The 56,743-nt window shown below is 65.8% G+C and carries 48 protein-coding genes (1 of these 48 running past the window's edge); 24 read left to right on the top strand and 24 right to left on the bottom strand.

Annotated elements, in window-relative coordinates; all coding sequences use genetic code 11:
- From nadB to AZ34_RS15745, 8 genes are all read right to left on the bottom strand, one after another.
- A protein-coding gene (gene nadB / locus AZ34_RS15780) for an L-aspartate oxidase (protein WP_035609809.1) crosses the window boundary here: on the bottom strand, window positions 1-686 show its beginning. It extends 925 nt beyond the left edge of the window; the window shows 686 of its 1,611 coding nt (coding positions 1-686); its start codon is at window positions 684-686; its stop codon lies off the left edge, out of view.
- A 98-nt stretch (window positions 687-784) separates the two neighbouring features.
- Complete coding sequence (locus tag AZ34_RS15775; RefSeq protein WP_051510208.1) at window positions 785-1,603, bottom strand: segregation and condensation protein A; 819 nt, start codon at window positions 1,601-1,603, stop codon at window positions 785-787.
- A gap of 78 nt (window positions 1,604-1,681) precedes the next feature.
- Window positions 1,682-1,900 carry a DUF3460 family protein gene (locus tag AZ34_RS15770; protein ID WP_035609804.1) on the bottom strand — a complete coding sequence of 73 codons (219 nt, stop codon included), beginning with the start codon at window positions 1,898-1,900 and terminating at the stop codon, window positions 1,682-1,684.
- A 51-nt stretch (window positions 1,901-1,951) separates the two neighbouring features.
- Window positions 1,952-3,742 carry a SulP family inorganic anion transporter gene (locus AZ34_RS15765; protein WP_035611964.1) on the bottom strand — a complete coding sequence of 597 codons (1,791 nt, stop codon included), beginning with the start codon at window positions 3,740-3,742 and terminating at the stop codon, window positions 1,952-1,954.
- Window positions 3,743-3,804: 62 nt separating this feature from the next.
- A complete protein-coding gene (locus AZ34_RS15760; protein ID WP_051509944.1) occupies window positions 3,805-4,665 on the bottom strand; it encodes a YoaK family protein in 861 nt (286 codons plus the stop codon).
- A 276-nt stretch (window positions 4,666-4,941) separates the two neighbouring features.
- The gene (metG, locus tag AZ34_RS15755) at window positions 4,942-7,041 is read right to left on the bottom strand and encodes a methionine--tRNA ligase (protein WP_035609801.1); all 2,100 of its coding nucleotides are present in this window, start codon (window positions 7,039-7,041) and stop codon (window positions 4,942-4,944) included.
- A 138-nt stretch (window positions 7,042-7,179) separates the two neighbouring features.
- A complete protein-coding gene (locus AZ34_RS17755; protein ID WP_051509943.1) occupies window positions 7,180-8,754 on the bottom strand; it encodes a methyl-accepting chemotaxis protein in 1,575 nt (524 codons plus the stop codon).
- A gap of 118 nt (window positions 8,755-8,872) precedes the next feature.
- A complete protein-coding gene (locus AZ34_RS15745) occupies window positions 8,873-10,144 on the bottom strand; it encodes a patatin-like phospholipase family protein (RefSeq protein ID WP_081767257.1) in 1,272 nt (423 codons plus the stop codon).
- 130 nt (window positions 10,145-10,274) lie between these two features.
- Between AZ34_RS15745 and apbC the strand changes: the two genes are divergently transcribed.
- The 4 genes from apbC (at window position 10,275) to AZ34_RS15725 (ending at window position 15,665) form a co-directional block, all read left to right on the top strand.
- Window positions 10,275-11,378 (top strand): iron-sulfur cluster carrier protein ApbC, encoded by a 1,104-nt coding sequence (apbC, locus tag AZ34_RS15740; RefSeq protein ID WP_035609798.1) that lies wholly within the window; start codon window positions 10,275-10,277, stop codon window positions 11,376-11,378.
- Between the two features lie 108 nt (window positions 11,379-11,486).
- Window positions 11,487-12,455: a LysR family transcriptional regulator gene (locus tag AZ34_RS15735; RefSeq protein ID WP_035609795.1), complete on the top strand. Its 969-nt coding sequence runs from the start codon at window positions 11,487-11,489 to the stop codon at window positions 12,453-12,455.
- Between the two features lie 164 nt (window positions 12,456-12,619).
- Entirely contained in the window at window positions 12,620-15,160 is a 2,541-nt protein-coding gene (locus AZ34_RS15730) for an ABC transporter permease (protein ID WP_035609793.1), read from the top strand.
- Between the two features lie 61 nt (window positions 15,161-15,221).
- Entirely contained in the window at window positions 15,222-15,665 is a 444-nt protein-coding gene (locus AZ34_RS15725) for a group II truncated hemoglobin (RefSeq protein WP_035609790.1), read from the top strand.
- Window positions 15,666-15,805: 140 nt separating this feature from the next.
- On the opposite strand, the gene AZ34_RS15720 is transcribed toward AZ34_RS15725, so the two are convergent.
- Window positions 15,806-16,444 carry a YqiA/YcfP family alpha/beta fold hydrolase gene (locus tag AZ34_RS15720; protein ID WP_035609788.1) on the bottom strand — a complete coding sequence of 213 codons (639 nt, stop codon included), beginning with the start codon at window positions 16,442-16,444 and terminating at the stop codon, window positions 15,806-15,808.
- Between the two features lie 93 nt (window positions 16,445-16,537).
- Between AZ34_RS15720 and rodA the strand changes: the two genes are divergently transcribed.
- The 3 genes from rodA to AZ34_RS15705 all read left to right on the top strand — a co-directional run bounded on the left by rodA (window position 16,538) and on the right by AZ34_RS15705 (window position 20,557).
- A complete protein-coding gene (gene rodA / locus AZ34_RS15715; RefSeq protein ID WP_035609785.1) occupies window positions 16,538-17,695 on the top strand; it encodes a rod shape-determining protein RodA in 1,158 nt (385 codons plus the stop codon).
- A 58-nt stretch (window positions 17,696-17,753) separates the two neighbouring features.
- Window positions 17,754-19,226 carry a metalloprotease TldD gene (tldD, locus tag AZ34_RS15710; RefSeq protein ID WP_035609782.1) on the top strand — a complete coding sequence of 491 codons (1,473 nt, stop codon included), beginning with the start codon at window positions 17,754-17,756 and terminating at the stop codon, window positions 19,224-19,226.
- 218 nt (window positions 19,227-19,444) lie between these two features.
- Window positions 19,445-20,557: a 3-deoxy-7-phosphoheptulonate synthase gene (locus AZ34_RS15705; RefSeq protein WP_035609779.1), complete on the top strand. Its 1,113-nt coding sequence runs from the start codon at window positions 19,445-19,447 to the stop codon at window positions 20,555-20,557.
- Between the two features lie 103 nt (window positions 20,558-20,660).
- Here AZ34_RS15705 and mpl read toward each other — a convergent pair whose 3' ends face one another.
- Window positions 20,661-22,100 (bottom strand): UDP-N-acetylmuramate:L-alanyl-gamma-D-glutamyl-meso-diaminopimelate ligase, encoded by a 1,440-nt coding sequence (gene mpl, locus AZ34_RS15700; protein ID WP_035609776.1) that lies wholly within the window; start codon window positions 22,098-22,100, stop codon window positions 20,661-20,663.
- A 103-nt stretch (window positions 22,101-22,203) separates the two neighbouring features.
- Here mpl and AZ34_RS15695 point away from each other — a divergent pair, with 103 nt between their 5' ends.
- The 10 genes from AZ34_RS15695 (at window position 22,204) to AZ34_RS15650 (ending at window position 30,950) form a co-directional block, all read left to right on the top strand.
- A complete protein-coding gene (locus tag AZ34_RS15695) occupies window positions 22,204-22,506 on the top strand; it encodes a flagellar basal body protein (RefSeq protein WP_035609773.1) in 303 nt (100 codons plus the stop codon).
- Between the two features lie 165 nt (window positions 22,507-22,671).
- The gene (gene trhA, locus AZ34_RS15690) at window positions 22,672-23,367 is read left to right on the top strand and encodes a PAQR family membrane homeostasis protein TrhA (protein WP_081767256.1); all 696 of its coding nucleotides are present in this window, start codon (window positions 22,672-22,674) and stop codon (window positions 23,365-23,367) included.
- A 46-nt stretch (window positions 23,368-23,413) separates the two neighbouring features.
- A complete protein-coding gene (locus AZ34_RS15685) occupies window positions 23,414-24,547 on the top strand; it encodes an SMP-30/gluconolactonase/LRE family protein (protein WP_035609770.1) in 1,134 nt (377 codons plus the stop codon).
- A gap of 90 nt (window positions 24,548-24,637) precedes the next feature.
- Window positions 24,638-25,261 carry a hypothetical protein gene (locus AZ34_RS15680; protein ID WP_035609766.1) on the top strand — a complete coding sequence of 208 codons (624 nt, stop codon included), beginning with the start codon at window positions 24,638-24,640 and terminating at the stop codon, window positions 25,259-25,261.
- Window positions 25,262-25,393: 132 nt separating this feature from the next.
- Window positions 25,394-25,807, top strand: coding sequence for a TlpA disulfide reductase family protein (locus tag AZ34_RS15675; protein ID WP_231495552.1), 414 nt, complete (start codon window positions 25,394-25,396; stop codon window positions 25,805-25,807).
- A gap of 118 nt (window positions 25,808-25,925) precedes the next feature.
- Complete coding sequence (accB, locus tag AZ34_RS15670; protein ID WP_035609763.1) at window positions 25,926-26,381, top strand: acetyl-CoA carboxylase biotin carboxyl carrier protein; 456 nt, start codon at window positions 25,926-25,928, stop codon at window positions 26,379-26,381.
- Between the two features lie 12 nt (window positions 26,382-26,393).
- Window positions 26,394-27,743: an acetyl-CoA carboxylase biotin carboxylase subunit gene (gene accC, locus AZ34_RS15665; RefSeq protein ID WP_035609761.1), complete on the top strand. Its 1,350-nt coding sequence runs from the start codon at window positions 26,394-26,396 to the stop codon at window positions 27,741-27,743.
- A gap of 153 nt (window positions 27,744-27,896) precedes the next feature.
- Complete coding sequence (gene prmA / locus AZ34_RS15660) at window positions 27,897-28,790, top strand: 50S ribosomal protein L11 methyltransferase (protein ID WP_035609759.1); 894 nt, start codon at window positions 27,897-27,899, stop codon at window positions 28,788-28,790.
- Window positions 28,791-28,856: 66 nt separating this feature from the next.
- Complete coding sequence (locus AZ34_RS17750) at window positions 28,857-29,972, top strand: DUF3426 domain-containing protein (RefSeq protein ID WP_081767255.1); 1,116 nt, start codon at window positions 28,857-28,859, stop codon at window positions 29,970-29,972.
- Window positions 29,973-30,035: 63 nt separating this feature from the next.
- The gene (locus tag AZ34_RS15650; protein WP_035609757.1) at window positions 30,036-30,950 is read left to right on the top strand and encodes a carbohydrate kinase family protein; all 915 of its coding nucleotides are present in this window, start codon (window positions 30,036-30,038) and stop codon (window positions 30,948-30,950) included.
- An 88-nt stretch (window positions 30,951-31,038) separates the two neighbouring features.
- Here the strand turns inward: AZ34_RS15650 and AZ34_RS15645 are convergent, their stop codons facing one another.
- The 7 genes from AZ34_RS15645 to AZ34_RS15615 form a co-directional block, all read right to left on the bottom strand.
- Entirely contained in the window at window positions 31,039-31,386 is a 348-nt protein-coding gene (locus AZ34_RS15645) for a DUF167 domain-containing protein (RefSeq protein WP_051509939.1), read from the bottom strand.
- Between the two features lie 72 nt (window positions 31,387-31,458).
- The gene (locus AZ34_RS15640) at window positions 31,459-31,911 is read right to left on the bottom strand and encodes a histone H1-like DNA-binding protein (protein WP_035609753.1); all 453 of its coding nucleotides are present in this window, start codon (window positions 31,909-31,911) and stop codon (window positions 31,459-31,461) included.
- Window positions 31,912-32,113: 202 nt separating this feature from the next.
- Window positions 32,114-33,319: a ribonucleotide-diphosphate reductase subunit beta gene (locus tag AZ34_RS15635; protein WP_035609750.1), complete on the bottom strand. Its 1,206-nt coding sequence runs from the start codon at window positions 33,317-33,319 to the stop codon at window positions 32,114-32,116.
- A 193-nt stretch (window positions 33,320-33,512) separates the two neighbouring features.
- On the bottom strand, window positions 33,513-36,467 hold the full coding sequence (locus AZ34_RS15630; protein ID WP_035609747.1) for a ribonucleoside-diphosphate reductase subunit alpha: 2,955 nt from the start codon (window positions 36,465-36,467) through the stop codon (window positions 33,513-33,515).
- Window positions 36,468-36,891: 424 nt separating this feature from the next.
- A complete protein-coding gene (ampD, locus tag AZ34_RS15625; protein WP_035609744.1) occupies window positions 36,892-37,512 on the bottom strand; it encodes a 1,6-anhydro-N-acetylmuramyl-L-alanine amidase AmpD in 621 nt (206 codons plus the stop codon).
- 2 nt (window positions 37,513-37,514) lie between these two features.
- Window positions 37,515-37,766 (bottom strand): PP0621 family protein, encoded by a 252-nt coding sequence (locus tag AZ34_RS15620; RefSeq protein WP_035609741.1) that lies wholly within the window; start codon window positions 37,764-37,766, stop codon window positions 37,515-37,517.
- The gene (locus AZ34_RS15615; protein WP_035609738.1) at window positions 37,763-38,572 is read right to left on the bottom strand and encodes a cytochrome C assembly family protein; all 810 of its coding nucleotides are present in this window, start codon (window positions 38,570-38,572) and stop codon (window positions 37,763-37,765) included. Before AZ34_RS15615 ends, AZ34_RS15620 begins: the two co-directional genes overlap by 4 nt.
- A 70-nt stretch (window positions 38,573-38,642) precedes the next feature.
- On the opposite strand from AZ34_RS15615, the gene ffh reads away from it, so the two are divergent.
- Window positions 38,643-40,046 carry a signal recognition particle protein gene (gene ffh, locus AZ34_RS15610; RefSeq protein WP_035609735.1) on the top strand — a complete coding sequence of 468 codons (1,404 nt, stop codon included), beginning with the start codon at window positions 38,643-38,645 and terminating at the stop codon, window positions 40,044-40,046.
- Between the two features lie 53 nt (window positions 40,047-40,099).
- Here the strand turns inward: ffh and mdoH are convergent, their stop codons facing one another.
- The 3 genes from mdoH to AZ34_RS17745 form a co-directional block, all read right to left on the bottom strand.
- Window positions 40,100-42,196 carry a glucans biosynthesis glucosyltransferase MdoH gene (gene mdoH, locus AZ34_RS15605; RefSeq protein ID WP_081767254.1) on the bottom strand — a complete coding sequence of 699 codons (2,097 nt, stop codon included), beginning with the start codon at window positions 42,194-42,196 and terminating at the stop codon, window positions 40,100-40,102.
- Between the two features lie 175 nt (window positions 42,197-42,371).
- Window positions 42,372-43,841 carry a sigma 54-interacting transcriptional regulator gene (locus AZ34_RS15600; protein WP_035609732.1) on the bottom strand — a complete coding sequence of 490 codons (1,470 nt, stop codon included), beginning with the start codon at window positions 43,839-43,841 and terminating at the stop codon, window positions 42,372-42,374.
- Window positions 43,838-44,476 (bottom strand): hypothetical protein, encoded by a 639-nt coding sequence (locus tag AZ34_RS17745; RefSeq protein WP_051509937.1) that lies wholly within the window; start codon window positions 44,474-44,476, stop codon window positions 43,838-43,840. Before AZ34_RS17745 ends, AZ34_RS15600 begins: the two co-directional genes overlap by 4 nt.
- Window positions 44,477-44,821: 345 nt before the next feature.
- Between AZ34_RS17745 and AZ34_RS15590 the strand changes: the two genes are divergently transcribed.
- The 6 genes from AZ34_RS15590 to AZ34_RS15565 are packed head-to-tail and all read left to right on the top strand — an operon-like array spanning window position 44,822 to window position 52,614.
- On the top strand, window positions 44,822-46,420 hold the full coding sequence (locus AZ34_RS15590) for an SUMF1/EgtB/PvdO family nonheme iron enzyme (protein WP_035609726.1): 1,599 nt from the start codon (window positions 44,822-44,824) through the stop codon (window positions 46,418-46,420).
- Window positions 46,417-47,886, top strand: coding sequence for a hypothetical protein (locus AZ34_RS15585; protein WP_155831843.1), 1,470 nt, complete (start codon window positions 46,417-46,419; stop codon window positions 47,884-47,886). Before AZ34_RS15590 ends, AZ34_RS15585 begins: the two co-directional genes overlap by 4 nt.
- A gap of 1 nt (window position 47,887) precedes the next feature.
- Window positions 47,888-49,483, top strand: a complete 1,596-nt coding sequence (locus AZ34_RS15580) for an ABC transporter substrate-binding protein (protein ID WP_035609720.1) — start codon at window positions 47,888-47,890, stop codon at window positions 49,481-49,483.
- On the top strand, window positions 49,480-50,364 hold the full coding sequence (locus AZ34_RS15575; RefSeq protein WP_035609718.1) for an ABC transporter permease subunit: 885 nt from the start codon (window positions 49,480-49,482) through the stop codon (window positions 50,362-50,364). The genes AZ34_RS15580 and AZ34_RS15575 overlap by 4 nt, the downstream gene beginning before the upstream one ends.
- Window positions 50,348-51,154, top strand: a complete 807-nt coding sequence (locus AZ34_RS15570; RefSeq protein ID WP_035609715.1) for a hypothetical protein — start codon at window positions 50,348-50,350, stop codon at window positions 51,152-51,154. The genes AZ34_RS15575 and AZ34_RS15570 overlap by 17 nt, the downstream gene beginning before the upstream one ends.
- Complete coding sequence (locus tag AZ34_RS15565; protein WP_035609712.1) at window positions 51,151-52,614, top strand: ATP-binding cassette domain-containing protein; 1,464 nt, start codon at window positions 51,151-51,153, stop codon at window positions 52,612-52,614. Before AZ34_RS15570 ends, AZ34_RS15565 begins: the two co-directional genes overlap by 4 nt.
- Before the next feature lie 29 nt (window positions 52,615-52,643).
- Here AZ34_RS15565 and AZ34_RS15560 read toward each other — a convergent pair whose 3' ends face one another.
- The 4 genes from AZ34_RS15560 to AZ34_RS15545 form a co-directional block, all read right to left on the bottom strand.
- A complete protein-coding gene (locus AZ34_RS15560) occupies window positions 52,644-53,456 on the bottom strand; it encodes a hypothetical protein (RefSeq protein ID WP_035609710.1) in 813 nt (270 codons plus the stop codon).
- Window positions 53,457-53,505: 49 nt separating this feature from the next.
- Window positions 53,506-55,110, bottom strand: coding sequence for a sensor histidine kinase (locus tag AZ34_RS15555; RefSeq protein WP_035609706.1), 1,605 nt, complete (start codon window positions 55,108-55,110; stop codon window positions 53,506-53,508).
- Window positions 55,111-55,138: 28 nt separating this feature from the next.
- Window positions 55,139-55,774: a bifunctional 4-hydroxy-2-oxoglutarate aldolase/2-dehydro-3-deoxy-phosphogluconate aldolase gene (locus AZ34_RS15550; RefSeq protein WP_035609703.1), complete on the bottom strand. Its 636-nt coding sequence runs from the start codon at window positions 55,772-55,774 to the stop codon at window positions 55,139-55,141.
- A gap of 82 nt (window positions 55,775-55,856) precedes the next feature.
- Window positions 55,857-56,743: dihydroxy-acid dehydratase (locus AZ34_RS15545; protein WP_035609700.1), on the bottom strand; the 887-nt coding region annotated here is incomplete at its 5' end.

The following is a 56,743-nucleotide window of genomic DNA, read 5'->3' as shown; positions in this document are numbered from 1 at the left end:
CACCCCGCGCGCCAGGCGGCCGCGATGCCGTCGCCGGTGGAGGTGTCCGGGTTGGTGGTGTAGAGGTAGACCTTGCCCGCGCCGCCGGTGGCCAGGATGGTGTGCGGCGCGGCGAAGCTCTCGACGGTGTCCGTCGCCTCGTTCAGCGCGTACAGGCCCAGGCAGCGATTCGTATCCTTGTCGCCACCGAGTTTCGCGCTGGTGATCAGGTCGACCAGCACATGGTGTTCGAACAGCGTGATGTTGGGCTGCATGCGCACCTTGGTGCGCAGCGTGGCCTGCACGGCCGCGCCGGTGGCGTCGGTGACGTGGACGATGCGCCGCTCGCTGTGGCCGCCTTCGCGGGTGAGGTGCAGGTGGCCGTCCTCGCGGGAGAAGGGCACGCCCAGTTCCTGCAGCCAATGGATGTTTTCCGCTGCATGCTCGACCACGAAGCGCGTGGCCTCAGGGTCGCACAGGCCCGCGCCGGCGACCAGGGTGTCGTCCACATGCTGCTCCAGCGTGTCGCCTTCACCCAGCACGGCGGCGATGCCGCCTTGCGCCCAGCCGCTGGAACCGTCGCTGAGGTCGCGTTTGGTGATGACGGCCACGCGGTGCGTGGGCGCCAGATGCAGGGCGGCGGACAGGCCCGCCAGGCCGCTGCCCACGATGAGGACGTCGAAGGAATGGTGCGCGGGAGGGGTCACGGGCGGCTCGCGAGGAGGGATCGAGAGAAGTTCTGGCGCGGCGCAGGCCGGGCTGCGAGGGAATGAGGGCCGACTATAGACGAGGCCGACGCAGGCCCTCAGGTGGGCGTGTAGCTCAGGCGCACGTAGATGGGGGCGTAGGCTTCGGCCTGGGTGATCTCGATCAGGCTTTCCTTGGCCAGTTCCAGCAAGGCGATGAAAGTCACCACCAGCACGGGCACGCCTTGCGTGGGGTTGAAGAGCTTTTCAAACTCGACGAACTTGCGGCCCTGCAGGGCCTTGAGCACGATGCTCATGTGCTCGCGCACCGACAGTTCCTCGCGCGTGATCTTGTGGTGCTGGACCAGCTTGGCACGTTTGAGGATGTCCGCCCAGGCGCCTTGCAGATCCACGATGTGCACGTCGGGGAAACGCGGCTGCATCGACTGCTCGATGTAGACCTGCGCCTTGAGGAAGTCGCGGCCGTAATGCGGCAGTTCTCCCAGGCGCGCGGCGGCCAGCTTGATCTGCTCGTACTCGAGCAGGCGGCGCACCAGCTCGGCACGCGGGTCCTCGGCCTCCTCGCCTTCGGCCGCCTTCTTGGGCGGCAGCAGCATGCGCGACTTGATCTCGATCAGCATGGCCGCCATCAGCAGGTACTCGGCCGCCAGTTCCAGATTGCGGTCACGGACCTGGTCCACATAGGTCAGGTACTGGCGCGTGACCGCCGCCATCGGGATGTCGAGGATGTTGAAGTTCTGCTTGCGGATCAGGTAGAGCAGCAGGTCCAGCGGGCCTTCGAAGGCTTCGAGGAAAACCTCCAGCGCGTCTGGCGGGATGTAGAGATCCTGCGGGAGCTGGAACAGCGGTTCGCCGTAGAGACGGGCCACCGCGACATGGTCCACCACCTCCGGCATGCCCGATTCGTTCGCCAGCATGTCGCCGCCGTCCTCCAGGGCGTCGGAGGCGCGGGTGTGCGCTTCGCTCATGCGGGGTGGAGTCCGGTCACAGGCCGCTCAACGCGATTGCGGGCTGTCGCTGGTCTGGTAGACGTAGGGTTTTTGCGCCACGCGCGCGGCCTGGAAGTTTTCCCAGGCTTGGCGGTCGACCGCCTTGTCCCACAGCAGGGCGCGGCCCTGGCGCTGCTCTTCTTCCAGGCTGGGCTTCTCGGCCTTGAGCTTCTGGATGAACTGGGTGGCTTCGGACTTGTAGTCGGGGTAGCGGAACAGATGCATGGCGGGCACACCGGAAGGAGGAAAAGCGGGGATCGGGCATTTTACCGGGCCTCAGCCTGCACCCGCGAGAACCTGCGCCCGCCCCAGTCCGGTTGCCAGGTCGGGGCAGATGTTTGCCTCGGGGAGTTTGCCCAGCAGCCCGACGCGGCGGGCCATGTCCAGCGGTTGGTGGCTCAGGCCGCAGAGCACCAAGTGCACGCCGCGCTGGCCGCAGCCGCGCTGCAGGTCCAGCAAGGTGTCGGCACCGGAGCTGTCGATGTAGAGCAGGTTCTTCAGGTCCAGCACCAGCACCCGCGCTGGCTGGGCAGCCGCGTCTAACTCCCCGAGCTGACGTTCGATGTCCTCGATCAGCTTGACTGCGCCGAAGAACAGCGCGCCATAGAGTCGCCAGGCGCGCACGCCCGGCGTGGGCGTGGGCGCAGCCTCGGAACGCGTGAGGCTGGAAATCCGGTAGATGAAGGTCAGGCAGGCCGCGACCAGGCCCACTTCCACGGCCACCGTCAGGTCGACCACCACGGTGAGGGTGAAGACCGCCAGCAGCGTGACGCGGTAGGGCAGGCGGTATTGGCGCAGCTGGGTGAATTCGCGCCACTCACCCATGTTCCAGGCCACGTACATCAGGATGCCCGACAGCGCCGCCAGTGGGACGTGGTTGGCCAGGGGCGCGGCCACCAGGACCACGGCCAGCAGCGTCAGCGCGTGCACCATGCCCGCGATGGGGCTGACAGCGCCGCTCTTGACGTTGGTGACGGTGCGGGCGATGGTGCCGGTGGCGGGCATGCCGCCAAAGAAGGGCGTGACAACGTTGGCCACGCCCTGGGCCATCAGCTCCTGGTTGGGGTCGTGCCGGTCCTCGCGGATGGACCCACCTGCGCCCTCGCGCGCTCCGGTGCCTGCCTCTTCGGGCGGCCGGGCGGCGCACACGCCGTCCGCGATGCGTGCGCACAGCAAGGATTCGATGGCGCCCAGCAGGGCCAGCGTGAAGGCCGGCATCAGCAGGAAACGCACCGTGTCCCAGCTGAAGGCGGGCCAGACCAAGGACGGCAGCGTGGCCGGGATGCCGCCGAACTTGCTGCCGATGGTCTCGACCGGCAGGTTCAGCGCCCAGGTGGCGAGAGTCGCGAGCGCCAGCGCGACGATGGTGCCCGGCACGGCGGACAGGCGGCTGGCCGCGAACAGCACCCGGCTGCTCTGGACCCTGGCCTTGAGTGCCGCCAGCCCGTCGCTTTTCAAACCGGGCAGGCCACGTTGCCAGACGACCACCAGCGCCAGAGTGCCCAGCGCGATGCCCAGTGCCGCCGGATTGACCGTGTGCAAGGTCAGCCGCAGCGCATCGATCTGGGCGAAAAAATTGGCGGGAGGATGGTCCAGCGACAAGCCGAGGAAATCCTTCAGCTGCGAGAGCATGATCAGCACGGCAATGCCGTTGGTGAAGCCGATCACCACGGCGATGGGGATGAAACGCACCAGGGTGCCCAGCTTGAACAGGCCCATCAGGAAGAGCATCAGCCCCGACATGGCGGTGGCGATCAGGAGGTTGGCCAGGCCGTAGCGTTCCAGGATGCCGTAGACGATGACGATGAAGGCGCCCGCCGGGCCGCCGATCTGCACCCGGCTGCCACCCAGGGCGGAAATCAGGAAGCCCGCGATGATGGCCGTGAACAGGCCGGCCTCGGGTTTGAGGCCGCTGGCGATCGCGAAAGCCATCGCCAGGGGCAAGGCCACCACGCCCACCGTCAGGCCGGCGCCGATGTCCCGCCCCAGGTGCGCGCGGGTGTAACCCGGCAGCGTGTCCAGCAGCTTGGGGCGGAAGGGGGCCAGGGCCGCCAGCAATGAGGCCATCGCACCGTGATCGTTGGCGCCGTCGTGGGGCCTGGGGGGTTCCTGCGACATGGCGGTGCGGCCTACTTTCCTGGCTTGTGGGCTGGCAGGCCGTCGACGGGGCGCGGTGGGTCCGGGCGCAACAGCTCGGACGCCTGCCAATCCGTTTGCGCGGGGGGCGCCCAGCGGCCGTGTCGCAGGTCGTGCAGCAGTGGGCCGGACACCAGCAGCGTCAACATCGCGGCCAGGGGCAAAGTGGTGGCGTACCCCCAATGCTTGAAACCCAGTGCGCCGACCAGTCCGCCCAACAGGAAGGCCGCCACCAGAAGCAGGTGGATGCGCAGCTTGGTCCGGTTGACCCGCACCCGGCCCGGGATGGGTGAGCGGTTGGGATAGATCAGTTTGCCGAGTTCGATGCCGATGTCCGTCACCAGGCCCGTGACGTGGGTGGTCCGGATTTCCGCGTGCGAAATCTTGGTGATCACGGCGTTCTGCAGGCCCATCAGGTAGCACAGCAGCAACACGGTCAGCGGCGTGAACAGGCTGGCCTGCGCCCAGGGCCAAGCCTGCAGGGTCGCGCCGAAAAGGCCGAAGACCAGCAGCAGCGCGGCTTCCAGCAGCAGGGGGCGGGCGTAGGCACTGCGCAGGTGACGGCGGCGTGACCAGTTGACCATCAGGGAGGTGGTCATGGCCCCGCCCACGAAGGCCAGCAGGGCGGCCAGACTGGCCAGCATCAGCGTCACATGGCCGAGCACCAGGTGGTCCGCGATGGACGACACCAGGCCCGTGACATGCGAGGTGTATTGCCCGATGGCGAGGAAACCACCCGCGTTGGCCGCCCCGGCGATGAAGCACAGGCACAGCCCCAGGCGCAGGTTCACGCTGGGGGAGCGGTGGATGTCAGTCCACCAGAACGGCAGATGGGCGGGCCGGGGCTGGGGCATGCGGCGCTGCACCGTGGGCAAAAACACGGTGGCCTAGCGTGGCCACGAGTTTATGACAAGGGGAAACCCGCTTTCCACCGCACCCAGCGCGAGTGCGCGCGGAATTAACGTGCACTTTTTCACAGGCCTGGAAGACCCCCCCTTTGTGGGGATGGTCAGGGCGGCCCGGCTTGGTTACATTTACCCCAGCTGCTGTCACACGGCTATATCAGGTGAACGGGGCATACCAGTGATCCGGTATGCCCCGTTTTCTTCGTCTGCCGTTCAGCAGCAGATTCAGCGGACCCGCATGCCGGGCTGAGCACCGGGCCAGGGGTTCAGCACATGGATGCCGGGCTGGGCTTTTTCATCCGCATGGCTGGCGGCCAGCACCATGCCTTCGCTGACGCCGAACTTCATCTTGCGCGGCGCGAGGTTGGCCACCATCACCGTGAGCTTGCCGACCAGGTCTTCGGGCTTGTAGGCGCTGGCGATCCCCGAGAACACATTCCGAGTCCGACCCTCGCCCACGTCCAGCGTCAGGCGCAGCAGCTTGGTCGAGCCTTCCACTGCTTCGCAGTTCACGATCTTGGCGATGCGCAGGTCGATCTTGGCGAAGTCGTCGATGGTGATGGTGTCAGCGATGGCTTCGCCGCCCGGGAGCGTGGCGTTCGCATCCGCGCCTGTCGGGGTCGATTCGGTGGCGGCTTGGCTTTTTTCTTCAGTCATGGCAGGGCTACCCGCAGGCGGTTCAAACAAGGCGTCCAGCAGCTTGGGGTCCACGCGCTGCATGAGGTGCTGGTAGGGCTGGATGGCGGTGACGGACTGTTGTGTGTCCCATTGGCTCAGGTCAAGCCCGGTCAGTGCCTCCACCTGGCGGGCCAGGGCGGGCAGCACCGGCGCGAGGTAACGCGTGAGCGCGGCAAAGGCGTTGACCAGCACCGAGCAGACCTGGTGCAGGCGGGCGTCGTTGGCCGCGTCCTTGGCCAGCTCCCAGGGTTTGTGTTCATCGGTGTAGCCGTTCACGCGGTCGGCCAGCGCCATGATGTCGCGCAGGGCCTTGCCGTAGTCGCGGCCATCGTAGAACGCTGCCAGCGCGGGAGCGGCGGCATGGATGTCCTGCAGCAGCACCGTGCCCTGGGCGTCGAAGGTCTGCGTGAGCTGGCCGCCGAAGCGCTTGGACAGAAACCCTGCCGCGCGCGAGACGATGTTGACGTACTTGCCGATCAGGTCGCTGTTGACCCGCAGCATGAAGTCTTCGCGGTTGAAGTCGATGTCCTCGTTCTTGCCCGAGAGCTTGGCCGCGAGGTAATAACGCAGCCATTCGGGGTTCATGCCCAGCGACAGGTACTTGAGCGGGTCCAGGCCGGTGCCGCGGCTCTTGCTCATCTTCTCACCGTTGTTGACGGTCAGGAAGCCGTGCACATTGACCTGGTTGGGCGTCTTGCGGCCGCTAAAACGCAGCATGGCGGGCCAGAACAGGGTGTGGAAGTACACGATGTCCTTGCCGATGAAGTGCACCTGCTCGACCGCCGGGTCGGCGATGTAGCGCTCGTAGTCGACGCCGATCTTGCCCAGGTAGTTCTTGAGCGAGGCCAGGTAACCCACGGGTGCGTCCAGCCAGACGTAGAAGTACTTGCCCGGCGCGTCGGGAATCTCGATGCCGAAATAGGGCGCGTCGCGCGAGATGTCCCAGTCGCTCAAACCTTGATTGCCCTGCTCATCCTTGGCGAACCATTCCTTGATCTTGTTGGCGACCTCGGTCTGCAATTTACCGTCTTGCGTCCATTGCTCCAGGAACGCGACGCAGCGCGGGTCGGAGAGCTTGAAGAAAAAATGCTCGGAGCTCTTGAGCACCGGCGTCGCGCCCGACAGGGCAGAGTACGGGTTCTTCAGCTCGGTCGGCGCGTAGACCGCGCCGCAGACTTCGCAACTGTCGCCGTACTGGTCCTTGGCGCCGCATTTCGGGCATTCGCCCTTGATGAAGCGGTCCGGCAGGAACATGCTTTTCTGCGGGTCGTAGAACTGCTCGATGGTCTTGGTCGAGATCAGGCCCGCGGCCTTGAGGTCGCGGTAGATGGCTTGCGAGAGTTCGTGGTTCTCGGGGCTGTCGGTGCTGCTCCAATTGTCGAAGGCGATGTGAAAGCCATCGAGGTAGGGCTTGCGGCCGGCGGCGATGTCGGCCACGAAAGCCTGCGGCGTCTTGCCCGCCTTTTCGGCGGCGATCATGATGGGCGCGCCATGGGCGTCGTCCGCGCCGACGAAATGCACCTCATGCCCCCGCATGCGCTGGAACCGCACCCAGATGTCGGCCTGGATGTACTCCATGATGTGGCCGATGTGGAAGTTGCCGTTGGCGTAGGGCAGGGCGGTGGTGACAAAAAGCTTGCGGGGCATGACGGATTCCTAGAGGGAACCCGCGATTTTATCGGGCCGCACCCCGCGTCGCCCTTTCCCTGATCCGGCACGGGCCGCGCGCGGGCGATCCCCGGCCGCGCAACGCAGGGCCCCTGTGTCAGGCTGGGGTTTGGAAGATCAGGACGGCAGCGCCAGCCGCTCTTCGCGGCGCGCCAGCGCCGCCGGCGTGGGTGCGGCGGGTAGATGGGCATGCGGCGCGCTGGTCGCGAGGCGGAAGGCGCCGACGGCCTGCGACAGCACGCGGGCCTGCTGTTCCAGGGCCGCCGCAGCCGAGGCGGATTCCTCGACCAGGGCCGCGTTCTGCTGGGTGGTGGCGTCGATCTGCGCCATGGCGCGGTTGGACTGGCTGATGTCCTGGTGCTGTTGCCGACTGGCCTGGGCGATGCGGCCCATCAGCGCGCGCATCTCCTCCACCTTGGCCACCATTTGCTGCATCGCCGTGTTGGCCGAGTCCACCAAGGTTGCGCCGTGGTCGGCCTGGGTCACGCTGCCGGTGATGAGCTCGCGGATTTCCTTGGCCGCCGAGCCGCTGCGCCCCGCCAGCGCCCGCACCTCGCCGGCCACCACCGCGAAGCCTCGGCCCTGCTCGCCAGCTCGCGCGGCCTCGACGGCCGCGTTGAGCGCGAGCAGATTGGTCTGGAAGGCGATGCCCTCGATCACGTTGATGATTTCGAACATCTTCTTCGACGAGCGGTGGATGTCCTCCATGCTTGCCGTGACGGAGGCCATGGTCTCGCCGTTCTGCCGCACGATGTCCTTGGCGTTCTCGGTCAGGCCTTGGGCCTGGCCGGTGTGCGTGACCGTCTCCTCGATGATGCCGCCCAACTGCTCCAGCGCGGCGCGGGTTTCTTCCAGCGCGGCCGCCTGCTGCATGGTGCGCTCGGACAGGTGCTTGCCGCCGTCCACGATTTGGCCTGAGGCGGTATGGATCTCGGTGGCGCCCACCCGGATCTTGTCGATCATGCCGTGCAGGCCCTGCACCACCGAGGCCAGCACGCGGGTCAGTTCGCCCAGCTCGTCCTTGCGGTCGCTGCGGATGCGCACGGTCAGGTCGCCATCGGCGATGCGCCGGCCCGCGCGCAGGGCTTCATGCAGGGGGTGCACGATCTGGCGCGCGATCAGCAGGGCCAGCAGCAGGCCGGCCGCCAAGCTCACCAGAGTGGTCGCGCCCAGCAGCCCCTGGGCCATGACGTTGGAGCGCTCCAGGCGCGTTTCCTCCTCCGCGTAGTGGACGTTGATATCGTTCTGCAGGTCGAGCATGCGTGTGTTGAGCGCGCGCAAGCCGGCCGTGATCCGGGTTTCGTCTCCCAGGTTCAGGGTCTGCGCGTGCTCCGTCGCGTAGTCGCGCAGCCGTGCCCTCAGCGCGCTCACCCAGGCGCTGTCGGCTTCGGTCCAGCCTTCGCCGGCCGCGATCTCGGCCCCGATGTCTTGCAGCGCCTGCTCGATCTGCCGCACGGCCTCGGCGTGCGGGGTGAGGTGGGTGCGATCACGGTCAAGCGCGTAGGAAAAATTGGCGTCGCGGGCGGCGACGGTCTGGTCGTACATGCCGCCATAGACACTGAGGCGACGCATGGATTCCTTGGACGCGGCCAGGCCGAAAAAGCCCGAGGCGGCGATGAGCACGCTCAGACCCAGCAGCAGACCGAAGCCCAGGAGCAGTTTGACGGTGACGGACAGGTTTTTGAGTGACATGTTTCGGGCGGTTGGCGAGGGCGGAAAAGTGGGGAAGGGCAAATGAGCGGTGAGGGTGGGTGGTGAGCCGTGCCGTCCTGCGGCGGTGCGGCATCCGTCGGGGCGGTTGAAAGCCGTCTCAAGTCCAGCCAAAGAATTTGCGGATGGCGTCTTCCTGCCGCAGCGCGTCCTTGTGGCCCAGGGCCATCAGTTCGCGTGTGAATGCGGCTTCAAACAGCAGATAGCTCGTCAGCGCGCCGCTGTTGGCACTGACCTTGCCGAGGTTCGCCCCATTGGGGTTCGCCCCCAGCGCGCCCAGCAGCGCGCGCACCATGTGCGGCAAATCCTGAGTGTGCTCGGCGGCGATCTGGTCGATGCGTTCGGAAGGCGAAATCACCAGCAGTTCGACCGGTCGCAGGCTGCTGGCCTTGCGCGCTTCGCTGGGAATGAGGCTCAGGGTCTGGTTGATGCGCAGGATGCGCTCGATGTCCACCGCCAGCGAGTCCAGGAAGATGCTGGACATGGCGTGGCCCGCGATCTGCGCTAGTGAGGGGTAACTCAAGGCCGGTGACGAAATCATCGTGTCGGCGGGTTCGCTCATGCGACCCGCGCCAATGACGAGAATGCGCTCCGAGCCCAGGTGGATGGCCGGGGCGATCGGCGCCGTCTGCCGCATGGAGCCGTCACCAAAGTATTCGATGTTGTCGTGGATGGGCAGTGGCTGGGCCGGAAAAATGAAGGGGATGGCCGAGGACGCCAGCAGGTGCTCGCGGGTGATGGGAGCGCGCACGGCCAGACGCTGGGATCGCATCCAGGGCTGAAGATGCTCCGCGCCTTCGAAAAACGTGACGTGGTTGCCCGAGCTGTAGCTGGAGGCGGTGACGGCCAGGGCCTGCAGGTGGCCGCTTGCGATCAGCCCCGGCAGGCGTTCCAAGGGAATCATGCGGTTGAGCAGTTCCGCCAGTGGGCTGTTGTCCAGCAAGGAGCGCGGCTTGATGCGCCGCCAGCGCGCCACCATCCAGCCCATGGAGATCAGACTCATCCAGCGCGCCCCGGTGCGCAGCACGCTCAGGGTGTCCGCACCGTAGACCTGCCCGGCCTCGAAGTGCGACCACACCCGCGAAAGTCGGGTGACGGCCAGGCGAAAGTCGTCGGCGCTGCAGGCCAGGGCGGCGGCGTTGATGGCCCCGGCCGAGGTGCCGGTGATGATGGAAAAAGGGCTGGGCTGGGGCGCGTTTTGTGGCGATCCGGGCGGTGGGGGCTGGTGCTTGCGACGCAACTCGACGATGGCCTGCAGCACGCCGACCTGGTAGGCGGCGCGGGCGCCACCACCGGTCAGTAGCAGGCCCACCGAGGGCGGGTTGCTGGGGGAGGGAGCGTTGTTCTTGTCGGGGCTATGCACTTCAGCCATGGAGCCGCATTATGCGAGGCCGGGAAAACGATGGGAACAGGATTTGCGGGGCCGAAGCGCGCCGTCGGGACTGGCCCTAGACTACAGCCCTTTCCGAGACACCCGCCGCAAGGCGCAACCAAGCAAGAACATGGCAGTGACAGAACAGGCCGTCCAGCAGGCCTTGCAACAAGTGGTCGACCCCAACACGGGCAAGGATTTCGTGTCGGGCAAGCAAGTCAGGAACCTCGCCATCAGCGCGGGTGCACAGGGCAATGATGTCTCCTTCGATATCGAACTCGCCTATCCGGCCAAAAGCCAGCACCCGGCCCTGCGTGCCGCGCTGATCGCCGCGGTGCGCCGCGTCGAGGGTGTGAGCAACGTCTCCGTCAACATCCAGACCAAGGTCGTGGCGCATGCGGTGCAGCGCGGCGTGCAATTGCTGCCGGGCGTGCGCAACATCGTCGCCGTGGCCTCGGGCAAGGGCGGCGTGGGCAAAAGCACCACGGCGGCCAACCTGGCGCTGGCCCTGGCGGCCGAAGGTGCCCGTGTCGGCCTGCTCGACGCGGACATCTACGGCCCCAGCCAGACCATGATGATGGGTGTCTCGGGCCGGCCCGAGAGCACGGACGGCAAGACCATGAACCCCATGCAGAACCATGGCGTGCAGGTGATGTCCATCGGCCTGTTGGTCGACCCGGACCAGGCCATGGTCTGGCGCGGCCCCATGGCCACCCAGGCGCTGGAGCAGATGCTGCGCCAGACCAACTGGAACGACCTGGACTACCTCATCGTCGACATGCCACCCGGCACCGGCGACATCCAGCTCACGCTGTCGCAGCGCGTGCCGGTGACGGGCGCGGTCATCGTCACCACGCCGCAGGACATCGCGCTGCTGGACGCGAAGAAGGGCGTGGCGATGTTCGAGAAGGTGGGCGTGCCCATCCTGGGCCTGGTCGAGAACATGGCCGTGCACATCTGCAGCAACTGTGGCCACATCGAGCACATCTTCGGCGTGGACGGCGGCAAGCGCATGGCGGCCGAGCAGGGCATGGCCTATCTGGGCGCGCTGCCCCTGAGCATGCAGATCCGCATCCAGGCCGACAGCGGCAAGCCCACCGTGGTGGCCGATCCCGACAGCGAGGTCGCGGGCATCTACAGGAATGTGGCCCGCCAGGTGGCGCTGGCCATCGCGGCGCGCAACAAGGACTACTCGGCCAAGTTCCCCGGCATCACGATTTCCAAGGACACCTGAGCCGGACCGGGCCACCCACCAGATCTTCCTTGTCCACCTGCCCGCCACCGGACTGCCCGGTGGCTGCCGCCCGTAGCCCCGCCTGAAACCGGACACCCCGCCACCGCCATGAATCTCCTGGTTTCCATGCGCTACCTGGTCGCGCTCGACGAGCACAAGCACTTCGCGCGCGCCGCCCAGGCATGTTTCGTGACCCAGCCCGCCTTGTCCAACGCCTTGCGTGCTCTGGAGGAGGAGTTCGGCAGTCCCATCGTGCGCCGAGGCCGCACCTTCGTCGGGTTCACGCCCGAGGGCGAGCGCCTGCTGGAGAGCGCCCGCCGCATGCTGCGCGAGGAACAGCTGCTCAAGCAGGATCTGAAAAGCGTGGGCGGGCGCATCCAGGGCCGGCTGGGCATTGGTGTCGTGCCCTCGGCCGAACCCATCGCGGCGCGTTTCGCGGCCATGCTGCAGGCCCGCCACCTGGGCATCACCCCGGTGGTGCGGTCCATGAGCTCGCAGGACATCGAATCCGGCCTGGAAGACCTGACCCTGGACATGGGCCTGGGTTTCATCGAGCGGGTGCGTCCGGGGGCGCTGCAGACCTTGCCGCAGTATGTCGAGCATTACTTCCTTGTGCGCCGACTCGATGCCAGCGCTGAGTTGTCCGCCGCCGAGGCCGGCCTGCGTTTCGGCCCGCCCATGGATTGGCGCGAGGCCGCCGCCTTGCCGTTGTGCCTGATGAGCCCGGAGATGTACAACCGCCATATTCTGGACGACGCCTTCGCCCAGGCCGGCGTGCGGGTGCGGCCGGTGATGGAGACCAATTCGGTGCTCAGCCTGGCCCTGGCCGCCGTCGGCGGCTCGGTCAGCAGCATCATGCCCGGTGCCCTGGTGGGCGCGGTGCGTACCTACCGCGAGCTGGAAGCCCGGCCCCTGGGCAAACCCACCATGCAGACGCCGATCGGTTTCATGGTGCAGAACCCGGCGCGCAACACCCAGGACCGGCGCTCGCGTCCGCTGGAGGCCGCCTTGGCCCTGGCCCAGGATCCCGAGTGGCTCCACCATGCGGCGGCCCACAGCGGTGCTTTGCAGGTCTGAGCAGCCGGGTCGCGACTTGTTGTGCCGGGCGTCTGGCCGTTCCGGCCCGCCCTGTCCCGGTGCGGCTGACGTGGGGCTGAATGCAAGGGCTTGGGCTTAGGGAGGGGCTCGAATTTCACCCCTGTCCGCCGTGGGCCCAGGCAAATCGGCTAAGGTAGCCGCCCATGAATATTTCCTTCCTCCGTTTGGGTTTCACCAACCTGCGGCGTGACTGGCGCGCCGGGCAACTGCGCCTGCTGCTCTTGGCCGTCACGCTGGCGGTGGCCACGCTGACGGCCGTGAGCTTCTTCGCTGATCGTCTCAACCGCGGCATGCAGCGCGACGCGCTGCAATTGCTGGGGGGCGACGCCGTGGTCGTCAGCGACCAGCCCACGCCTGCGGCCTTGCAGGCACTGGCGCAGCAGCAGGGGCTGCAAGCGTCCGCGTCCCTGGGCTTCCCCACCATGGCGCGGACCTCGGACGCCGAAGGCGGCAGCACCCGATTGGTCGCGCTGAAGGCCGTCGAGGCGGGGTACCCCTTGCGGGGCCGCCTCACGGCCAGTGCGCGCGAGGGCGAGGCCGCTTTGGCCACGACCGACATTCCCGCGCCCGGCGAGGTTTGGGTGGACCCCGGTCTGCTGGACGCCCTGGGCACCCATCTGGGCTCGGACCTGCTGTTGGGTGAGGCCCGCTTGCGCATCACCCGCGTCATCGGCGTGGAGCCGGATCGAGGTGGCGGTTTCATCAACTTCGCGCCGCGTGTGCTGATGAACCGAGCCGACCTGGCCGCGACCGATCTGGTGCAGCCGGCCAGCCGGGTGAGCTACCGGTATGCCGTCGCCGCCAAGGACGGCGCTGTGGGCGAGGCCGAGGTACGGCGTTTCATCACGCAGGCCAAGGCCTGGATCGAGCGCGAGCAGGCGCGCGGCACCCGGGTCGAAGCCCTGGATGGCGGCCGGCCCGAGTTGTCGAACACGCTGGAGCGGGCCGAGAAGTTCCTGCAGTTGGTGGCCCTGCTCGCGGCCTTGCTGTCGGCCGTGGCCGTGGGGCTGGCGGCGCGCGCCTTCGCCAATGCCCATCTCGATAGCTGCGCCATGCTGCGTGTGCTGGGCCTGTCCCAGGCGACCATCGCACGCGCCCATGCGCTGGAGTTCCTGCTGATCGGTTTGGGCGGCGGTCTGCTGGGCGCAGCCCTGGGCTGGGCCGCGCACCATGTCTTCGTGCTCTTGCTGGCCGGCCTGGTGGATGCCGCCTTGCCCGCGCCGGGCCTGTGGCCGGTGGGTTTTGGCCTGGGGGTGGGCTTGACCTTGATGGCTGCCTTCGGCCTGCCGCCCGTGCTGCAACTGGCGCGGGTGCCCGCGCTGCGCGTGATCCGGCGCGACGTGGGCGAACCTCGCCCCCTCTCCCTGGGCGTGCTCGGCCTGGGGCTCACGGGTTTTGCCGCCTTGCTGCTGGCAGCCAGCCGGGACTGGATGCTGGGGCTGATCACCGTGGGCGGTTTTGCCCTGGCTGTGGGCCTGTTCGCCTGCGCGGCCTGGGGTGCGGTGTTGCTGCTGCGCCGGGTGGTGCGGGAAGAACGGGCGCCGCGCTGGCTGATCCTGGCCACGCGCCAGCTTTCAGCCCGACCGGTTTATGCCGTGTTGCAGGTCAGCAGTCTCGCGGTCGGCCTGTTGGCCTTGTTGCTGCTGGCCCTGCTGCGCACTGACCTGATCGACAGCTGGCGCAAGGCCACGCCGGTCAACGCGCCCAACCGTTTTGTCATCAACATCCAGCCCGATCAGGCCCAGAGCTTCCAGGCCGCTTTGGCGCGCGCGGGCGTGGCGGCGGACCACGACTGGTACCCCATGATCCGCGGTCGTCTGGTGGCCGTGAACGACCGGCCGGTGCAGGCCGAGGATTATGAGGACGACCGCGCGCAGCGCCTGGTGGAGCGTGAATTCAACCTGTCCTACAGCGCGCAGCCGCCCGCGCACAACCCCATCGTCGCCGGTCGCTGGACGAACGAAGACCCGAACGGTATCAGCATGGAAGATGGCATCGCCGAGACCCTGGGCCTCAAGCTCGGCGACCGCCTGCGTTTCGACATCGCGGGCTTGCAGCACGAGACCACGATCACTTCGCTGCGCGAGGTGGACTGGGGCTCCATGCGCGCCAATTTCTTCGCGCTGTATCCGGTCAGCAACATGCCTGACCTGCCGGTGACCTACCTGGCGGCCTTCCGCGCGCCCGAAGGCAACGGCCGTTTCGACAGCCAGCTGGTGCGCGAGTTTCCCAACGTCACTGTCGTGGACTTGAGCATGACGCTGGCTCAGGTGCAGCAGGTGCTGGCGCAGGTCAGCCGGGCCGTGGAATTTCTCTTCGGTTTCACGCTCGCGGCGGGGCTGATCGTGCTCTATGCCGCCGTGGCCTCGACGCGGGAGGAGCGCGCGCGGGAATACGCGGTGATGCGCGCCGTCGGCGCCGGTGGCGCCTTGTTGCGCCAGATGCAGCGCGCCGAACTGCTGGGCTTGGGCTTGCTGGCGGGCGTGCTGGCGGCCATCGTGTCTGGCGCGGTGGGCTGGGCCTTGGCGCATTTCGTCTTCAATTTCGAGTGGGGCGGTAGCCTCTGGTTGTTGCCGGTCGGCGGCCTGAGTGGCGCGGCTCTGGCCCTGGGGGCCGGCTGGTGGGGTTTGCGCTCGGTGCTGCGTGCGCCGGTGGTGGACACCCTGCGCAAGGCGGCGGCATGAGCGGCGAGCCGAGGCGCCTCCCGCAGGCGCGTACCGGGGTGGGTGTCACGGAGGTCTTGGCATGAGTGGCGTGGTCAAGCTCAACCAGATCGAGGAACCGCCGCCGAAGAACGAGGCCGGCGAGTTCCTGACGCCTTTCGAGTGGTTGGGCGGGGAGCACCGTGTTCAGGCCCTGGTCACCCGCTTCTATGACCTGATGGATCTGGAACCGGGTTACGCCGCCTTGCGTGCCGCGCATGGCCCCAGCCTGGACAACGCGCGGCAGCGGCTGTTCTGGTTTCTCTGCGGCTGGCTCGGCGGTCCGCAGCATTACGTTGAACGCTTTGGCCATCCGCGTTTGCGCGCGCGGCATTTGCCCTTCAAGATCGGCCTGGCCGAGCGCGACCAATGGGTGGCCTGCATGGCCCAGGCCATGGAAGAGGTCGATGTGCCGCAGGCGCTGCGGGCGCGGCTGAAGAAGTCCTTCTTCGAGACGGCGGACTGGATGCGTAACACGCCGGGGTGAGGTTTCCCTTGCATCGAGGCGCTTCCCGGGCGCGGGGCCTGGTGACCCGCCTCATGTGATTTGCGAAGCAAATCTCATGAAGCGGACGGCCTACGCCTGGCTCTCGAGCGAGGTCCGGTTCGGGGGCGTGCACTTGTCCATCACCGGATGGCCAGGTTCAAGAAATCCAGCACCTCATTCAGATAGTCCGGAAAGTCGCTGATCGCATGGTCGCTGCCTTCCAACAGGCGGCCATGTTGCAGGCGCCCGTAAGGGTTGGCGTAATGCCCCAGCATTTCCTGCCAGTCCAGCACCTCGTCGCCCTTGGCGATCAGGGCGTAATAGCGTTCGGGCCGGGTGATGGCCGGTACAGCCAGCGCCCGCAGTTCCTCTACGTACTCGGCCTTGAAGACGAAGGTCTCGTTCGGGTTGTGCCAGCTCCTGTGTTCGCCCACCTGCGTGGCCAGGTCACGCGCCGCGTGCACGGCGGGGTTGAGCACCACGGCGCGGCAACCAGTCTGCTCGGCGATCCAGGTCGCGTAATAACCACCCAGGGAGGAGCCGATCACGGCCATGCCGGCTGCGGAGGGGCCGTGCGCCTGCCGACGCGGCCAGTTAGCGATGTCCCGCATCACCTCGTCCATGGCCTGGCGCGGCGAGGGCGGCAGCTGCGGGCAGTGGAAGACGATGTGTGGCCAATTTCGCGCCATCTGCTCGCCCACCAACCTGGCCTTGGTCGACTGCGGCGTGGAGCGAAAACCGTGCAGGTAGAGCACATGGGTGGTGGGTGTGGTCGGCATGGCTGTGTTCCAGACGGCGGGTGTAGGGGCGGGATTGAGCCTGGGCAAGGCGGCGGCGGGGCAAGCGCTTGTTGGAAGGATAATCCGCCCACTATGCCCTTGGTCGTCGTCGAAAAACCCTCGCTCCTGCAGCGCATCCTTTTTCTCTTCAAAGGCTTTGACGGGCCACTGGCCATCGCCGTGCTGGTGTTGGCTTTCATCGGCCTTTTGACCATGTACTCGTCGGGCTACGACCATGGCACCCGTTTTGTGGACCATGGCCGCAACATGCTGCTGGCCGCCGGCATCATGTTCGTGGTGGCGCAGGTGCCACCGCATCGACTCATGACCATGGCGGTGCCGCTGTACGCCGTGGGCGTGCTGCTGCTGATCGCGGTGGAGTTGTTCGGCATCACCCGCAAGGGGGCGACGCGCTGGATTAACCTGGGCATCGTCATCCAGCCCAGCGAAATCCTCAAGATCGCGCTCCCGCTGATGCTGGCCTGGTGGTTCCAGAAACGCGAAGGCCAACTGCGGCCGATGGATTTCGCGGTGGCCGGCGCCTTGCTGGTGGTGCCGGTTGGACTCATCATGAAGCAGCCGGACCTGGGCACCTCCCTGCTGGTGTTCGCCGCCGGTTTCTCGGTCATCTATTTCGCCGGACTGAACTGGCGTTTCATCGTGCCGCCGGTGGCCTTGGGGTTGTTCGTCGTGCTGGTGCTGGTGGTTTTCCAGAAGCCCTTGTGCGCCGATGGCGTGAACTGGCCTATCTTGCACGACTACCAGCAGCAGCGGGTCTGCACCTTGCTCGACCCTTGGCGCGATCCGTTGGGTCGGGGCTTTCACATCATCCAGGGCATGATCGCCATCGGTTCGGGGGGCTTCTTCGGACAAGGTTACATGCAGGGCACGCAGACCCACCTGGAGTTCATTCCCGAGCGCACCACGGACTTCATCTTCGCCGCCTACGCCGAGGAATTCGGCCTGCTCGGTAGCCTGGTGCTGTTGGCCGCGTTCCTGTTCCTCGTGCTGCGTTGCCTGGCCATCGCGCTGGAGGCGCCGACCCTGTTCGCGCGGCTGCTGGCGGGCGCCATCACCATGATCTTCTTCACCTACGCCTTCGTGAACCTGGGCATGGTCAGCGGTATCCTGCCCGTGGTCGGCGTGCCCCTGCCCTTCATCAGCTATGGCGGCACGGCCATGGTGACCCTGGGCCTGGCGCTGGGAATGATGATGTCGATCGCCAAGACCAAACGGCTGGTGCAGAGCTGAGCCCAAGGGCATTCCCGCACCGCCTGTACAGACGCGGCGCGGCCTCTAAAATGGCCGCATGATTTCACGCGAACCCACCCTGGAGCGCTTGGCCGTCGCTCGCGAGCTCCTGCTCACACCCTTCGGCCTGGACGAATCGCACTTGCTGCGTGCCTTGTCCGAAATCCGGGCCCACCGGGTGGACGACGCCGATCTCTACTTCCAGTACACCCGCAGCGAGGGTTGGAGCCTGGAGGAAGGCATTGTCAAGACGGGCAGTTTCAGCATTGACCAGGGCGTGGGCGTGCGCGCCGTGAGCGGCGAAAAGACCGCCTTCGCCTATTCCGACGATATTTCCGAGGCTTCGCTGCTGGACGCCGCGCGCACCGTGCGCAGCATCGCGGCGGCGGGCAAGTCGGCCCGGGTCAAGGCGGCCGAGCGCAAGATTGCCGGCTCCCGCACGCTGTATCCAGGGGACGATCCCATCGCCAGCCTGGACAGCACGGCCAAGGTGGCCTTGCTGGAAAAGGTCGAGAAGCTGGCCCGTGCCAAGGATCCCCGCGTCGTGCAGGTAATGGCCGGCCTGGCGGGTGAATACGACGTGGTGCTCGTGGCCCGCGCCGACGGCACGCTGGCGGCGGACGTGCGCCCTCTGGTCCGTCTGTCGGTGACGGTGATCGCCGAGCAGAACGTCAATGGCGCGGTGCGCCGAGAAATGGGCTCCTCCGGCGGGGGCGGGCGTTTCGGATTGGTCTATTTCGACGAGGAAACCATCACCCGTTACGTGGACGAGGCCGTCGACGCCGCCCTGACCAATCTGGAGTCTCGTCCCGCGCCCGCGGGCGAGATGACGGTGGTGCTCGGGTCCGGTTGGCCCGGTATCCTGCTGCATGAAGCCATCGGCCATGGCCTGGAAGGCGATTTCAACCGCAAGGGGTCGAGTGCTTTCAGCGGTCGTGTTGGCCAGCGCGTGGCGGCCAAGGGCGTGACGGTGCTGGACGACGGCACCATCGCCGACCGGCGCGGTTCGCTGAACGTGGACGACGAGGGCAACCCCAGCCAGCGCAATGTGCTGATCGAAGACGGCATCCTCAAGGGCTACATCCAGGACAGCATGAACGCCCGCCTGATGAAGACCGCGCCGACTGGCAACGGCCGGCGTGAAAGCTACGCCCACATTCCGATGCCGCGCATGACCAACACCTACATGCTGGGCGGCGACAAGACGCCGGAGGAGATCGTGGCCAGCATCGACCGGGGGTTGTACGCGACCAACTTCGGCGGCGGGCAGGTGGACATCACCAGTGGCAAGTTCGTCTTCTCGGCCAGCGAGGCGTTCTGGGTCGAGAAAGGCAAGATCCTCTACCCGGTGAAGGGCGCCACCCTGGTGGGCAACGGTCCCGACGCGCTGACGCGCGTGACCATGATCGGCAACGACATGCGCCTGGACAGCGGCGTGGGCACCTGCGGCAAGGAAGGCCAGAGCGTGCCCGTGGGCGTGGGGCAGCCCACCCTGCGCATCGACGGCCTCACGGTCGGCGGCACGGCGTGATTTTTTTGTGCTAGAGTGCCCGCCATGCAAGCCGTTCGCGCCTACTTTTATTTTTACTTTTGGTTCTCTGTCCCCGGCGGACGAGAGGCGCTGACGCGAGCATAAGCAGACACAGACCCCCTCACCAAGAACCGCCGGAGCTGAAAAGCACCGGCGGTTTTTTTTGTGCCTTGTTTTCCCGCAACCTGATACACCCACTCACCGACTTGGAGCCCTTGATGAATGCCACCACCGAGACCTGGTATGCGCAGCCTGCCGACAAGACCAGCCGCATCGACAACGAACGCATCAAGGACATCACCGTGCTGCCCCCGCCCGAACATCTGATCCGCTTCTTCCCCATCGCGGGAACCCCAGTGGAAGCATTGATCGCCAAGACCCGGCAGAGCATCCATCGCATCATGGCGGGCAAGGACGACCGCCTGCTGGTCGTCATCGGGCCCTGTTCCATCCACGATCCGGCTGCGGCGGTGGAATACGCCAAGCGCCTGAAGGAACAGCGCGAACAGTTCAAGGACACGCTGGAAATCGTGATGCGGGTCTATTTCGAGAAGCCGCGCACCACCGTGGGCTGGAAGGGGCTGATCAACGATCCCTACCTGGACGAAAGCTTCCGCATCGACGAAGGTCTGCGCATCGCGCGCCAGTTGCTGATCGAAATCAACCGCCTCGGCCTGCCTGCGGGCAGCGAATTCCTGGACGTGATCTCGCCCCAGTACATCGGCGACCTCATATCCTGGGGTGCCATCGGCGCGCGCACCACCGAAAGCCAGGTGCACCGTGAACTGGCTTCGGGCCTGTCGGCGCCCATCGGTTTCAAGAACGGGACGGACGGCAACATCCGCATCGCCACCGATGCCATCCAGGCCGCTTCGCGCGGCCACCATTTCCTGTCCGTGCACAAGAATGGTCAGGTCGCCATCGTGCAGACCCAGGGCAACAAGGATTGCCATGTCATCCTGCGCGGCGGCAAGGCGCCCAACTACGACGCTGAGAGCGTGGGCAAGGCCTGCGCCGATCTGGAAGCCGCCAAGCTGCCCACGACGCTGATGGTGGATTGCAGCCACGCCAACAGCAGCAAGCAGCATGAGAAGCAGATGGACGTGACACGCGACATCGCGGGACAGATCAAGGCAGGCTCGCGTCGAATTTTCGGCGTGATGCTGGAAAGCCACCTGACTGCCGGCGCCCAGAAGTTCACGCCGGGCAAGGACCAAGCCTGCGACCTGGAATACGGCAAGAGCATCACCGATGCCTGCCTGGGCTGGGACGATTCGGTGCAGGCGCTGCGGGTGTTGTCCGAAGCGGTCGCGGCGCGACGCTTAGCCTGAGCTTGCGCTGGCACGCCCCAGGGCCGACCGCCCCATCAGGCGATGACCGGTGTGGCCAGGGCTTCCAGCAGCTTCTGGTGCACGCCGCCGAACCCGCCATTGCTCATGCGATGACCGGTGTGGCCAGGGCTTCCAGCAGCTTCTGGTGCACGCCGCCGAACCCGCCATTGCTCATGCAAAGGATGTGATCACCGGGTCGCGCCGCCGTGATGACCTGGCGCACCAGTTCATCGATGCTGTCCGCCACCTGCGCGCGCGCGCCCATGGGCGCCAGTGCTTCGCGCGCGTCCCAGCCCAGGCCGCCGCCGTGGCAGAAGGCGAGGTCCGCATCTTCCAGGCTCCAGGGCAGTTGGGCCTTCATCGTGCCGAGCTTCATGGTGTTGCTGCGGGGCTCGAAGACGGCCAGGATGCGGGCCTGTCCCACTTGCCTGCGCAGGCCGTCGACCGTGGTACGGATGGCCGTGGGATGGTGGGCGAAGTCGTCGTAGACGGTGATGCCGCCCCCTTCGTGGTGCACGACACCACGCACCTCCATGCGGCGCTTGACGTTCTGGAATTCGCGCAGGGCCAGCGCGGCCTGGGCAGGTGTGACGCCCACATGCTCGGCCGCGGCGATGGCCGCGAGTGCGTTCAATTGGTTGTGCACGCCACCCACGTTCCACTGCACGCGGGCGACGGACATGCCGTGCCGCAGCACTTCGAAATCCTGCGGTTCGCCCTGGGCCTGGAAGTCGCAACTGGCCGCGCCGAAGCTGCGCTGTTCGCTCCAGCAACCTTGGTGCAGTACCCGGGCCAGGCTTTCCTCCAGACCGTTGTACACCACGCGTCCGCTGGCGGGCACGGTGCGCACGAGGTGGTGGAACTGGCGCTCGATGGCGGCCAGGTCATCGAAGATGTCGGCGTGGTCGAATTCCAGGTTGTTCAGGATGGCTGTGCGCGGGCGGTAGTGGACGAACTTGCTGCGCTTGTCGAAGAAGGCCGTGTCGTATTCGTCGGCTTCGATGACGAAGAGGGGGCGGTGGTGTTCGGGCACGGCCGTCTCGCCAGCCTTGTCTCTGCTCGATATGCCACCAAGCCTTGCGGAGATTCCGAAATTGAGAGGAACACCCCCGACCAAAAATCCGGGCTGCAGGCCTGCGTGTTCAAGTATCCAGGCCAGCATGCTCGTCGTCGTCGTCTTGCCGTGCGTGCCCGCGACGGCCAGTACATGACGGCCTTGCAGCACGTTTTCCGCCAGCCACTGCGGGCCGCTGGTGTAGGGTGCACCGCTGTCGAGGATAGCCTCCATCAGCGGAAACTTCGGTGTGCCGTCCGTAGCGCGGGCACGGCTCACCACGTTGCCAATGACGTAAACATCCGGTTTCAGCGCCATCTGGTCCGTACCGTAGCCTTCGATCAGGTCGATGCCCAGGGCGCGGAGCTGGTCACTCATGGGCGGGTAGACGCCGCTGTCGCAGCCGGTGACTTTGTGGCCCGCTTCACGGGCCAGGGCGGCGACGCCGCCCATGAAGGTGCCGCAGATGCCCAGTATGTGAATATGCATGGGGTGCGATGCTAGCTTACGCCGGTTCTTGTTACTTTCCGTTACCGCTGGTCTGGGTTAAAAGCGCAGAATCCAGCTGCGCATTGCGTGGAGCACATACATCATGGCCAGTCTTTCTTCCATAGGCATTTCGGGTCTACAGGCCGCGCAGCTGCGGCTGGACAGCGCGGCGCACAACGTGGCCAATCTGAACACGAATGGGTTCAGGCGGCAGACCGTCACACAGGCTGATCTGCCCGATCTGAGCGGCACACGCGCCAGTGTGGGCAAGGCCGAGCAGGAGGGCGTGGCGCTGGAGGCTGAGGTGGTGGAGCAGATGTCGGCCACTTATGCCTTCAAGGCGAACCTCAAGTCCATCCAGACGCAGGACGACGTTCTGGGCTCCTTGCTCGACACGCGGGCCTGAGCCCGCAGCGGTAACGCCGTTTGCGTTGCTGTGCTTTCCCCGGCTCGGCGTCGCCTGCTCTGGTAGGCGCATGGGCGCATCCCCCTTGTACACGTACTGGCTCCGAGCAGGGGAAGGGCATTTTCCTTGTCCTATGATGGCCGCCCCACATCGACAAGACGATCCATGACCGCTGTTTCCGCCACCGCACCTGCTCTTGCCGCATCCTTGGCGCCGTCCACCGGCACCCTGCGTTCTCAAACCCGCGGCGAGGAGATCGCCAACAGCATCAGCCATGGCATCGGTGCCCTGGCCGCGCTCGCCGCCATGCCGGTGCTCATCGTCCACGCGAGTCTGGAAGGCACGGCGGCCGATGTCGTCGGTGTGACCATCTTCGCGGCCACCATGCTGCTGCTCTACAGCATCTCGGCGCTCTACCACGCCTTGCCCGAAGGGCGGGCCAAGCAGGTGTTCGTGCGCCTGGACCATGGCTCCATCTACCTCTTCATCGCGGGCAGCTATACCCCCTTCACCTTGGGCGTATTAGGCGGCGCCTGGGGCTGGAGCCTGTTCGGCATGGTGTGGGGCCTGGCTGTCTTCGGCGTGATCCTGAAGGCCGGCAATTGGCTTTCCAGTCAGTGGCTCTCCACCGGCCTGTACCTGCTGATGGGCTGGCTGGTGCTGGTCGCCGCCGTGCCCATGTTCGAGCGCGTGTCGACGGCCGGCTTGGCGTGGTTGGTGGCGGGGGGGCTGGCCTACACCTTGGGCGTGGTGTTCTTCGCGCTCGACAACCGGGTGCGATACGCCCATTTCATCTGGCACCTCTTCGTGCTGGCCGGCACCGCCTGCCACTTTTTCGCGGTGCTGTGGCACGCGCGCTGATGCCAGGACCTCCAAGGTCAAACCGCCGAACAAGGTCGGAGCATCCATGAAGACATTGCGCAAGACGGCCCTGATCCTGGTGCTGCTGCTCGGCTTGGCCGTGCTCTATCTGATGTTCTGGCCGGTGCCCATCCAGCCCCGGGCCTGGCAGCCTGCTGCAGACCTGGGCTATGCGGGCCCGCATGCCGTGAACACGCGGCTGGCCGACCTGCGCAAGATCGATCTGCATGGGGAGGAGGGTCCCGAGCACGTGTTGATCGGCCCGGACGGTCAGCTTTACGTCGCGGTGGTCAGCGGCAAGATCCTGCGCATGGACCCGGACGGTGGCCGGCAGCAGGTGCACGCGAGCACAGGCGGGCGCGTGCTTGGCTTCGACTTCGACGCCGCTGGCCACCTGATTGCCGCCGACGCCATGCGAGGCCTGCTGTCCATCGCGTCCAACGGCCGGGTCACGCTGTTGACCGACCGGGCGGACGATGCCCCCATCCGTTACGCCAATGCCGTGGTGGTGGCGAAGAAGAGCGGCAAGGTCTATTTCAGCGATGCGTCCATGCGCTTCGCAGCGCGCGACTGGGGCGGCACCTTCGAGGCCAGCGTGCTGGACATCCTGGAGCAGGCCGCCACGGGCCGTGTGCTGGAATACGACCCGGCCAGCAAGACCACGCGCGTCGTGGCGCAGGGCCTGAGCTTCGCCAACGGCGTGGCGCTGAGCGCGGACGAACGCAGCCTCTACGTGAACGAAACTGGCCAGTACCGCATCTGGAAAGTGGCCGTGACGGCGCATGCGCTGGATCTGGCCCCGCTGGCGAAAGCTGGCGGCACGCCAGCCAGCGCTGTAGCCCAGGTGTTGTTCGACAACCTGCCTGGTTACCCTGACAACCTCATGCGCGGTCTGGATGGCCGCATCTGGGTGGGCCTGGTCAAGCCGCGCAATCCCAAGGTCGACCAACTGGCATCCAAGCCCTGGCTGCGCAGCCTGACCTTGCGGCTGCCGCGTGCGCTCTGGCCTATCCCCAAAGCCTACGGCCATGTCTTTGCCTTCGATGAGGCTGGTCAGGTGGTGGCTGATTTGCAAGACCCCAGTGGCAGCTATCCTGAGACCACCAGCATCACCGAGACCGTGGATCGCCTCTACGTGCAAAGCCTGCACGCGCGCGAACTGGGGTGGTTGCCGCGTTGAATCCCGGGCTTGGGGTGCGTGCCGGTGCCTCCGCGCTGGCCTTGTCCGCACAAGGACAAGGCCGAACGGACAGGGTGGACAATCCGCGCCATGCATGCTCAAGATGAAATCGCGGCCGCTGCCGCGCGTTTGGTGGTGGAAGAGGGGTTGGAGTACGGTCCGGCCAAGCACCGCGCCGTGAAGGCCTTGGGCTTGCCCCAACGCACGTCCCTGCCGGACAACGACATGCTGGAAGACGCGGTGCGCGACTACATCGCCGTGTTCTGCGCGGACACCCAGCCGCGTGAGCTGCTGGCCCTGCGGCGTTTGGCCCTGGCGTGGATGGAGCGCCTGGTCGATTTTCAACCCCATCTGACGGGCGCGGTCTGGCGCGGCACGGCAACGCGCTGGTCGGACGTGCATCTGGACCTGTTTTGTGAAGACGGCAAGGCAGCCGAGATCGCCTTGATCGACCGGGGTCTGCCCTACGAGACGCGCAGCGCGAGCGGCTTGCGGCACAACAAAGCCGTGGATGTGCTGAGCCTGCATGCGCCCTGTCGTGAGTTGGGCGAGCTCAGCGGCGAATCGGTGGTCGGCGTGCACTTGCGCGTCAATGACCTGGATGATCTGCGCGGGGCCCTGCTGCCCGATGCCCGCGGACGCCCCCCGCGTGGTCCTCTGCAGGCGCTGCGCGAGTTGGTGCTGGCCTCGGAGCTTGGAAACGCTGAACTGTGAGATGAGGTGAACATGGAACGCAGGCATCTTCTTTACGCTGGGGCGGGGTTGGCCGCCGCTGGGGCGGGGGCCACCTGGGCCTGGTGGCGCTTGAGGCCCCAAACCCTGTCGGCCGATGCCGGAGCGGAGGTCATGGCCCAGTTCTGGGGCCTCACGCTGGACACCCCTCAGGGCGGGCGCCTGGATTTGGGTCGTCTGCGGGGTAAACCACTGCTCATCAACTTTTGGGCTACCTGGTGCCCTCCCTGTGTGGAGGAGTTGCCCTTGTTGAATGCTTTCCATCGTCAAAATGCTGCCTATGGGTGGCAAATTGTCGGTATCGCCGTGGATAGACTGGCGCCAGTCCAAAACTTCCTGCAGCGCTTGCCGCTCGACTTTCCCGTGGTTTTGTCCGGCATGGACGGCTTGAATCTGAGCAAGCAATTCGGCAATCAGACCGGCGGATTGCCATTTACGGTGCTGGTCGGTGCAGATGGCGCAATTTTGAATCGTAAAATCGGTAAGTTGTCCGAAGCCGATCTGGCGCAGTGGCGGGAACTCGGGTAGAGTCCCGCCTTCGCCAAAAATGGCCCCTTTTTCCATTGCCTTTAGCGCCCGTTGTTGGCAAGTTGTCAATGCGGTGCGGTCAGATTGAGGCAATATCAATCACGTTGTTGGAGTTTTCATGGATTTGCGCAAACTCAAGACCCTGATCGACCTGGTGTCTGATTCAAACGTCTCTGAACTGGAAATCACCGAGGCCGAAGGCAAGGTGCGGATCGTCAAGGGCGGTGGTGCGATGGTGCAGGCTTATGCGCCCGCCCCGGTCGCGATGGCGCCCGCAGCGGCTGCTCCCGCGCCCGCCGCCCCTGCCGCAGCTCCGGCCGCAGCCCCTGCAGCGTCCACGGGACACACTGTCAAGGCACCGATGGTCGGCACCTTCTATCGCTCGGCCTCGCCGGGCGCGAAGTCTTTCGTCGAGGTGGGGCAGGCCGTGAAGCAGGGCGATACCCTGTGCATCATCGAAGCCATGAAGATCCTCAACGAGATCGAGGCCGACAAGTCCGGCACCGTGACGCAAGTGCTTTGCGACAACGGCCAGGCCGTGGAATACGGGCAGCCCCTGTTCATCATCGAATAAGGCGGTCGCCTCATGTTCAAGAAAATCCTCGTCGCCAACCGCGGCGAAATCGCCCTTCGCATCCAGCGGGCTTGCCGGGAACTCGGCATCAAGGCCGTCATGGTTTATTCCGAGGCCGATCGCGAAGCCAAGTACGTGAAGCTGGCCGAGGAGGCCGTCTGCATCGGCCCGGCGCCCTCGCGTGACAGCTACCTCAGCATGCCAGCCATCATCTCGGCGGCCGAGGTGACGGATGCCGAGGCCATCCACCCCGGTTATGGCTTCCTGTCCGAGAACGCTGATTTCGCGGAGCGTGTCGAGAAGAGCGGCTTCCAGTTCATTGGCCCCACGCCCGAGTCCATCCGCATCATGGGTGACAAGGTGTCGGCCAAGCAGGCCATGATCAAGGCGGGCGTGCCTTGCGTGCCCGGCTCCGAGGGCGAGCTGCCCGACGATCCGGTGCAGATCAAGCGCATCGCCAAGTCGGTGGGTTATCCCGTCATCATCAAGGCGGCGGGCGGTGGTGGCGGTCGCGGCATGCGCGTGGTGCACACCGAGGCCGCCCTGGTCAACGCGGTGCAGATGACCAAGGCGGAGGCTGCGGCGGCCTTCAACAACCCGGCCGTCTACATGGAGAAGTTCCTGGAGAACCCTCGCCATGTGGAAATCCAGATCCTGGCCGACAAGCACAAGAACGCGGTCTACCTGGGCGAGCGCGACTGTTCCATGCAGCGGCGCCACCAGAAGATCATCGAGGAAGCGCCAGCCCCCGGCATTCCCCGCAAGCTGATCGACAAAGTGGGGGCCAGCTGCGTCAACGCCTGCAAGAAGATCGGATACCGAGGCGCGGGCACCTTCGAGTTCCTCTATCAGGACGGCGAGTTCTACTTCATCGAGATGAACACACGCGTGCAGGTGGAGCATCCGGTGACGGAGCTGATCACTGGCATCGACATCGTGAAAACACAGATCATGGTGGCGGCGGGCGAGCACCTGCCCTTCACGCAGAAAGACATCCAGATCCGCGGTCACGCCATTGAATGCCGCATCAACGCCGAGGACCCCTTCACCTTCGTGCCCTCGCCGGGCCGAATCACCATGTGGCACGCGCCCGGTGGGCCCGGCGTGCGGGTGGATTCGCACGTCTACACCAACTACTTCGTGCCGCCGAACTACGACTCCATGGTCGGCAAGATCATCGTCCACGGCGACACCCGCGCGCAGGCCATGGCCCGCATGCAGACCGCGCTGGGCGAGACCCTGGTCGAAGGCATCAGCACCAACATCCCGCTGCACCGCGAACTTCTGGCCGATGCAAAGTTCATGGAAGGCGGGACCAACATCCACTACCTGGAGGGGTGGATGCGTAGTCATAAAAGGTAAGCCCCCTGAGGCGCGGATGCGCCATCCCCCCTGAACGCCAACCTTCGGTGGCAGGGGGGACGCTCCCGGTGGCCCGGCAAAGCCGGTTCCACGGGAGCCCTGGCTTGGGGTTGTTGGCGTTCTGCCCCTTTCTTCCTCTTTTTTCATCCCGCTATGCACGAACTTCGCTTGCTCTGTCCCGAAGACCGCGTGGAGGTGTTGGGCGAGGCCTTGGATGCGCTGGACGCCTTGAGCGTCAGCGTGGAGGATGCCGACGCCCAGACCGACGCCGAACGGGCGCTGTTCGGCGAGCCGGGCATGCCGCCGCCGGCGGTGGGCTGGCAGCGCTCGCGCATCGTGGCTTTGTTTCCCTCCGAAGCTGCCGCGCACGATGCGGCCGCCTTGTTGCAGGCCCAGGATTTTTTCGCGGATTGCCAGTTGCTGGGCGTGGGCGAGGTACCGGAGCAGGACTGGGTGCGTCTGACGCAATCCCAGTTCGCGCCGGTCGAGATCACGCCAACATTCTGGATCGTGCCGACCTGGCACGAGCCGCCCGCGCAGGCGCGCGAGCTCATCCGGCTTGATCCGGGCCTGGCCTTCGGCACGGGCACGCACCCCACGACGCGCATGTGCCTGCGCTGGATCGCCACGCATCCGGTGCGAGGCCTGCGCGTGCTGGACTATGGTTGCGGCTCGGGCATCTTGGCGATTGCGGCGGCCAAGTTCGGCGCGACCGACATCGACGCGTTGGACATCGACGAGGCTGCGGTGGTGTCCACCCGCCTGAACGCCGAGGCCAATGGCGTGACCTTGCGGGCGGGCCTGCCCGACGCGGCTCGGGGCGATTACCCGGTTGTGCTGGCCAACATCCTCGCGACCCCGCTGAAGGTGCTGGCACCGCTGTTGACCGCGCGCGTCGCCGAGGGTGGCACGTTGGTGCTGGCGGGCATCCTTGAACGCCAGGCGGATGAGCTCAGCGCCGCCTACGCGCCCCATCTGCCGATGGGCAGCGCGCTCACCGTTGCCGACCGCGAGGACGGCTGGGTGCTGATGACCGCGATGCTCTGAGCGCCTGCTGTTTTCCTCAGGCGTCGTCGGCCGGGCGGTGAGGCGCGCCTCTACAATTGGTCGGACATGAGCCTCATCACCCGTTGCCCCTCCTGCCGGACCATGTTCAAGGTCGCGCAGGACCAACTCAAGGTCTCGCAAGGCTGGGTCCGCTGCGGCCAGTGCGAGCAGGTGTTTGACGCGACGGTTCATCTGGTGCAAGAGCCACCTGCCCTGACCACGCCGCTGGCCACACCACCGTCTGGCGTGGGGTCGACACCGCCAATGGGTTCGGCCCTTGGGGCAAGCGCACCCCAGAAAAGCTGGGACGAGGAGATGGTCGAGGCAGAGTTCGGTGACCTGGCGGCGCGGCACGACGCACCGCTGGACGACCTGCAGCTTGAAACGCCCGATGCGTCGGCTTGGCGTGAGCCGCGTTTCACCGAGGAGCCGGAGGTGCTGCCCCCGCCGCGCGCGGCCGCATCGCCAAGGTTGGATGTGGGCGGTTTCCCCGCGCCGTCCGGCCACTCTCCGCGGTACGCAGCCGCTGCAATGGCGGCTCCTCGCGCAGAGGCTGACCAAGCCTCGTTGCCCGACAGTCCTGACGCCGAGGATGCGCAGGCCCTGTCCTTCATGCGGCGCTCGCGCTGGCGCCATCCGGCGGTGCGTGCCCTGTTGGTCCTGCTGTGCTGCGTGCTTTCGATGGCCTTGTTGCTGCAGGTCGCCCACCATGAGCGCGACCGCCTCGCCGCCCGTGAGCCCGCTTTGCGTCCGTGGTTGCAGGTGATGTGCGAGCAACTCGATTGCACGGTGGAGCCGCTGCGTCAGATCGAATCGGTGGTGATCGATGGCTCGGCCTTCAGCAAGATCCGCGACGAGCTCTACCAACTCAACCTGACCTTGCGCAACAAGGCTGCGGTGGATCTGGCCCTGCCTGCGGTGGAGCTCGTGCTCACCGATGTGCAGGACCAGGTGCTGATCCGCCGCGTGCTGCTGCCGCAGGAACTGGGCATGGGTTCGAACGCCGCACAGGACGAAGGCTTGCGCACCCAGGGCACGAGCCGCTTGATTCGCTCGGGCAGTGAATTCCAGGCCACGGTGCTCATGGAGATCAAGAACGGCAACGGTGGCGCCAACCGCGCTGCCGCGCCCGGCCTGGAAGGTCGGGTGGCGGGCTACCGGTTGCTGGCTTTTTATCCCTGAGCGCTTGAGCACACGCGATCATTTCAACCTTCATCAACCATTCAATAGAAAAGAGCACATTCCATGGCGGCACTGATCTGCGGTTCCCTGGCCTTCGATTCCATCATGAACTTCGAGGGGCGCTTTGCCGAGCAGATCATGCCGGACCAGTTGCACATCCTCAACGTCTCCTTCCTGGTGCCCACGTTGCGGCGTGATTTCGGCGGCTGCGCTGGCAACATCGCCTACGCCTTGCGCGCGCTGGGCGGCGTGCCCCTGCCGATGGCCACCGTCGGCAACGACGGCGCGGGGTATGTGGAGCGCCTGAACAAGCTGGGCATTGCCACCCGTTATGTGCGTCAGCTGCCCGAAACCTATACGGCGCAGGCGCTGATCATGACGGACAAGGACAACAACCAGATCACGGCCTTTCACCCCGGCGCGATGACCCAGGCGCATGTGACCCGCATCGAGCGGGATGCCCCCGGCATGCAAGACGTGAAATTGGGCATCATCTCGCCCGATGGGCGGGACGCCATGCTGGAGCATGCCGCGCAATTCAAAGCCGCCGGCATTCCCTTTGTGTTCGATCCCGGTCAGGGCCTGCCCATGTTCGACGGCAAGGAGCTGGCGCACTTTGTTGAATTGGCCGACTGGGTCACGGTCAACGACTACGAAGGCAAGATGCTGTGCGACCGCACGGGCTGGAGTCCGGCGGACATCTCACGCAAGGTGCGTGGCCTGGTCATCACCTTGGGCGCTGAAGGCAGCGAGGTCTGGATCAACGGCGAGAAGGACTGGATCGCGCCGACCCCGGCGGCGGCCATCGTCGACCCGACGGGCTGTGGTGACGCCTACCGCGGCGGTCTGCTGTACGGGCTGGAACGTGGCTGGCCCCTGGCCAAGGCTGCGGCCCTTGGCAACCGCATGGGTTCCCACAAGATCGCCTTCCGCGGGCCGCAGAACTACCCGGTGGACACCGCGAAGTTCGGGCTCTGACGCGCCATTTTCCCGCGCGAGCGAAGCGGCGAGTGCGGGGGGCGATCTCACACGATGGACAGGCCGTGCATGCGCTGGCACGGCTTTTTCAACCGGAGGGCGAGGGAGCTGGCGGGCTGAGCTGCTTCCAATCTGCCTTCGCCGTCGCATGGGCGGCCACGCGCAACTGCTTGCGTCGCGCGCTGGCACCGTGTTGCAGTGTCACGCTCGAATTCGGGATGTCCAGGGTCTTTGCCAGCCAGACCTGTAGCGCTGCATTTGCCTTGCCGTCCACCGGTGGGGCGCGCAAGCGCACCTTCAGCGCGCCATCGAACAAACCCTGGATCTGCGTGCTGGACGCGTTCGGCATGACGTGGATGTCCACCAGCACGGAACCGTCTTTCTGCGCGCGCAGAAAAGAGGCTGCGTGGTGGGTTAGCGCCGGTCTTGGATGCATGCGATCGGAATGAACGGGAAAAGAAAAAGCCTGTCGCCCTCGCGGGCAACAGGCTCAGACGGCAGACCCCGTTCAGGGACGGCTGGCCGTGGGGAAAGGCCAGGCGGCCTGCGGGTTCAGCGTGGTTTGGGCCACGGGTGCTGCGGGAGCGGCAGCGGGTTTCGCAGGCGCAGCGGCAGGCTTGGCAGCGGCCTTTTTCGCGGCGGGCTTCTTGGCAGCAGGCTTTTTCGCGGCGGGCTTCTTGGCAGCAGCCTTCTTCGCCACGGTCTTCTTCGCGGCGGCCTTCTTGGCCGGGGCCTTCTTCGCGGCGACCTTCTTGACCGCAGCCTTCTTGGCCGGGGCCTTCTTCGCCACAACCTTCTTGGCCGGGGCCTTCTTCGCGGCGACCTTCTTGACCGCAGCCTTCTTGGCCGGGGCCTTCTTCGCTGCGGCCTTCTTGGCCGGAGCCTTCTTTGCTACGGCCTTCTTAGCCGGGGCCTTCTTCGCGGCGGCTTTTTTCGCCGGAGCTTTCTTTGCAGTTGCCATTTCGATTCTCCTTGATCAAGTTACAAAGAGCACTTCATGCGTTTGTTGGTGTACATGAAGTGATTCATGGCGCTGGGAACCTGCGGGAGGAACCCAGCGCCATGAACGGGGTGGCACGGACACCCGCGGCTCTTCTGTCGAGAGCGGTCGGGAGTCTGTGCGATTCGTGAAGCCATAGATTGATTTTTTGGATTTCGCTGTCTCAGTCCCAGGACAGCGCGCCGCCGGACTGGTATTCGATGACACGGGTCTCGAAGAAATTGCGTTCTTTCTTGAGGTCGATCATCTCGCTCATCCAGGGGAAGGGATTCTCTTCGTTGGGGAAGAGCGGTTCCAGACCGATCTGGGTGGCGCGCCGGTTGGCGATGTAGCGCAGGTAGCCCTTGAACATGGAAGCGTTCATGCCCAGCACGCCGCGCGGCATGGTGTCCTCGGCATAGCGGTATTCCAACTCGACAGCCTTCTCGAACAAGGCCTTGATCTCGGCCTTGAACTCGGGCGTCCAGAGCTGCGGATTCTCCAGCTTGATCTGGTTGATCAGGTCGATGCCGAAGTTGCAGTGCATGGACTCGTCGCGCAGGATGTACTGGTACTGCTCGGCGGCGCCCGTCATCTTGTTCTGACGGCCCAGGGCCAGGATCTGGGTGAAGCCGACGTAGAAGAACAGACCTTCCATCAGGCAGGCGAAGACGATCAGGCTCTTGAGGAGCGTCTGGTCGGTTTCCTGCGTGCCGGTATGGAAGTTGGGGTCCATGATCGCGTTGATGAACGGGATCAGGAACTCGTCCTTGTCGCGGATGGACTGGACTTCCAGGTAGGCACTGAAGATCTCGGACTCGTCCAGGCCCAGCGATTCCACGATGTACTGGTAGGCGTGGGTGTGGATGGCTTCTTCAAAAGCCTGGCGCAGCAGGAACTGGCGGCACTCGGGCGCCGTGATGTGGCGGTAGGTACCCAGCACGATGTTGTTCGCGGCCAGCGAGTCGGCGGTGACAAAGAAACCGAGGTTGCGCTTGATGATGCGGCGCTCGTCTTCCGAAAGGCCGTTCGGGTCCTTCCAGAGCGCGATGTCGCGGTTCATGTTCACTTCCTGCGGCATCCAGTGGTTGGCGCAGGTGGCCAGGTACTTTTCCCAGGCCCACTTGTACTTGAACGGCACCAGCTGGTTGACGTCGGTCTGGCCGTTGATGATGCGTTTGTCGGAGGCCTTGATGCGACCGCCGGCGCTGGACGGTGCGGCAGCGACAGAGGACGGGGGCGGTGCGACGGGGGTGTCAGCGAGCGCGGAGTGCAGCGGGGCCTGCGCGAACGGTTGCGTGGATGCCGATGCCGGCGTCGGGGACAAACGGGCTGCGCCAGCGGTGGGGGCTGGCGATGTGGGTTTGACTTCTTCGTCCCAGGACAACATAGAGAGATCCAATTCCTGAATTATGTGAGCAGCGATGTGAATTGCAAAGTGTTCATTCACACCGCCGCTCGTTTTGTTGCTCTATTGCATCGCGTGTCGCGCTTCGCTCACGCACTGCGCGTGCGTGAGCAAGGTGTGCGTGAACGCAAATGCATGTGCGGTGCGAGGCAGAAGTCGCGCACCGCGCTTCCTCTCACTGGCAGGCTTCGCAGCCCGGGTCGTCGATGGCGCAGAACTTGATGTCGGTCGCGGCCACGGCCATCTGCGCCTGCGCGGCGGCAGCCGCCGCTTCGAGCGCGCTCACCTTCTTCGCGGCGGCGGGCTTGGGGGCGACCGGCGTCGTGGCCACAGCGCCGACCTCGGAAGAACCCGAAGACACGGCGTTCAGGCGACCGGCGGCCACGGTGGATTTCTCCGCCTGTGTGGCGCTGGTGGTGCGCAGGTAGTAGGTGGTCTTGAGGCCGCGTGTCCAGGCCAGCTTGTAGGTGTCGTCCAGCTTCTTGCCCGAGGCGCCCGCCATGTAGATGTTGAGCGACTGGGCCTGGTCAATCCACTTCTGGCGGCGCGCGGCGGCTTCCACCAGCCAGCTCGGCTCGACTTCGAAGGCCGTGGCGTACAGCGCCTTGATGTCCTGGGGCACGCGGTCGATGGGCAACAGGGAACCGTCGAAGTGCTTCAGGTCCATCACCATCACCTCGTCCCACAGGCCCAGGCGCTTCAGGTCCTTGACCAGGTAGCCGTTGATGATGGTGAACTCGCCAGACAGGTTGGACTTGACCGAGAGGTTGCCGAAGCAGGGCTCGATGGAGGCGTCCACGCCGATGATGTTGGAAATCGTCGCCGTCGGGGCGATGGCCACGCAGTTGCTGTTGCGCATGCCGTCGGCGGCGATTTTCTTGCGCAGCAGGTCCCAGTCCAGGGTGGCGGAACGGTCGACCTCCACGTAACCGCCGCGTTCGCGCGCCAGCAGCTCCAGTGTGTCCGGCGGCAAGATGCCCTTGCTCCAGAGCGAACCCTGGTAGCTGGAATACACGCCGCGCTCCCGGGCCAACTCGGTCGAGGCCCAGTAGGCGTAGTAGCAAATGGCTTCCATGGACTGGTCGGCGAATTGCACGGCGGCATCGCTGGCGTAGGGGATGCGCATCTCATAGAGCGCGTCCTGGAAGGCCATCAGGCCCAGGCCGACGGGGCGGTGGCGCAGGTTGCTGTCGCGCGCCTTCTTGACGGCGTAGTAGTTGATGTCGATCACGTTGTCCAGCATGCGCATGGCGGTGCCGATGGTCTTTTTCAGCTTCTCGTGGTCGAGCTTGCCGTCCGTGATGTGCTGCTTGAGGTTGACCGAGCCCAAGTTGCAGACGGCGGTTTCGGTGTCGCTGGTGTTGAGCGTGATCTCGGTGCAGAGGTTGGACGAGTGCACCACCCCAGCGTGTTGCTGGGGCGAGCGCACGTTGCAGGCATCCTTGAAGGTGATCCAGGGGTGGCCGGTCTCGAACAGCATCGAGAGCATCTTGCGCCACAGGTCCGTGGCGGGCACGGTCTTGCTGGGCTTGAGTTCGCCGCGCTTGGCTTTGGCTTCGTAAGCCACGTAAGCCTTTTCGAAGGCCGCGCCGAACAGGTCGTGCAGGTCGGGCGCGTCGGAAGGCGAGAACAAGGTCCACTCGCCCTTTTCCATCACACGGCGCATGAACAGGTCGGGAATCCAGTTGGCCGTGTTCATGTCGTGCGTGCGGCGGCGGTCATCGCCGGTGTTCTTTCGCAGTTCCAGGAATTCCTCGATGTCCAGGTGCCAGGTTTCCAGGTAGGTGCAGACCGCGCCCTTGCGCTTGCCGCCCTGGTTCACGGCCACGGCGGTGTCGTTCACCACCTTGAGGAAGGGCACCACGCCCTGGCTTTCACCGTTCGTGCCCTTGATGTGGCTGCCCAGCGCGCGCACGCGTGTCCAGTCATTACCCAGGCCGCCCGCGAATTTGGACAGCAGGGCGTTCTCCTTGATGGATTCGTAGATGCCGTCCAGATCGTCGGGCACCGTGGTCAGGTAGCAGCTTGACAGCTGGCTGCGCAGCGTGCCGCTGTTGAACAGGGTGGGCGTGGACGACATGAAGTCGAAGGACGACAGCACCTCGTAGAACTCGATGGCGCGGGCTTCGCGGTCGATTTCATTGAGCGCCAGGCCCATGGCCACGCGCATGAAGAAGGCTTGCGGCAGCTCGATCCGCGACTTCTTGACGTGCAGGAAATAGCGGTCATACAGGGTTTGCAGGCCCAGGTAGTCAAACTGCTGGTCGCGTTCGGACTTGAGGGCCGCGCCCAGGCGTTTCAGGTCGTACTGCAGCAGCTCGGGGTTGAGCAGCTCGGCGTCCACGCCCTTCTTGATGAATCCGGGGAAGTAGTCGGCATAGGCCTGCTTCATTTCAGAAGGCTGCACGTCGCGGCCCAGCACCTCCTTGGCGATGGTGTGGAACAGCAGGCGTGCGGTGGCGTAGGTGTAGTCCGGGTCCTTCTCGATCAGGGTGCGGGCGGCCAGGATGGCGGCCTTGTACACCTCTTCCAGCGGCACGCCGTCGTAGAGGTTGCGCAGGGTTTCGGCCACGATGGGCTCGGCCTTCACGTCGGCAGAAAGGTTGGCGCAGGCGCTTTCGATCAGGCGTTGCAGGCGGTTCAGGTCCAGGGCCACGCGCTGACCGTTGTCGGTGACGTGCAGCACCGGTGTCTGCGGCGCGGCCTGGGCGGCGTGCTGGGCGCGCTCCTCGGCCCGCTTGGCGCGGTAGAGCACGTAGGCGCGGGCTACTTCAAGGTGGCCGCCGCGCATCAGGCCCAGTTCCACCTGGTCCTGCACGTCTTCAATATGGAAAGTGCCGCCGCCCGGGCGCGAGCGCGTCAGCGCGCGCACCACGGCCTGCGTCAGGCTGTCGACGGTTTCGCGCACGCTGGCCGAGGCTGCGCCTTGCGCGCCGTGCACGGCCAGGAAGGCCTTCATCAGAGCCACAGCGATCTTGCTCGGCTCGAAGGGAACGACGGCGCCGTTGCGGCGGATGATCTGGTAGTGGGCCAGCGCGCTCGTTGCGCCCAGGGGCGCGCCAGCGCCTTGAGACTGCGTGGTGGCGGGCAGGGAAGTGGAGGACGGTGGGGTGTACAGGCCGGTTTGCATCTTTTCCTCGTGTCTGGCAAATCTTGGGGGCTGGGCGTGTAGTGTTTCCATGACGAGAAACACTATAGGTAGGGGGTGAAACGATTGTGATCCACTACCCGTAGTGTAGCGGCGCATTCGTGCGTGTGCGCGTGAAGAAGGTCACGTCGGTGTGGAAAAGTTACGCGACGCATCCACGCCTGCGTGTGCATGCCTGCGCGTGTAAGCGTCATGACGCGCGTGCGCGCGTTGTGATGGCGGTTCATAGTTCTGCCATCCAGGTGCGCAGCCCTTGTTGCATCAGCCTGCGCGCGCAGGCATCCAGGCGGCGTGCGGCTGGCGCGTGAAAACGGGCTCGCGGGGCGCTTGTTTGCATGGGGTGATGCTCGCGCCAGACGGAGCCGCGCACGCATGCGTGCGCATGTCAGGGATCAAGTACGCAAGGTCAGCTTGCGCTGACTTCGGGAAAATACCGATCGGGCCAACCCAGGCTGCTTTGCAAGCGTGGCCACTCGAAGCCGGGCCCGGGATCTGCCTTGCGGCCTGGCGCGATGTGCTCGTGGCCAGCGATCTGACGCACCGGGTAACGCTGGGCCAAGGCCGCGCAAAGGCTGCTCAGTGTTTCGTACTGCGCCGCCTCGAAGGAGTCGCCCTCGAGCCCCTCAAGTTCGATGCCGACGGAAAAATCGTTGCAGTTGTCGCGCCCGCAGTAGTGCGAGACACCAGCGTGCCAGGCACGGTCATCGCAGCTCACGAACTGCCAGAGCGCGCCATCGCGCCGCACGTAAAAGTGCGACGACACCTGCAGCCCCTCAATGGATTTGAAGTAGGGGTGCGCATTCCAGTCCAGTGTGTTGGTGAAGAGACGCTGCACCGCGTCGCCGCCGTACTCGCCTGGCGGCAGGCTGATCGAATGCACGACGATGAGGTCGATGACTGGCACCGCGTCGTCGCGTGCATCCCCTGCAGGGGGGCGTGGGCCGAAATTCGGTGAATCCAGCCGCCGGGCATGGCGGTACCAACCGCCGTCCCAGAGCCTATTGCCATCGGGCAACCCCTCGGTCATGCTCAGTACATCCCGGGTTCGGCCAGCCGGCGGTGCTCGGTACTGCAGTAATGCGCGCTGGTGCTGGCCACGGCCTCGCTCAGCGGCAGGTGCAGGCCGCAATGCGCGCAGCGCACCATGTCCTGCGGCGTGGCCTTGGCCGCTGTGGGCCGGGCCGTGCCCGGTGGGCGTTTTTCGCGGGGCTCGGCCGTCCGGCCCGAACGCCAGAGCCAGACCACCAGCAGGCTGATGAGCAGGAGCAGCAGGAATTTCATGCGTTCAGCGGGGCGCGATGCAGCACGATTTCCAGCACGAAACGCGAGCCCACATAGGCCAGCAGCAGCAGGCCCGCGCCGGTGAAGAGCCAGCGCGCCGCGCGCCAGCCGCGCCAGCCCAGTTGCCAGCGTCCGTACAGCAGCACCGCGAAGACGGCCCAGGACAGCACGGAAAACACCATCTTGTGGTTCCAGTTCCAGGACGTGCCGTACAGGCGTTCGTCAAACAGAAAACCGGCGGCCAGCGTGGCTGTCAGCAGCGCGAAGCCCGCGGCCACGAAGCGGAAGGTCAGCCGTTCCAGTGTCATCAGGGGCAGACCGCTGTCGGATTCGCTGGCGTGGCGGATGCGCGTTTCGGCGCGCAGCATCAGCAGGGCGTGCACCACGGCCACGGCAAAGAGACCGTAGGACGCGATGCCCAAAGCCCAGTGCAGCGGCAGCAGCAAGGCGCCTTGGTGCGTGATGGCCTGCCCGGGAAAGACCAGGCTCAGCAGCACCGCCAGCAGGCTGAGCGTCGCCAGCGGCGCAGGCAAGGCACGCCGCGCCTGCAGGGCGGGGTAATAACGGGCTTCCACGGCGTAGATGGCCACCACCAGCCAGACCGTGACCGAGAGCGCTGGCGCGAAGCCGAAATGCGGTTCGTCGTGCCACAGGCCCAAGCCCACACCCAGCAGCAGGGCGTGCAGCAGCCAGGCCAGCACCAGCGCGGCGCGGGTGCTGCGGTGGGCGGCCAACGCCGACACCGCGTAAGCCAGCGCGCACACCAGGCCCGGCAGCAATGCATGGAAGGGAATGGCGAAAGGCATGGCGTCAGGCAGGGGGATGGGGGCCGCTCGATAAAATCACGGACCTAAGTATAGAGAGTGGTTTTCATTCATGGCCAACGCCCTTACCGACAAACTCTCCCGCATCGTCAAGGAAATGCGTGGCCAAGCCCGCATCACCGAGGGCAATGTGGCCGACATGCTGCGCGAAGTGCGCTTGGCCCTTCTAGAGGCCGACGTGGCCCTGCCCGTGGTGCGCGACTTCATCGCCCGCGTCAAGGACAAGGCCCTGGGCCAGGCCGTCGTGGGTTCTCTCACGCCGGGCCAGGCCCTGGTCGGCGTGGTCAACCGCGAACTCGCTGCCACCATGGGCGAGGTGGACGAGTCCGGCGCCCTCAAGGGCCCGGCTGACATCAACCTCGCCGCCCAGCCGCCCGCCGTCATCTTGATGGCCGGTCTGCAGGGCGCGGGCAAGACGACCACGACCGCCAAGCTTGCCAAGCACCTCATCACCAAGCGCAAGAAGAAGGTGCTCACCGTCTCGGGTGACGTGTACCGCCCGGCCGCCATCGAGCAGCTCAAGACGGTCACGGCCCAGGCCGGCGCTGAATGGTTCCCGAGTACGCCCGAGCAAAAGCCTGTTGACATCGCCCGTGCCGCGCTGGATTACGCGAAGAAGCATTATTTCGACGTGCTCCTGGTGGACACGGCGGGCCGCCTGGCCATCGACGAAGCCTTGATGAAGGAAATCCAGGACCTGCATGGGATCTTGGACCCAGTGGAAACGCTGTTCGTCGTGGACGCCATGCAAGGCCAGGACGCGGTGAACACCGCCAAGGCCTTCAAGGAAGCGCTGCCGTTGACTGGCATCGTGCTGACCAAGATGGATGGCGATTCACGCGGTGGCGCGGCGCTTTCCGTGCGCGCCGTCACAGGCGCACCCATCAAGTTCGCGGGCGTGAGCGAGAAGATCGACGGCCTGGAAGTGTTCGACGCCGAGCGCCACGCAGGCCGGGTGCTGGGCATGGGCGACATCGTGGCCCTGGTCGAGCAGGTCACGGCCAATGTGGACATGGAAGCCGCGCAGAAACTCGCGGCCAAGGTCAAGAGCGGCGCCGGCTTCGACCTCAACGACTTCCTGGCCCAGCTCCAGCAGATGAACCAGATGGGCGGCCTGGCCAGCCTGATGGACAAGCTGCCCGGTCAGCTTGCCGCCAAGGCCGGCCAGATGGACACGGCCAAGGTCGAGAAAGACCTGCGCCGCAAGCAGGGCATCATCCACAGCATGACGCCTCGGGAGCGCAGCAAGCCGGAAATCATCAAGGCCACTCGCAAGCGCCGCATTGCCCTCGGTGCTGGCGTGCAGGTTCAGGACGTCAACCGCCTGCTCAAGGAATTCGAGCAGATGCAAGACATGATGAAGAAGATGAAGGGCGGCGGCCTCATGAAGATGATGAAGCGCATGGGCGGGATGCCGGGGATGAAGGGCCTGCCGCCCGGCATGCCGCGTCTGTGATTCGCCACCCTGCCACGGCCCAGGGGCGGCAGGATGGTTTCATTGAACGGACGTCAAGCGCCCGCGTGCCGCCAGGCGCGCCGCAGCACGGCCTTGGGCCAGGCTTCCTGGGGGATCAGCAGCCAGTGGTGCTTGCGTAGCGCCGAGCCCAGGCCAGGCTGGCTGCTGAGCACCGTCAGCGGGGCGGCCAGCAGCAGCGGCAGGCCCACCGGCAGCAGGATGAGCAGCAGGGACCACAGCGGGTAGCTTGCTTGCGTGGCGTTCCAAGCCTCGAAGGCCGCCACCCCGCACACCAGCATCGGAAGAACCAGGCTGGCCGGGGCGAACTGGCGCAGCGCGTGCGCCCAGGGCACGGCGGCGGCTTCGCGCGGCGGGGATTTCCATTCCAGCTTCCAGCCCGTGAGCGCGATCAGCACGAAGAGGCTGTGCGCGACCATGCGGATCGGTGCCTGCAGCAAGGCCAGCAGTGCTTCCAGCATGGCGCTTTGCAGCAGCTTGCGCGCGCCGCCGTGAAAACGCTGTTCGCGCTTGAGCAGCACGGCCAGCAGGCCCAGCAGGCGCGGCACGAAGAGCAGGCACAGGGTCCAGGCCCAGAGCCAGGCCAGTTCGCCGCTCATGGTGAAGGCGCCCGTCCACGCCGCGCCCAGGCTTGGATGGCCTGCGCCGGTGAACCACAGCACGCCACCCAAGGTCAGGAAGGCCAGCCACAGCGGTGCCGAGAGGTAGGCCAGCGCCCCAGTCACGAACATGGCGCGGTGCACCGGATGCAGGCCGGGTTCGGCCATCAGCTGCGCGTTCTGCAGATTGCCCTGACACCAGCGGCGGTCGCGCTGCAGTTCAGCCAGCAGGTCCGGCGGCTGCTGTTCATAACTGCCCTCGATGTCGGAGACCAGCCAGACTTCCCAGCCGGCGCGGCGCATCAGCGCGGCCTCGACGAAGTCGTGCGAGAGGATGGGGCCGCTCAGTCCGCCCTGGCCCTGGATGGGTGCCAGGGCGCAATGCCGCATGAAGGGTTCGACGCGGATGATGGCGTTGTGCCCCCAGTAGTGGGATTCGCCCAGTTGCCAGAACTGCATGCCCAGGGTGAAGAGCCGACCCGTCACTCGGCTGGCGAACTGCTGCGCGCGCGCGTGCAGCGTGACGTGGCCCACGGCCTGGGTGGCGGTCTGGATGATGCCGGCCTGGGGGTTGGCTTCCATCAGCTTGACCAGGGTGGCGAGGCTGTCGCCGCTCATCACGCTGTCGGCGTCGAGCACGACCATGTAGCGGTAGTCCCGGCCCCAGCGGCGGCAGAAGTCCGCCACATTGCCGGCCTTACGGTGCGTGCGGCGGCGGCGGGCGCGGTAGTAGACCTCGACCTGCGGCAGATCGGCCGTGGCCAGCGTGGCGCGCAGTTCTTCCCATGCGGCGCGCTCTGCGGCAAGTACCTCGGGGCGGCTGCTGTCGGACAGCACGAACACGTCGAACTGCGTGGGGGCGAATCCCTGGCTGCGCGCGGTGGTGGCCAGCGATTCGCAGGTGGCGCGCAGGCCGGCGAAAACCGTGGCCACGTCTTCATGGCAGATGGGCATGATGACGGCGGTGCGTGCCTCTGCACTCAGGCGGTGGTGGCGCACGGAGCGGCCCGAGAGCGCGTGCCGGTCGCCGCGCAGCAACACCCAGGCGCCCATCAGCGCCGTCACAAAGCCAGAGGTGACCCAGGCCGACAGCAGGGCGTAGAGCGCGATCTGCCCGACCTGCATCCAGGCGGCCAGCGCTGTAGGCGCCGTGGGTTGGGCGTGGGCGAACAGCGTGGCGGTGCTGGCGGTGGACAGGGCGATCAGCAGCATGAACACCCGTCGCCGTTGGTGGCCGGCCCGCTGCCGCACCAGGCCGGCCGCGTCCGTGGCCATCGCGGGGCGGGCCGGCGCGGCCCAAGAGGTCAGCAGGCGGCGCAGGCTACCGACCAGGCCCCGGCCCAGGCTGCGCCAAAAACCGACCCAAGGCTGGGCGGGCATGCTGCCGCGGTGCACGGGGGGCGTGGTGGCGGCGTCACGCGTGCTGTCGCAGGACGACGACAGAACCGGCAGAGCCGCGCGTGCGCGGCTGGCGGATGGGGCGTACCTGCCTTGGGCGGTACGCGGCGTGAGGGAGTTGGCGATGGCAGACATGCCCTCTACAGGGCAATCGGCGTGCCAAGAAAAAATCCCTATTTAAATCAATGGTCTAGGTGATTTTTTGGCGCTCATCCCAAGCGCTGGGCGGAAAACGGTCTGTAAACCCCGTTTTTTGTCGCCAGGAGGCGACGTGGACCGTCGTGTGGCCCTGGGGTGAAGAAAAAAATCCTTATTCATCAATCACTTGGCCTTGTCGTTCAGGGGCGACAGATCCGCTGGGGTTGTTGGTGCCCGCCCCACCCGGGCTGGTTTCGCCCCCGGGTTTGAACCGCCCCGGCGTGAGCCCGTGCTTCTGCAGCAGTCGGTAGAACTCAGTGCGGTTGCGCTCGGCCAGGCGGGCCGCGTCGGCCACATGGCCATCGGTGAGCTTGAGCAGGTTGACGAGGTAGCTGCGCTCGAAACGCTGCTTGGCCTCGGCGTAGCTCAGCACCTCGACCGAGGGGGTGCGTAGCGCGCGCTGCACCAGGGTCAGCGGCACCAGCGGTGTGGTGGCCAGGGCGCAGACTTGCTCAACCACGTTGTGCAACTGGCGCACATTGCCGGGCCAGGGTGCGGCGGCAAGTGCCTTGAGTGCCTCGGGCGCGAAGCCGGCGAGCTTGCGTCCCCGCTCGTTGCCGTACTTGCCCGAGAGCTTGCGCAGGAAGTGGTTGGCCAGCAGGGGGATGTCCTCGCGCCGTTCGGCCAGGGTAGGCAGGTTGAGCGTGACCACGTTGAGGCGGTAGTACAAATCCTCGCGGAACTGGCCGGTGTTGAGCGCGGTCTCCAGGTCGCGGTGGGTGGCACTGACGATGCGCACGTCCACCGGGATGGACAACGAAGCACCCAGCGGCCGCACCGCGCGCTCCTGCAGCACGCGCAGCAGCTTGACCTGCAGGGCCAGAGGCATGTCGCCGATTTCATCGAGCAGCAGCGTGCCGCCGTCGGCCGCCTGGAACAGGCCCTTGTGGTTGGCATGCGCGTCGGTGAAGGCGCCCTTGACGTGGCCGAAGAGTTCGCTCTCCAGTAGATTCTCGGGAATGGCGCCGCAGTTCACCGCTACAAAGGGCTTCTTCGCGCGCGCGCTGGCGTTGTGGATGGCTCGCGCCAGCAGTTCCTTACCGGTGCCGCTGTCGCCGCGCAGTAGCACACTGGCGTCGCTGCGCGCGACCAGTCGGGCCTCGGCCAGCAGCTCGGCCATGCGGGCGGAGCGGCTCACGATGTCGGCGCGCCAGGGTTCGGTCGCTGCGGCGCTGGTCGCTGCGGTGGTGTCGGGCGCGGGGGCGCTGTGCAGCGCAAGGGCCTGGGCGATCTTGTCGAGCAGCTCCTTGCCGTCGAAGGGCTTGGTCAGGTAGGTGTAGACGCCGCGCGAGGTGGCCTCCACCGCGTCGGGAATCGAGCCATGCGCGGTCAGCAGAATGACGGGCAACATAGGGTGTTGCGCATGCACTTCGTCGAACAGTGCCAGGCCGTCCTTGCCCGGCAGGCGCACATCGGACAGCAGCAGTTGCGGGCGTTCCACGGCGAGCTGGGTCAGCGCGGCTTCGGCCGAAGCGGCCGTCAGCACGCGGTAACCCGCCGCTTCCAGCCGCATCGTCAGCAGGCGCAGCATGTCCGCGTCGTCATCGACAACGAGCAAGGTCGCGGATGCGGCGGCGCTCATGGTGATGGACCTGCTTGGTTCGGGGTGGAGTGCTGGGGTGCCGGGACGACGGGCACGGGGCCGGTCGTGATCCGGGACGAAGGCACTGGGGATGCAAGGGGTAGGCTGTCTTCAACGGCGCGCATCGCGGCGATCTGGCCGTTCAACTGCTCGATGCGTTTCTGGTGCTCACGCAGCAGCTGGGCCTGTTGCGCGTTGGATGCCTGCAGGTCTTGCTGCTGGGCGTGCAGCGCTGCGAGCAGCTGCGCGAAGGCGAGTTGCTGCGCGCGCAGCGCGGTCTGGCCGTTCTGGGCCGCCATGGCCTTGAGGCGCTCGATTTCGGCGCCCAGCGCCTCGGGGGTCAGGGAACACAGTGCCACGGCATAGTCCAGCGCCTCGACGGCGGTGCCGAGTTCCTGCGGGTCGGCTGAAACCGGCGGGGCGTTTGTGTTGACAGCGGTGTGCGTGATGGGCTGTTGGTTCACGAACGGTAGATCCACCGATAGTGACCAGCCTGACGGCGGCCAGAGCTGCGCGGCGCAGCCAGCCAGTTGGCTCAGCACGACCGCGGCCAGGCCCACTGCCAGCGGGCGGGCGGGCGCAAGACGCGCACATGGTAAGCAGAACAGGCGCAGCGGGTGGAAAGCAAAGGTCATGAAAAACGGTTCAGGGTGGACCGTCGGGCGGCAAACTGATGCGGAAGTGTGCACCAGATGCCCACGCGCTGGGCGCGACCAAGGGCATTGCCTGCGGGCTGATCGGCTAGCAATGTAATGGGTTCGCCATGGGCTTTGATGCATTCCTGGACCATGGACAGGCCGATGCCCCACAGGGCGTGCGCGGCGTGATGCACCCCCGCGCAGACCGTGTTTCAGTTTTGGATATCTGCAAAAATTTGAAACAAATCACACAAACGCGCTTCTCTGGCTGGAAAGTAGGATGTCCTGCCCTAGGATATGGTTAATTGGGGACTTCAGCCCATGGAGACCCGGAAAGGAAGAATGAAGAAGCACATATACACGCTGGCGACCTGTTGGATATTGGCGTTTTCGACGGTGTCGCACGCTGCCAGCACCGACTTTGTCGCCACCCATATGGAGGCCGGCTACCACTATGGATTCGGGTCCGGTGCCTCCGAGGCCGAGGCCCAAGCCGTCGCCTTCGATGATCTGGTTTACAACCTGCTCACCGAAACCGGCGCCATCAAAAAAGAGCGGAAGAACAAGGTGGTTCTGACCGCCGAGATGAAGGCTGCGGTGGCTGCGGTGGCTACGCGCCCTTACACCGCGGACAAGAAGGGCAACATCTTCCAGGCCTCATACCGGGTGTCGAGTGGCGACTGGGCCAAGGCCGAAGCAGCCCGGACGTCCAAGCTCGCCGCCGACCTGGGACCCAAGTTTGACGCGGTGGTGAAGGGCAAGGGTGCCCTGGGCGACCGTCTCTCCCAGGCCGTCCAGATCGATGCCGCACTCTACCGGGCAGGCGTTGCCCTGACGCTGCGCACTGGCGATGCCTCGTCCCCGCTTCTCTCACAGACCATCGAGACCTGGGCCGCCGCGCAACTGGCGGGTGCCACGGTCAGCCTGAACCCCAAGGATGGCCTGGTTCAAGGAGGCGCCACCTTCACCGTTGTCGTCACCACCAAGGGTGGCTCCCCCGCCGCCGGATTGCCCCTGAGCGTGGTCTGGTCTGCGGCCGACGTCGCGGCTCCCGCCCAGAGCGTCGTCACCGACGCCAAGGGAACGGCGACCTTTTCCTATCCCAGCGGCGACGCCTTCAAGAACACGCGGGCCGTGCTGACGATCACCGGCGACTTTTCCCGCAAGGCGCCTGAAGTGGCGTTCCTGGCGTCCCTCGACGCCGGCTTGAAAACCGAGGCGCCCTACCGTAATGCCGAGGAATTGGCCCAGGTTGCCGACAGTCTGGCCAACGTGGCCGCCGGCACCTACACGGTCGGCAAGGTCGATCACGATCGCCGCGCCAGTGGCAATGAGAAGCCCCGGACCGTCACCGTTGCCGCCTTCGCCATCGCCAAGGGTCCCGTGACCAACAGCCAGTTCCGGTCCTACCTCGATGCCACCAACGTGCCCCAAAGCGAGTGGCCCGAGTACCTCGACTCGGACAACTTCAACGGTGCTGACCAGCCCGTCGTTGGTGTCAGCTACGAGCAGGCCGTGCGCTACACTGCCTGGCTTTCGACCGCCACCGGCCAGAAGTTCCGTCTTCCCACCGAAGACGAGTACGAAATCGCCGCCCGGGCCGGTCAGAATTCGATCTTCCCCTGGGGCGATCAGGCGCCCACCGATGGGGTCCGGGCCAATTACTCGAACAACAAGAAGTTCAACCACCCCTCGCCGCCGGGATCCTTCCCCAATGGTAAGAATCCCCTGGGTCTGAACGACATGGTCGGCAACGTGTGGCAGTGGACCTCTACGTCCCCCGACGCCAACATGAGCGCCGATCCTTCCTACAAAATCGTCAAGGGCGGTTCCTGGATGGACGGCCCCAATGAGCTCCGCATTTCCAACCGTCGTGCTGTCGACCCGAGTCAGGGCGCCAGCGATATCGGGTTCCGCGTGGTCCGGGAGGCCGCCCAATGAAATTTAAATTCGTGATCCTGGCCGTTCTGGCCCTGTTCCTGGCTTCGTGCGCGAGCATGAAGTTTTCGATGATGAAGGACGACGAGCTCATAGCCGGCGGCGTGAAGGAGTGGAACGCCGGCAAGTTCGAAGCCGCCCGGGGCTACTGGTCCAACATCCAAGCGGCCAATGTCAAGAGCCAATGGATGGGCTACCTGGACCAGAAGGCCGACCTCGATAAGACCGTCGACGCCGCCGCGGCCTTGCCGGTGACCGCCGAGCCCCCCCTGGTGGCTGGCTGGAATAACGCCGTCAAGGGCGCCAGCGGCTTCCCCTCTGAACTCAAGCTGCCCGCCGACATCAAGACCCAACTCGCCCCCGTGGCCAAGGCCGTGGTTCGCTTGCGGCTCAACGCCAACAGAATCTCGAGCGCCAGGGACTTCATGAAGAGTTCCAGTGACTTCTTGGGCGACGCCGTCGATTACGCCCCCGAGAACAAGGAGCTGGCTGCCATCGCCGACTTCCGTGCCAGGGAAAAAGGTCCTGATGACCTCGTGGCTGCCGCCCGGGGTAAGGACGCCCTCGACGACAAAATCGAGGCTTACGAAGCCGCCATCGCGGAGTATGGCAAGGTCGAGGCCGCCATGGCCGACATCCAGAAGGCCGGCAACTACCCGGCCGGGTCCATCATTGCCTTGGCCTCCGATAGGACACGTCGCAAGAGGGTCGACACCCGCAACGAGATGGAGAAGACCTTGCGGGACCACGCCTACTCGTTCAAGGACCGGATTGGCGAGGAGTTCGCCCGCCAGCCTGACCCGGACAAGGTGGGCAACATGACCCTCGACGACATGCTGGCGTTCAACCAGCAGACCAAAGCCAACATCGACAGCCTGCAGGCCGATGTCGTGGCCTTCGCCGCCAAGTACCCCAGGGTGATCGACAAGGACATGCTCAAGGACGTCGAGACCCAGAAGCAGGAACTGCTGTCTCGCATTGCCGTGGTCACCGCCGAAATCGAGAAGGCCAAGAAGGACGCGGCCATCGCCGCCGAGATCGCCAGCCGCGGCAAGGCCGTGCAGCCCATGCTCATCGGCATGTTCAACCCCGTTCCCGGCGCCAAGGGTCCGGACCAAAAGAGCCGCCCTGCCAAGTTCAGGGGCGCGGTCAAGAATTCGCCGGAGTACTGGTGGGGCATGGTGGAGATTGCCAAGGGCGTCCTGAACGACCTGGTCATCACCGTCGATGACAGCCGCCCTGTCCGTGTGTTCAACGAGAACACCAAGTCGGGCAAGGACATTGAGTCCAAGAAGCTCAAGGATCTGGTGAATCGCCAGTACAAGGTGGGCAATTCCTGGCCTGTCATCAACGCTGGAGCCCAGCTGACCTCGGGGAAATACTTCTTTGAGCTGGGCAAGACCAACGACGACGGCAAGTATTCCGGCGACGCAGTCGTCTACAGTTCCTTTGTGGTGAGGATGCGCTGATATGGCTCAGAAAAAGAATGCGATCATCGTGGGGTCCATCGCGGCCCTGGTTTTGGCGGCCACCGCCGCTGTGTTCATGTTCTGGCAGCGGGAGCCCGAGGGCCTCGTGGTGGGTATCTCGAACCTTCCTGACTCCCTGAACCCCGTGCTGGAGCAGAACTTGCAGGGCATGAACGCCAATGAACTGGTGTTCGACGGATTGGCTAACTTCGAGGTCGATGCCGCCTCGGGCAAGCTCAATGCCGAGCTGGCGCTGGCCGACTCCATCAGCCAGGACCCGGCCACCAAGACCACCTACACGGCGGTCCTCAAGGACGTGAAGTGGCACGACGGCACCCCCGTCACCGCCGCCGACGTCGCGTACTCCTTCGCCGCTTACATGGCGCCCGAGAACAAGTCGCCCAAGCGGGACTACCTGAACTCCTTCATTTCGTCGGTCAAGGCGCAGGACGCCAAGACCGTCATCATCGAGTTCCGCAAGCCCATCCCTGAGTTCCGGGCCATCCCGGTGTTGACCTTCAAGATCATCCCCGAGAACTACAAGGGCAACAAACTGTCGACCAATCTTCGTGCCGGCGAGAAGGAGCGGGCCTTCGCGACCGCGCCCGTGGGCACCGGTCCCTTCGTCTTTGACACCTGGGAAATCGGCAAGTGGGTGACCTTCAAGGCCAACCCGAGTTATCTGCGTCACCCCCCGGCCACGTCGAGCCTGGTCCTGCGCAGGGTGCTTGACCCCGTGATCCGGCTCAATGAGTTCCGTGAGGCCCGCATCAACCTGATCCTCGAGACTTCGCCGGCCGACCGGCCCATGGTCGAGAAGATGGGCGGCGTCCAGTTCAGCTCCTTCATGCCATACGCCTTCTATCAGGTCGCGATCAACAGCAAGAACCCCGCCTTCGCCTCGGCCACGGCCCGCTACGCCCTCTCGGCCGCCGTGGACCGCAAGGCCCTGGTTCCCGGGGTCACCGACCGCGACGATCTGACCATCGTCAATGACGGAGCTTTCCCTTCCGACCTGTTCAGCCGCAACTTCGCCGAGTACAACGTGCCTCCTTTCGGGGCCACCCATCCCTACGATGCCGCCACGGCGGTCTCCTTGGCCGAGAAGTCGGGTCTCAAGGGCCGGACCGCCGTGCTGCTGTTCCCCGACTCCCTGGGGGATCTGGGGCAGAAGATGGCCGACAGCTTGGTGGCCCAGTACGCCAAGATCGGCTTGACCGTCGAGGCCAAGCGCACTGGCGACCAGGTGTTCAACCGCCTGGTCTTCAATGAAAAGAAGTATGACTTGGCTCTGGTCTACGCCGAGGGCTTTGACAACCTCTACTCCGACATGGGCAAGTGGTACCGGAGCAATGGTCCCTTGAACGTGACCGGCGTCGCCGACCCGAGCCTGGACGCCCTGTTCCAGACCTGGGACAACACCGTGGTGGCCACCGACTGGATCAAGGTCACGCGTGACCTGCAGACCAAGATCGGCACTCTGCAACCCTCGGTGCCCCTGGTCAGCCTCAAGAAGGACGTCTATTCCCGGGCCATCAATAACATTGTCATCGCCTCGGACAATCCCTTCCTCTCGGTCGAGGCTTGGGCCCAATGAGGTTCCTGCGCTTTCTGGCCCTCGAGCTGGGGTTGCGCGGGGTGGTCTTCACCCTGGTCGGAACCCTGGCCTTGGTGGGCCTTTACCTTGCCTCCGTCGGTGCCTCGGCGGACCTGTACCTCAAGACCTTTGGGGCCTTCTGGTCCATGGTCACTCTGAATCCTGATTTCTCGCTCGAAACGGCGGGGTTCAGTGCCGGGGAGATCATCAGCTCGGGCGCGGCCATCACGTTCCCCTTGGCCTTGGTCTCGTTGCTGTTCCTGGTGGTCATCGCCCTGGTGGGCGCCTCAACCTCGGCCTCGTCGACCTACCTGCGTACCGTGCAGGGAGGGCGCAAGGCTGTCGGGCTGGGTGCCGTGGGCGGCCTGCTCGCCTCGCTCTTGTCGGCGGTTCCGCTCTTCGTCGGGTTCTGGCTGTTGTATGGCGCCTCCGGGATGAATCCCTCCCCCATGCTCATTGCCCTGGTGGTGGTGGTTCTTGGCGGTCTGGGCTGGGACGCTGCCCGGTTCTTGACCCTCGACATGAAGCGCCAGATCGACACGACCCACACCCTGGTGTTCAGCACCCTGGGGCCGGCGGTCGGCCGGGTCCTGCCGCTGCCGGGGACGGTGACCGGCTATCTCCTGAACTCGGCGGCACCCCGGTTCATCCCCTACGTGGCCGGAAAAGTCCCGGCCATCATCGGCGGCGTCACCATCGCCGAGATGGTCTTCAATTTCCCGGGGCTGGGCAGCACGTTGCTGGACGCCCTGGTCAACATGCAAACCGATACCCTGATCGCTGCGGTGTTCGTCCTTCTGGCCGTCAACGCGCTGGTGACCTTCTTGGTCAAGTCGGCCCTCTTTGCCCTGTATCCGCGGTGGTATGAAAAAGCTCTTTGAGATTCTGGGCATGGCCGCCGTGGTGGTCATGCTCACGCCCTTCCTGTTTGCCTGGGTTCCCGGTGCAGGGGAGTGGTCCGTCGGTCTGCCGGCGGCCTATTGGCACAGCCTGGTGACCAGTTTTCGCCAGTTGTCCATCACCCTGGCCTTCACTGTTTTTGTGGCCGGTGCCGTGACCGTGGTCCTGGGTTACTGCTCGATCCTGTGGCCCGTGGTGGGCAAGACCACCGCCGCGGTGCTCGACGCGGTCGAGTCGATCCCCGCCATCCTGGTGGCCCTGTTCTGCTACGCCCCCGTGGCCGTGGCCCTGGCCAGCAATTCGGCGTCGACTTCGACCATTTTGTCCTTGAGCGTCTTCATCTTCGCCGCCACCCTGACGACCCTGCCCGAAGCGGTCCGCGGCGTGGCCTTGCCGCTGGGTGAGCTCTATCACCGCAAGTACTCCGTGTCGCTGCGGTCCTACGGCTTCACCCGGGGGCGGATTCTGGCCGTCCTGTTGAATTCGAAGGACATGCGCGACGTGCTGCGCCGCACCGCCGCCGTGATTCTGCTCAAGACCCTGGTGCTGGATTGCTCATTCAGCTTCATCATCCAGGTGGGCATGGGTGCCAACGGTACACCGGCCCACACCAGTCCCGGCGGCCTGATCGCTGCCTGGCGCATGGTCCTGCTGCGGGACATTGACGGTTCTCGGGTGATGTTCTGGCTTCCGGTCATTCTGTTGGTCATGGTGAGTTTCGCGTTCCTGCTTCTTTTGGGACAAGACAAGCAAAAGGAGCAGCACACATGAACGCTTCCCCCGTCCTCGTCAACAATTTCACGGTCCACCTCAAGGACCGGCTGCTGTTCGACATCGATAGATTTGAGCCCGTCCCCGGTACCTCGACGGTGATCACCGGCACCACGGGTTCAGGCAAGTCGGTTTTCCTCAAGACCTTGGCAGGGCTCCTCTATGGGCCGTTTGCCATGGCTGGCGGAATGAAACTCCATGGCATCGATGCCTATGTCGGCGGCAAGAAGACCAGCCTCGAGACCTGGCGCAGCATCCTCCACGTCGGTCTGACCTTCGTGCCGGCCGAGACGGCCCAAGCCATGAATCCAGCCCTGTCGCTGGAGCAGAACCTCAAGATCATCTGCCCCGAGGCCCGGGATCTGGTCGAACGGCGGCTCAAGGAATACTTCAACCTCGACTTCACCCGCTACGCCAAGCAGTATCCCGACGAAGTCTCCGGTGGTGAGCTCCAGCGCATCACCTTGATGATCCTGCTCTCGCGCAAGGCCGATCTGGTGCTGCTGGACGAGCCCACCGTCAACCTTGACCGGCAATTGCGCAAGCGCTTCATCACCTTCCTCAACGACGAGATCCTGGGCAAGGGCAAGACCATCCTGATGGCCAGCCATGACCTCGACTTCGTTCGGGCCCTGCATCTCGATGTCATCCTGCGCCTCGAGAACCAGAAGCTCATCTCGCTGGACAAACTGCCCGACGACGTCGTGATCGACAAGGAGAAGGACGATGGCACCGGCGCCGCAGGTCTGGACCTGAGGGATGTCAGCCAGCACTACATGGTCCGTGGGGTTTTCGGCGACCGTCCGAGCTGGGCCTACAAGCACCTGAACGTGACCTTCCGCCGCTCCCACATCTATGGCGTCACCGGCCCCTCGGGCTGCGGCAAGACGACCATGATCAAGGCCATCCTGCGGCTCTTGGACGGTACCAGCGGAACCATCGACCTCGGTGGCCAGGATCTGGTCGCCTTGAAACCCCACGAGCGCGGCGGTGACCCCGAAGCCTTCAAGCCCTACCGGCGCAAGATCGCCATCGTTCAGCAGGACTCCCGGTTCTCGTTCTTCCCTGATCTGAAGGTGAAGGATTCCCTCAAGGAGATCGGCAAGGTCTATGGTGATCCAGCCCTCTACGCCGAGGACCGGGTGCAGGCCTTGATGGACAAGATCCAGTTGCGCCGCGTGCTCCTGGACAACCTGCCCCGATCGCTCAGTTCTGGCGAGATGAAGCGCATGGACATCGTCCGTGCCCTGGCTGCCGAGCCCGATGTGATTCTGTTGGATGAGCCCTTTGCCCACATCGACTTCGAGACCCGTGCCCTGGTCATGAAGGCCATCGCCGAGTACTTGAAGCGCAAGGCTGCGATCCTCATCGTGGTCACGCACGAGGACTTCGACCTGCAGTACTTCATCCAGACAGACTACGACTTCTTGAGCCTGGTCGACAACACCCGCCCGGTTTAAGGGGGCGAACGACGCTGGAACGCCGCCCGTCAGCGCTTGGGGTTGGTGGGCGCTTCTTCGACCATGTTGGTGGCCGGCCCTTCCTCGTTGGTGCTCCGGTCCGTCGTGTCGCCATGGCCCCGGTTGCCGTTGCCTGACGTCGGCGCTTTGCCAGGCGAGGCCGCGGGGCGCGGGGGGGCACTGGCTTTGGGCCAGGACGCGGGAGGGGGCGCTGTGCCCGGCGCACCCGTCGTGGCGGGCAAGGGCGCCACAGGGCTGGTGGTGGGGACCGGCGTGGGCACGGGCGAAGTACTGGCTGCGGGCAGGCTGTACTCGACGGCGCGCATGGCCTCAATCTGACCGTTCAATTGCTCGATCTGGCGCTGGCGCTCTTGCAGCTGTTGCGCCAAGCGCTCGTTGGATTCCTGCAGTCGATCCTGCTCAGCGTAGAGTTGTGCCAGTTGTCGCGCGAAGGCCAGTTGCTGGGAGCGCAAAGGGGTGTGCCCGCTCTGGGTCTGGAGGGTTTCCAGGCGTTCGATCTCGCCGGCCAGTTCGGCCGGCCGCAGCGCACACAAGGCCTCGACATAGGCCAGAGCCTCGCGGGCGTTGCTGGGTTCCTTCAGCGGCCACGGCGCGATGGCAGCTGGTTCCGGAGGAGGGTCCGCGGGTGGCGGAACCGCCGCTGCTTGCTTGAAAGGCAGGTCGACCGACAGCGTCCAGTCCGAAGGTGGCCAGAGCCGCGCCGCACAGCCGCTCAGCTGCGCGAGGACCAGGCCCGCCACCAGCCAGCCAGTCACGCGGGCGCGCGCCGCCCAAAGGCAGCGCGGGTCCGAGTCATGCGACGAGTGCAAGAGCAAGGTCATTGGGGAAAGTCGTGAGGCAATTCGCGAGCGCGTGATCCGTCGCCTGTCGTCACATGGCGCGCTCATGTGGTAACTCGATGCGGAAGCAGGCGCCAACAGCCTGCGCGTCGGACCCGGGGGCATCGTCGTCCAGGGCCGCATCATCCAGCAATTTGATGCGACCGCCATGGGCTTCGATGTACTCCCGCACGATGGACAGGCCGATGCCGCTGCCGTGCAAGGCGTGCGCTGCTTGCTGCTCGGGCTGCCGTTGGCCCCGGTAGAAGGGTTCGAAAATGCGCGTGCGGTCCACTTCGGCAATGCCAGGGCCCTGGTCACCGATGTCCAGCAGCACCCAGCCCGGGCGCAGATGGAAACTGAAGTCGATGACCCCGCCCGGGGGCGAGAAGCGGATGGCGTTGGACAGCAGGTTGGCGATGGCGATGGCGATTTTTTCCTCGTCCAGCTGCAGCGTCGGCAAGGTGGTGCTCGCGGTCCGTGAGCCGTCCGAGGATTCCAAGGGGGGGCCCATGCGCACCCGTACCACCAGGCTGCGGCCGCGCCACTGCAGGCGTTGCGCCTCGATCTGCGCGCTGACCAGCGCGTGCAGGTCCACCGGGCGGCGCTTGAGCTGCCGGGCCTCGAAGGCTGCCGCATTGAAGCGCAGCAGCGCTTCGATGCGCTGCTGCAAGGTCTGCGCGTTTTGGTGCAGGATGCGCGCCACTTCCTGCTGGCGCTCGTTGAGCGGGCCGGTCACCCCGTCTTCGAGCAGGGCCACGCCTTCGCGCAGCGCGGCCAGCGGCGTCTTGAGTTCGTGCGAGACATGGCGCAAGAAACGCGCCTTGTCGGCGTCGAGTTCCATCAGCCGCAGGCGCAACCAGTCCAGTTGCAGGCCCAATTGACGCACGTCGCTCGGGCCGCGGATGGTGATGGGCTGGTCGAGCCGGTTTTCCCCCAGTCCCACGATGGCGCGCTCGATCTGTCGTAGCGGCCGGGCCAGCCACAGACCCAGGCCCACGGCCAGGGCCAGGGCCAGGCCCACGGCCACGCTGACCAGGGCACTTAGGTTGCGCTGGCTGCGCGCCAGCCGCTCACGCAGGGCCTCGGCGTTTTGCGTGATCAGTTGTTGCACGCTGCGGCCGAGCTGCTGGGTCAGCAGGTCCATGTCGCGGAAGGCGCGTGCCACGTTGCGTTCGCGGGTCAGGGCCTGCCGCAAGGACGGAGCGCGGCTGGGCGCCATCAGCGCGCGGATACGTCCGTGCTGGGTGCGCCACTCCCCTGCGGCTGCCAGGAGCGCGCCGTAGGCCTGGTCAGTGCCGTCCTGCAGCGCATCGGCGTCGGGCGAGCGGGACTGCGCCGCCGCTTCCAGCAGCAGCTTGAGTGTGTCCTCGGCGGCCTGGGACTCTTCCGTGTAGCGCTGGCGCAGCGGTAGATCGTTGAGGATCAGCGATTGCCGCGCGGCGCGTTCCATCGCGGTCGAGTGCGCGGCCAGGGTCTGGGTGGCGGCGTTCAGACGCAGGGCGCGCGAGGCGCCCTCGCCATGTTCGTTCATCAGCCGGCCCAGCGTGAACACCGCGCTGATGGCCGCGCCGCCTAGCAGCAGGGCGATCAGGATGAACGCCGCCAGCAGCCAGTGCCGGAACGCGGCCAAGCGCAAGAGAGCGGCGAGCTGCATGCGGCTGAGTGGCAGCGGGGGACCGGCCTCAGGCGCCGGCCGTCTGTGCCTGGGCGCTGGCCTCGCGCGCCAGTCGCGTGACGGCGGCCCAGTCGCCACGCGCCAGCACATCGGCGGGCGTGAGCCAGGAGCCACCGACCAGAGCCACATTGGGCAGTTGCAGGAAGGACTGCAGATTGTCGGGGCTGACGCCGCCCGTGGGGCAGAAACGCATCTCGGGCAGCGGACCGGCGAGGGCCTTGAGCATGGCCAGGCCACCGGCCTGGGCGGCGGGGAAGAGCTTGACCAGGCCGTAACCCGCGTCGCGTGCGGTCATCACCTCGCCCGGCGTCATCACCCCGGGCACGAAGGGCAGTTGCGCGGCCTGCACGGCATCCAGCAGGGCGGGCGTCATGCCGGGCGAGAGGGCGAACCGCGCGCCCGCGTCCTTGACCCGCCGTGCTTCCTCGGGGCGTATGACGGTGCCCGCACCCACGCAGAGTCCGGGTGCGTGGCGCGCGGTGGCTTCGATGGCGGCCAGCGCGGCCGGGTGGCGCAGGGTGATCTCGATCACGTCGATGCCGCCCTCCAGCAGGGCGTCGGCCAGGGGAGCGGCCTGTTTCGGGTCGGTGATGACGACCACGGGAACGATGCGGGAACGAAAGGAGGGCAAGGGCAGGGTCATGGTGAAGCGAGACGATAACAAAACACAAAAACCGCAATGGCGACGCATCGCCAGCGCAGGGCGGAAGCCGGTCGGCCTGGGCTCAGCCCAGCAGCGGCGAGGCGCCGGCCTCGGCGCGGCCCGCATGCTGGCGGAAGAGGGCGAACAGGTCGCGGCCCACGCCGCTGTGTTGCGCGGACAGATCGGGCGCGTGCACCCGGCGTGCCGCCAGCTCTTGCTCGGGGACTTCGAGCAGCAGGCGGCCAGCCTCGCAATCGAGGTCGATCATGTCCCCGTCGCGCACGCGCGCGATCATGCCGCCGTCCAGCGCCTCGGGGCTGAGATGGATGGCCGCGGGCACCTTGCCGGAGGCACCGGACATGCGACCATCGGTGACCAGGGCCACCTTGTAGCCCTTGTCCTGCAGCGTGCCCAGCGCCGGGGTCAGCTTGTGCAGTTCGGGCATGCCGTTGGCGCGTGGGCCTTGGTAACGCACCACGGCCACGAAATCGCGTTCCAGTTGGCCTTGTTTGAACAACTCCTGCAGTTCCTGCTGGCTGTCCACAACGACGGCGGGCGCGCGCACGTGGCGGTGCTGGGGTTTGACTGCCGAGGTCTTGACCACCGCGCGGCCCAGATTGCCTTGCAGCAGCTTGAGGCCGCCGTCGGCGCTGAAGGGGTCGGCCACGCCGCGCAGCACGTCGGTGTTTCCCGAAGTCGAGGGCACGGGCCGCCAAGCCAGGGCCGCGTAAGGACCCGCGCCATCTTGCCAGGGCTCCTGGGTGTAAGCCTCCAAGCCCTGGCCCATCACGGTACGCACGTCCGGGTGCAGCAGTCCGGCCGAGAGCAGTTCACGGATCAGGAACCCCATGCCGCCGGCCGCCTGGAAGTGATTCACGTCGGCCGTGCCGTTCGGGTAGATGCGGGTGAGCAGGGGCACGCTGGCCGACAACTCTGCGAAATCGTCCCAGTCAATCAGCACGCCGGCGG

It is taken from the genome of Hylemonella gracilis str. Niagara R (genome assembly GCF_000600295.1).
In the GTDB taxonomy this organism is placed as follows: Bacteria; Pseudomonadota; Gammaproteobacteria; order Burkholderiales; family Burkholderiaceae_C; genus Hylemonella; species Hylemonella gracilis_A.
Note: the sequence above shows the minus strand (reverse complement) of the source record. Positions and strands in the feature narration are given on the sequence as shown.

Excerpts from the sequence above, each read along its gene's own strand:
- AZ34_RS15650 (WP_035609757.1), top strand. The coding sequence starts at position 30,036 with ATGGCGGCACTGATCTGCGGTTCCCTGGCCTTCGATTCCATCATGAAC.
- AZ34_RS15590 (WP_035609726.1), top strand. The coding sequence starts at position 44,822 with ATGAAGAAGCACATATACACGCTGGCGACCTGTTGGATATTGGCGTTT.
- AZ34_RS15735 (WP_035609795.1), top strand. The coding sequence starts at position 11,487 with ATGAATCTCCTGGTTTCCATGCGCTACCTGGTCGCGCTCGACGAGCAC.
- AZ34_RS17755 (WP_051509943.1), bottom strand. The coding sequence starts at position 8,754 with ATGTCACTCAAAAACCTGTCCGTCACCGTCAAACTGCTCCTGGGCTTC.
- accB (WP_035609763.1), top strand. The coding sequence starts at position 25,926 with ATGGATTTGCGCAAACTCAAGACCCTGATCGACCTGGTGTCTGATTCA.
- AZ34_RS15730 (WP_035609793.1), top strand. The coding sequence starts at position 12,620 with ATGAATATTTCCTTCCTCCGTTTGGGTTTCACCAACCTGCGGCGTGAC.
- AZ34_RS15600 (WP_035609732.1), bottom strand. The coding sequence starts at position 43,841 with ATGAGCGCCGCCGCATCCGCGACCTTGCTCGTTGTCGATGACGACGCG.
- AZ34_RS15765 (WP_035611964.1), bottom strand. The coding sequence starts at position 3,742 with ATGGCCTCATTGCTGGCGGCCCTGGCCCCCTTCCGCCCCAAGCTGCTG.
- AZ34_RS15645 (WP_051509939.1), bottom strand. The coding sequence starts at position 31,386 with ATGCATCCAAGACCGGCGCTAACCCACCACGCAGCCTCTTTTCTGCGC.
- AZ34_RS15720 (WP_035609788.1), bottom strand. The coding sequence starts at position 16,444 with ATGCCGACCACACCCACCACCCATGTGCTCTACCTGCACGGTTTTCGC.
- AZ34_RS15685 (WP_035609770.1), top strand. The coding sequence starts at position 23,414 with ATGAAGACATTGCGCAAGACGGCCCTGATCCTGGTGCTGCTGCTCGGC.
- apbC (WP_035609798.1), top strand. The coding sequence starts at position 10,275 with ATGGCAGTGACAGAACAGGCCGTCCAGCAGGCCTTGCAACAAGTGGTC.
- accC (WP_035609761.1), top strand. The coding sequence starts at position 26,394 with ATGTTCAAGAAAATCCTCGTCGCCAACCGCGGCGAAATCGCCCTTCGC.
- AZ34_RS15630 (WP_035609747.1), bottom strand. The coding sequence starts at position 36,467 with ATGCAAACCGGCCTGTACACCCCACCGTCCTCCACTTCCCTGCCCGCC.
- AZ34_RS15695 (WP_035609773.1), top strand. The coding sequence starts at position 22,204 with ATGGCCAGTCTTTCTTCCATAGGCATTTCGGGTCTACAGGCCGCGCAG.
- ampD (WP_035609744.1), bottom strand. The coding sequence starts at position 37,512 with ATGACCGAGGGGTTGCCCGATGGCAATAGGCTCTGGGACGGCGGTTGG.
- AZ34_RS15560 (WP_035609710.1), bottom strand. The coding sequence starts at position 53,456 with ATGACCTTGCTCTTGCACTCGTCGCATGACTCGGACCCGCGCTGCCTT.
- AZ34_RS15615 (WP_035609738.1), bottom strand. The coding sequence starts at position 38,572 with ATGCCTTTCGCCATTCCCTTCCATGCATTGCTGCCGGGCCTGGTGTGC.
- AZ34_RS15680 (WP_035609766.1), top strand. The coding sequence starts at position 24,638 with ATGCATGCTCAAGATGAAATCGCGGCCGCTGCCGCGCGTTTGGTGGTG.
- ffh (WP_035609735.1), top strand. The coding sequence starts at position 38,643 with ATGGCCAACGCCCTTACCGACAAACTCTCCCGCATCGTCAAGGAAATG.
- AZ34_RS15620 (WP_035609741.1), bottom strand. The coding sequence starts at position 37,766 with ATGAAATTCCTGCTGCTCCTGCTCATCAGCCTGCTGGTGGTCTGGCTC.
- AZ34_RS17745 (WP_051509937.1), bottom strand. The coding sequence starts at position 44,476 with ATGACCTTTGCTTTCCACCCGCTGCGCCTGTTCTGCTTACCATGTGCG.
- AZ34_RS15760 (WP_051509944.1), bottom strand. The coding sequence starts at position 4,665 with ATGCCCCAGCCCCGGCCCGCCCATCTGCCGTTCTGGTGGACTGACATC.
- AZ34_RS15550 (WP_035609703.1), bottom strand. The coding sequence starts at position 55,774 with ATGACCCTGCCCTTGCCCTCCTTTCGTTCCCGCATCGTTCCCGTGGTC.
- AZ34_RS15555 (WP_035609706.1), bottom strand. The coding sequence starts at position 55,110 with ATGCAGCTCGCCGCTCTCTTGCGCTTGGCCGCGTTCCGGCACTGGCTG.
- AZ34_RS15675 (WP_231495552.1), top strand. The coding sequence starts at position 25,394 with ATGGCCCAGTTCTGGGGCCTCACGCTGGACACCCCTCAGGGCGGGCGC.
- AZ34_RS15635 (WP_035609750.1), bottom strand. The coding sequence starts at position 33,319 with ATGTTGTCCTGGGACGAAGAAGTCAAACCCACATCGCCAGCCCCCACC.
- AZ34_RS15770 (WP_035609804.1), bottom strand. The coding sequence starts at position 1,900 with ATGCATCTGTTCCGCTACCCCGACTACAAGTCCGAAGCCACCCAGTTC.
- AZ34_RS15640 (WP_035609753.1), bottom strand. The coding sequence starts at position 31,911 with ATGGCAACTGCAAAGAAAGCTCCGGCGAAAAAAGCCGCCGCGAAGAAG.
- AZ34_RS15570 (WP_035609715.1), top strand. The coding sequence starts at position 50,348 with ATGAAAAAGCTCTTTGAGATTCTGGGCATGGCCGCCGTGGTGGTCATG.
- prmA (WP_035609759.1), top strand. The coding sequence starts at position 27,897 with ATGCACGAACTTCGCTTGCTCTGTCCCGAAGACCGCGTGGAGGTGTTG.
- AZ34_RS15575 (WP_035609718.1), top strand. The coding sequence starts at position 49,480 with ATGAGGTTCCTGCGCTTTCTGGCCCTCGAGCTGGGGTTGCGCGGGGTG.
- trhA (WP_081767256.1), top strand. The coding sequence starts at position 22,672 with ATGACCGCTGTTTCCGCCACCGCACCTGCTCTTGCCGCATCCTTGGCG.
- AZ34_RS15565 (WP_035609712.1), top strand. The coding sequence starts at position 51,151 with ATGAACGCTTCCCCCGTCCTCGTCAACAATTTCACGGTCCACCTCAAG.
- AZ34_RS15775 (WP_051510208.1), bottom strand. The coding sequence starts at position 1,603 with ATGCTGGCGAACGAATCGGGCATGCCGGAGGTGGTGGACCATGTCGCG.
- tldD (WP_035609782.1), top strand. The coding sequence starts at position 17,754 with ATGATTTCACGCGAACCCACCCTGGAGCGCTTGGCCGTCGCTCGCGAG.
- mdoH (WP_081767254.1), bottom strand. The coding sequence starts at position 42,196 with ATGTCTGCCATCGCCAACTCCCTCACGCCGCGTACCGCCCAAGGCAGG.
- AZ34_RS15725 (WP_035609790.1), top strand. The coding sequence starts at position 15,222 with ATGAGTGGCGTGGTCAAGCTCAACCAGATCGAGGAACCGCCGCCGAAG.
- AZ34_RS15705 (WP_035609779.1), top strand. The coding sequence starts at position 19,445 with ATGAATGCCACCACCGAGACCTGGTATGCGCAGCCTGCCGACAAGACC.
- AZ34_RS15580 (WP_035609720.1), top strand. The coding sequence starts at position 47,888 with ATGGCTCAGAAAAAGAATGCGATCATCGTGGGGTCCATCGCGGCCCTG.
- AZ34_RS17750 (WP_081767255.1), top strand. The coding sequence starts at position 28,857 with ATGAGCCTCATCACCCGTTGCCCCTCCTGCCGGACCATGTTCAAGGTC.
- rodA (WP_035609785.1), top strand. The coding sequence starts at position 16,538 with ATGCCCTTGGTCGTCGTCGAAAAACCCTCGCTCCTGCAGCGCATCCTT.
- AZ34_RS15585 (WP_155831843.1), top strand. The coding sequence starts at position 46,417 with ATGAAATTTAAATTCGTGATCCTGGCCGTTCTGGCCCTGTTCCTGGCT.
- AZ34_RS15745 (WP_081767257.1), bottom strand. The coding sequence starts at position 10,144 with ATGGCTGAAGTGCATAGCCCCGACAAGAACAACGCTCCCTCCCCCAGC.
- mpl (WP_035609776.1), bottom strand. The coding sequence starts at position 22,100 with ATGCATATTCACATACTGGGCATCTGCGGCACCTTCATGGGCGGCGTC.
- metG (WP_035609801.1), bottom strand. The coding sequence starts at position 7,041 with ATGCCCCGCAAGCTTTTTGTCACCACCGCCCTGCCCTACGCCAACGGC.